The organism is Saccharibacillus sacchari DSM 19268, assembly GCF_000585395.1.
In the GTDB taxonomy this organism is placed as follows: domain Bacteria; phylum Bacillota; class Bacilli; order Paenibacillales; family Paenibacillaceae; genus Saccharibacillus; species Saccharibacillus sacchari.
Map to the genome: position 1 here is coordinate 669,215 of NZ_KK073875.1, position 51,996 is coordinate 721,210.

The following is a 51,996-nucleotide window of genomic DNA, read 5'->3' on the forward strand; positions in this document are numbered from 1 at the left end:
ATTTTCGTTGCCGTGTTCGGTATCGGCGCGTTCGCGGGTATGTTGGCCCTTGTGTTCTTCTCCTTCGGTCTCGTAGCCAAGCTGACGTACGAAGCGATCGAAGCGATCGATCCGGGCCCGCTTGAAGCCATGACGGCGTCCGGCGCCAACAAAATTCAATTGATCGTATTCGGCGTTATTCCGCAAGCCCTGCCTTACTTCTTCTCGTACGTGCTGTACACCTTCGAGGTTAACGTTCGGGCAGCTGCCGTGCTCGGTTTCGTTGGCGCGGGCGGTATCGGTCTTCACCTCGATCAACAGCTCAACTCGCTGCGCTACGACCGCGCTTCGACGATCATCCTGTTGACGCTGGTCATCGTGCTTCTGATCGACTATGCGAGTACTTACTTACGGAGGAAATTGCTATGAACCAATCCGTTCCTTCCAAATCCCGCACTGCTTTGATTCGTAACTGGATCGTCGGCGCAGGTATTATCGTATTGTTCATTTGGTCGCTGTCTTCGCTGCAATTCGACGGCATTCAAGAATACGGCGTTCAGGTTATGAAGTCGATCTGGGAAGGCTTCACTCACCCGGACTGGGATTACGTCTACATGCCGGAAGGCGAAGATCTGCTGCGCGGCCTGCTGGAGACGCTGGTCATCTCGATTCTGGGTACCTTCATCTCGGCATTCCTGTGTATCCCGTTCGCATTCTGGGCTTCCAATAATATGAGCCGTCTGGGCATCGTATCGGGCAGCGGCAAGTTTGTTCTGACCGTGATTCGCGTATTCCCTGAAATCATCATGGCGATCCTGTTCATCGTTGCCGTAGGCCCTGGCGCATTCGCCGGCGTATTGGCACTCGGCGTCCACTCGATCGGCATGTTGGCTAAACTGTATTCGGAAACGATCGAAGCCGTGGATAACGGTCCTCGCGAAGCGCTGATCGCCAGCGGCGCAAGCAAGCTGCAAGTGCTGCGATTCGCGGTACTTCCGCAGGTTATCCCGCAATTCATCTCGTACGCCCTGTACCGCTTCGAGATCAACATCCGTTCCGCAACCGTCCTCGGCCTCGTCGGCGCAGGCGGTATCGGTACCCCGCTGATCTTCGCCCTGCAAACCCGCAACTGGAGTCGGGTCGGGATTATTCTGCTCGGTATTGTGGTGTTGGTCATTATTATTGACCTTATTTCCGGGTGGTTGCGTCGTCGGATCATCTGACCGTTTGTTCGCTGGGGGGCGGTGGCTACGGGAGGGATTCGTTCAAGACGCTGTCTCACCCGGAAAGTGGAATTGGATTTAAATAAGGAAACTTTCCGGGTTCAAAGGCGTCTTTCACTGAATCCCTCCCTCCGCCGCTGCTTCGCAGCAAATCTTATTTTTAGGTAAAGAGAGCCGAATCTTAATTGGATTCGGCTTTTTCTTTTGTTATTTTTCCTGTATTCCTTATTCCGAGTGTACTTTCGTCTATTATTTGCATCGTATCTTTTGTACGTTATGTTTTGTCTTTCTCTTTTCTCTTTTGTTCTCCCTGCCCCTACCCCTCAAAACGTTCCTTTTTGAGGGGCTTTTGTTGTCGATGAAATCCGACAACCAGGAAAAGGCGGTGCGGCAGAGGGGGATGTTCAGTGAAGGAGCTGAAGCATTTCGAAGAAATGCACTTCGGAAGCATATGCTGTGTTCGCCTTTGCCTTTGGGAAGCTTCCTTCAAATCCAATTCCAGCTTCCCAAAGGCAACACGCGACCGAAACGAACATCCCCCGCAGCCGCACCTCCCAGCCTTTTCCCCCGCACCAAGGTTGTCGTATTGAGTCCAACAAAAAAAGCGCCCCGAAATGCTCGGAACGCTTTTTTTCTTCTATTATAATTGGAAGCCGATCCCGCCGCTTTTGACGTCCATCCAGCTGCCCTTTTTCTCTTTGTTCATCTCGCCGCCCATGGAACGGACGATGGCGGCGATATCGACTTCGCCCTGCTCGTTCCATTCCAGAGCCGCCGAGACATACAGTTCGCCGAGCTGGGCCATGCTGAAGCCCTGGGTCAGCGCAATCGCGCCTTCGAATGCTTCCGCGGATACAAAGTCCGTCAGTCCGCGGCGTTCCAGGAAGATCCGACGCATGTCTTTGTCGGGCAGCGTGATTTCATAGGAACGATCGAAGCGTCCGGCGCGGTTCATCAGGCCCGGGTCGATCTTTTCCGGATAATTGGTCGTGCCGATCAAGAAGATGCCTTCTTTCGACGTCGCGCCGTCCAGCGTATTCAGGAAGAAGGAACGCACGCCCTGCGGCATGGAATCGATATCCTCGATTACCAGTACCATCGGCGCCAGACGCGCGGCGGTCTCGAAGACTTCCTGCACCGAGCCGCTGGACGTGTATTCCGTGATCTGCCAGTAAGCGGCAGGACCCGGCACGCTGCCCGCGATCGACTTCACCAGCGTCGTTTTCCCGTTACCCGGGCGGCCGTAGAGCAGAATGCCTCGTTTGAACGGAAGATTATGTTTGCGGTAAAAGCTGCGGTCGGAGGCAAAGAACTGATCCAGCGAGCGGTAGATTTCTTTTTTCAGCGGCTCGGGAAGAATGACGTCGTCACGCGATACGGCGCGCGTGATCGGCTCGCTTTCCCGCTGCATGCCGTTATTCGTGTCGGTGAACACCGTGATCCGATCCTGTTCCCGATTGCGCTGGCGAATGCGGACGCTGCGCAGGAACTCGCTGATCGCTTCGTCCCCTGTCGCAAACACAAAGTCTTCGCTATAGATGCCGTGTTGGCGGAACATCGGAATCCGAGCCAAAGCCACGCCCTGACCGGCATACACGAATACGTTGTTACGAATCGCCGGATGGATCGTATATTCCGGCGTGAGGCTGTCTTCGTCGTAGGCAAACGTACGGCCTTCGATCCCTTCGTAGATGCGACCTGCGCATTCGACGTCGGGCGAGCCTTTTTTCACGTCTTCCTCAAGCAGATCCCAATAATCGTTATTTCCGTCATCGCTCGCATACAGCGTATAGGTCACGCCGTATCTCTCTTCCAGCATCGCTTCGATTCCCCGCGTTACGCGGGCATAAGATTCGTATTCCGCCATGTTCACATTGCCCGGCTCATACGCCACGATGGTTCGTTCTTCATTAGCCGGCATATCGATTCCCGCGATGCGCAGGCCTTGATCCGGTTGCACGTTTCGTTCCATTAGGATTTCGCCCCTTTCACTGCCGCAAGCGGCTTGCATTTGGCTACGACGGAAGCAAGTCCCGCCCCCGTCACGCTGTTGATAATGCGATCTACGTCTTTATAAGCTTGAGGCGATTCATCTAAAATAACGCCCAGCGAATTATGGTTGACGATGACTTCTTCTTCCGTTCCGACCTTGAGCGCAGCTGCAAACTCGTCTACCGTCACCAATTTCTTGGTCGCGGTCCGCGAACGGGCGCGTCCTGCTCCATGGCAGATCGAATGATAATTGTCTGCGCCGCTCGGCTCTCCGACCATAATATAGGAAGACGTGCCCATGGAGCCGGGAATGAGCGCCGGGTGACCGGTTTCCCTATAAACGTCGGGGTTGTCGAGGTGGCCTGCCGGAAGCGCGCGAGTTGCTCCTTTTCGATGCACGAACCAATCTTGCCCGCCGTGATGTTCATCCCAAGCGTAATTGTGCATCAGGTCGTATAAAATCTTCATTTCGAATTTGGAGCCGAATACGTCGAGAAAAGCTTCGCGAATCGCGAAAGCGATCAGATGCCGGTTCACCACCGCCACGTTCAACGCCGAAGCCATCATATTGACGTATCGCTCGCCTTCTGGAGAATCAAGCGGCGCAAAAATAAGTTTAGGATCGGCTGTGCCGAGACCCAAACGCGTCATCGCCCGGGCAGCCATCGACGTATAATGCTGACTCACCATCGCTCCCCAAGCACGGGAACCCGAATGGATCATCACCGCCACCTGACCGTCGTACATGCCCCATTTCTCCGCGAGCTCCCGGTTTTCTTCGGCGATCTCCAAATACTGAATTTCCGCAAAATGATTGCCGCCGCCGAGCGTACCCAGCTGACGTAATCCTTTTACCCAATAATTATCGGCTACCGCGTTCAACTCTTCGGGATCGAAGTCGAAGCGCGCACGCTCCACATGGGTCAACGAAGGGGAACGTTTGGCGGACACGCCGTCGGGCAAGTATTTGTTGGGTAGTCCTTTAAGACCTTTTTGCACGATATTTTCCATCTTCAAATCGGAGAACGGACTGCGTTTATGAGCTTCCATCGGCAAATATTTTTCGATCCGGTTCACCAGCTTGTGACGCAAACGCAAATCCTGGACATCGCTGCGATGCAGATTCGTCAAATGCACGCGCATGCCGCAACCGATATCGCTGCCTACGATCGACGGGGACACGATTCCGCCGTCTTTGTTCCAGACCGCCGTTGTACCGATGCAAGTGCCGACTCCGACATGCACGTCCGGCGTATAGCCCATGTAACGGATATCGGGAATTTGCAGATTGCGTTCGGCCATATCGAAAATTCTCGGGTCCAGCTGCGCAAACATTTCTTCGTCGGTATACACATGAACATGACCGGAAGCAAGCTGCACTTGGCGATAAAAAGAGGAGTTCGTTGATGTTGGGTTCATTGGGTTTACATTCGACATAAAGTAAAAATCCATTCCTTCCTATAGGGCAAATCGAGTATTTTTGAAAAAAAGCATAACAAAAAACCGCGAACTTTCCGTCCGCGGTTATGCCGGCATAGATGGATGGAAATCAAAGCCGCGCATACGCCATCCGTCGCGAAAGTGAGAATTCCGCAAAGATGGACTGCGCCGCCAGAACCATTCAAGCCAAACCGTACCCGTCGAGGACAGGCAGAACGAAAGACGTCTGTTCAGTTTTCAAATGAGCCTTCAAACGATTAACAACCATCATTGCTGCCATCCTCCTTTGCCAAATAGTAAACTTATCATAGCCTTTTCTTTTGATCGCTGTCAACCCTAATACTGGAAGCCGTTCTTCTTTTTTTGGCCGATGGCTGAATAATAGACTATAATAGACAGCGTAAAGGTTGCGAAGCGGAAGCTAAATACGATGCAAAAACGAACAGGAGTGAACCCTTCATGAACGATCAACGTTGGAACAAAATCAGAAATCATATGGACGAACACAAGCTCGACTGCCTGCTGATCACGGAGCCGAAGCATGTAGGCTACCTGACCGGTTTTTTCTCGAATCCGCATGAACGTTTCCTCGGACTCGCCGTTCCGAAAAACGATGAGCCGTTCCTCGTCGTGCCTGCCTTGGATCTGGAAGCGGCCAAAGCCGCATCATCGGTATCCACAATCCGCACGCACAGCGATACCGATGATGCATATTCGCTGCTTCAAGGTTGGCTCGGCGGCGGAAAAGGCATCGTGGGAATCGAAAAAGACCATTTGTCCGTATCGCGTTTCGAACGTTTGAATGCGGTACTCGGCGCATCAAGCTACGCGGACGTCGGCGGCGTGCTGACTGCGCTTCGTGCCGCCAAAACGCCGGAAGAGATCGAGAAGCTGCGCCGCGCCGCACGCCTGATCGAAGCAGTTCTGACCGAAGGTTTGAAGCATGTGCGCGTAGGCGCGACGGAGATCGAGATCGTGGCCGAGCTGGAGTACCAAATGAAAAAGCTGGGCGCGGAAGGTCCTTCTTTTGATACGATGGTGCTCACGGGCGACAAAACGGCTTTGCCGCACGGCAATCCGGGTAATCGCAAAATTCAATCCGGCGATATGCTGATGTTCGATATGGGCGTGTATTTGGACGGTTATGCTTCGGATATTACGCGCACTTTCGCGGTAGGCGAACGCCCAAGCGACGAGTCGGCCAAGATTTACGAAACGGTGTTGGCGGCGAATCTGGCGGCCATCGCGCAGATCCGTCCGGGCGTCACGCTGGCTTCGGTCGATGCGGCGGCGCGTGAAGTGATTACGGAAGCGGGTTACGGCCCGTACTTCATGCACCGTCTGGGTCATGGACTCGGCATGGACGTGCATGAATATCCGTCGGTACACGGAGCCAACGAAGAGCTGATTACCGAAGGCCTGTGCTTCACGGTAGAGCCGGGCGTATATGTCGCGGGCGAATGCGGCGTGCGGATCGAGGACGATATTATCGTAACCGCGGACGGCGTCGACGTGCTGACCACGTTCCCGAAGGAACTCACGGTGATCGGCGGATAATTCTTTTTTCAAAAGCGCAAAAAAGCCAGTCTCCGATCGCTCGGGAACTGGCTTTTTGCGTATTCTCATATCTGATTCTTCTCGTTATTACTCGTACTCGACCAGATCGGTTTCTTGGAAGCTGCTTACTTTGGACTCCCAAATTTCGGCGACGTATTTCGCGTGTACCGGGTGAACGTTGTACGCTTCAAAAGCCGCTCGATCCGTGAAGTTCATCGAGAATCCGTAATCATGATCGTTTTTGGCGCTGACTTGGCGAAGCACCTTGAAATCTTGCACACCGGGAATAACGGCCAACAGCTCTTTGCTTTCCCGCAAAAAAGCTTCCGATTCCTCGTTATCCTTGCCCGCGTGCAGGGTGAACGTCACCATGTGGATGAATGCACTCATTGACCAATTGCCTCCTTCGATCGATTAGATGGAATACTGACGCATCGCCGCGGCGATACGCGCATGTCTCCATTTTACCACAATCGACAGGGAAGCCCTACCGCTGTCGGCAAATCGAATTCGTCAACCTGCATGAACACGAGACAAATCGCGAGTCTTTATTTGGATGCAATGGTCGGTAGACCCGAATCCGCTTCGACAGCAGGTACTTTGAATCCACGCGCCCAATAGAGCACCGGCGTGCCGGCTGCGGTGAGAATAAATTTGAACAGATACGTCGAGATAAACAGTTGGATCCAGACGGAGAAGCCTCCATATTCCGGTCCGGTGAACGCGATCGCGCAGAAGATCAACGTATCGATAAAGGAACTGACGACCCCGCTCCCGTTGTTGCGAATCCACAGTTGATTGGCCGAAGCGAAACGGCGGCGGATGCCGGCATACAGATAGACGTCGAGCAGTTGGCTGACCAGATAAGCCGTCAGGCTTCCGAGCGCCAATCTAGGCAGCAGACCGAACAAAGCTTGCAGCGGTTCTTGGGCAAAATCGACTTCCGACGGACGGAAAGCCAGAACCATTTGCATGATGACTGTAGTCATGATCAGCATAAAAAAGCCGAACCAAACGGCTTTGCGCGCGGCTTTGACGCCGTACCGTTCGTTGAGCAGATCGGTTGCCATATAGATGCTGACGTACATCGTATTGCCGAGCGTCATGGTGATGCCGAGCATGTCGATCGTTTTGGCGACCTGAAGATTGGCGACGACCGTTGCGACGCCGACCCAGGCATACAGCCCTTTTTTGCCGAAAAACTTGAAACAGAGCAGGAAAAACGCAAAATTGACCAGGACGAAAAAGACGCCCCACGTGAAATTGAACAAGGTGAATCCCCCTAGTTTTGGTATCGCGGGATGGTTACGAACCGCGTAATGGACGTTTTAGTCTACCATGAGGAAGAAGGTTTGGAAAGATTGGATTTTTTTTAACCGCCGAAAGATTGGGCTACGGGAGAAATTCGTTCAAGGCGCTGTCTCACTCGGAAAAGTTGAATTGGATTTAAATAAGGAATTTTCCGAGTTCAAAGGCGCCTTTCACTGAATTTCTCCCTCCGCCCAATCGGCTGGGGTAAAACAAAAAGGATTATATAAGGGCAAGGTTGTATGCCAACAACTGCAAAAAAGCAGGATCTGTATCCTTCCATACAGATCCTGCTTTTATTTAACCTCATCGTATGCAACTCATACTGTGCACACGGCTTTTCGCTTCATTCAGATTAAGCTTGCGCGGTTTCGAGTTCCGGGGTGTCGTCGGAGTCGTAGACGTCTTTGTCGAGTTCGCCCGTGACTTTGCCGGTTACGACGCCTGCGACCATGGAGTCGTTGACGTTCAGGGCTGTACGGCCCATGTCGATCAGAGGCTCGACGGCGATCAGAAGGCCGGCGAGGGCTACAGGCAGGTTCATCGTAGACAGAACGATCAAGGCCGCGAACGTCGCGCCGCCGCCGACTCCGGCTACGCCGAAGGAGCTGATCGCGACAACGCCGATCAAAGTGAGAATGAACGGCAGATCGATAGGCACGCCTGCTACCGGAGCGATCATGACAGCCAGCATGGCCGGATAGATGCCTGCGCAGCCGTTTTGGCCGATCGTGGCGCCGAAGCTTGCCGACAGGTTGGCTACGCCTTCGGATACGCCGAGTTTTTTACGCTGCGTTTCGATGTTCAAAGGAATCGTGGCTGCGCTCGAACGCGACGTGAAAGCGAACACGAGCGGAGACACGACTTTTTTCAGATAGGTTACCGGATTCAGGCCGAAGGCCAACAGGATCACCAAATGAATGATGAACATGACGATCAGAGCCACATAGGACGCGATGACGAATTCGCCGAGACGAATGATTCCGGCCGGCTCGGTCGTTGCCATCATTTTGGCAATCAACGCCAGGATGCCGTACGGCGTAATTCGCAGAATCATCGTCACGATCCGCATGACGATGCCATGTACGGCATTGACGATACCGCGGAACGTCTCGGCTTGCTGCGCGTTTTTGCGATCGAGACTCAGCACCGCCAGTCCGATAAAGGCCGAGAAAATGACCACCGCCAGCGTCGACGAAGGACGGGCGCCCGTCATGTCTTCGAACGGGTTCGTCGGGATAAAGGACAGGATTTGTTGCGGCAGCGTCAGACCTTCGACGTCGCCCAGACGGGATTCCAAAGCTTCGCCGCGAGCTTGTTCCGCTTCGCCGTTCAACAGATCATTCGCATTCAAGCCGAATGCCGTTGCCGAAGCGATACCGACTGCCGCGGCGATCGCCGTCGTCAACACGAGGGTAAGCAGGACGGATACGCTGATCTTGCCGAGCTTTTTTCCGCCTTTGATATTCATGATTGCCGTAATGATCGAGACCATGACGAGCGGGATTACGATCATTTGAAGCAGACGGACGTATCCGCTTCCGAGCAGACTGTACCAATCCATGGACTTGGAAACGACTTCCGAGTCGGCGGCATAAATCCATTGCAGCGCGATGCCCAGCAAAATGCCCAGGCCAAGTGCCGTAAACACGCGTTTGCTGAACGAGACATGGCGCTTTTGCATCACATAGAGCAAAAAGGCCAAGCCGGCCAAAACGGCGATGTTTAAAATGACGAAAAAGGTTTCCAAAATTTACTCCCTCTTTTCTCTTTGTTTTTCGAACAGTGGTCAACCTAATACGTTGTCAATTCTTAATCAGAGTTTATATTCGACTGAAATGCACGCGCTTTAGGTGCGTTTCAGTCGAATATAAATTTACTTTTAGCGTTGACAAGGTACTAATACTTTGGTTAATCTGCCTGCCCCATGATATGTAAGGCTTTTTTAAATTCGTGAATCATAATACCATTATTCCGATCATTTTGATAGACTTATTTTTTGAATTTATAATCGGTTTCGGTAAATGTCGGAAAATCAACGAAAATATTCGTAAATTAATAAAAGAGCTTACATGAATCTGGTCAAATTTGGCTATATTCATGTATGATATGGATTAGCCAAGCATAACTTCCGAACGTTCCACCTGCTTTTTTCATTCTTCGGCCCTATTTCGCTTCACGTTGTCACGAACTTTGGTCCCGGTTTCTCTCTTACATAACAGTAATACCCGGTTCCGTTCGAACGTAAGCCAAGCGCCACGTTCAGGATTGCATTTTGCTTTTCATAACGAAGGGAGAGCCTATTATGTTAAACCGTTCCATCAGCCGCAAAATCATTGTTTTGTCTGGAGCCATTATCCTTGTCGCGAGCCTGCTGCTGTGCGGGAGTTTTTTCGTCATATTCAATAATACCCTGCACAGCCGAATCATACCGGAATTCAGCAAAACGATGGATCTCAGCGTTTCCGAGATTCAAAGCGGGGTCGATCCGACCCAAGCCGGCATGGCTGCCAAAGCCAATGCGGCCGCGTCGATGAAAATGCAAACGTATCTGAATGATTCGGCGGCGGAATATCGTCTCGACAACGTCTACATCTTGAATGTTCAAGACAACGAAGCTACGGTCGTACTCGCGAGCAAGGGAGCCGCGATCAAAACCGGGGACAAACTGCCTGTCAATCCGCAGATGCAGCAAGCGCTCAAAAGCACGAAAGAAGCTGTAGTCACGCCGCTGAATCAAAATAACGGCAAGGCTCAGCTTGAAGGTTACCTGGCTATATCCGGGAGCACCATGCTTGTAGCGGGCACGATGGATGCCACGTTCGTGACTGAAGTGACTCAAGCCATTCTGTGGACCAGCGTCGCAATCACGATCGTGGTTATCATCATCGGCGCACTCGTTGCAGCAGCGGTTAGCCGTCAGATGACGAAGCCGCTCGGCCGACTGGTCAAGCATGCGCGCCTCGTGGCCGAAGGCGATCTTCAGGAAAATATCGAAGTGAAAGGCCGCGACGAAATCGCCCAACTGGCTTCGGCTTTCCAACAGATGACCAGCAATCTTCGCGGCATGATCGGCCAAGTGCTTGAAGCGACGGATCGGGTTAAAAGCGATTCGCTCGAATTGTCGCGCGGAATCGGGTTGCTGTACGAAATCGGGGGCCAAACTTCTTCGTCGGCAGTCGAAATTGCGCAAAACAGCGAATCTGTAGCCGCCAGCGCTGCTGAAAACGCCAAAGCAATGGAAGAGATCAGCGGCGGTATTCAACATATCGCCGAGTCCGCTGCCGAAGTCAATGAACAGATCGCCCGCGCTTCCGAGCAGGCGGTATCCGGCAACATGCTGGCCCAGCAAGCCGTAGGTCAAATGAACCGCGTTCAAGAGATTACGATTGAAGCCCGTTCGTACATCGAAACGATGGGTACGCGCTCCGACGAAATCACGGAAGTGCTTCAAGCCATCACCAGCATCTCCAAGCAAATTCAAATGTTGTCGCTGAATGCTTCGATCGAAGCAGCGCGTGCCGGCGAGCATGGGCGAGGCTTCGCCGTAGTCGCCGATGAAGTGCGCAAGCTATCGGATCAGTCACGTGAAGCAACGGGGCAGATCGAACACTCATTATCCGCATTGCGCGAAAATTCCGAACGTTCGGTCGAGGCGATCGGTGCGGTACATCACGAGATCATGTCCGGCGCAGAAGCGGTACGCAGTGCCGGAGGCGCATTCGATGAATTGATGAGTCTGATGCAGCAATTCAACCAATCCGTGCAGGAAGTATCGGCTTCGACCGAACAGGTCTCCGCCGGCAGTCAGCAGGTCACGGCCTCCGTGGAAGAAACAGCCCGGATTACCGAACGCGTGCAGATCCGCGTACTGGAAGTATCCGAAGGCAGCACGCGCCAAGTCGAAGAAATGGAAAACTATGCGCGTACCGTAGGCGAACTTACGCATCAGGCAGACGAGTTGCAAGAAACGGTCAGACGCTTTAAAATCTGACCGTTCGATCATAATATCCTTCATGAATGTACCTATCGTATTGGATATCGCATAACAAAAAGCCGGGGAAAGGGAGCCCCGGCTTTTTGTTATTCCGAATAATAGGGACATGGCATAGACTAGACGCAGGCGCTTACTTGGGGTAGCGGCGAGGATCGGAACGGGCACGAAACAACATCTGCGGTGCCCCGATCTCCTCATGCACGACTCGGATCGGCGGCATCACCTCGTACAAGGCGCCGACAACTTCAGGCGTCAGCACTTCTTCGGGCGTGCCTTCCGCTGCATGCCTGCCCTCGCGAAGCAATAACAATCGCTGCGCATACTGCGAGGCCAAATTCAGGTCATGCAGCACGGCGACGACAGTCAGTCCTTCTTCTGCCCGCCATTCCTGTACCAACTCCATAATATCCAGTTGATAATGAATATCCAGATATGCGGTCGGCTCATCCAACAGCAATATTTTGGGCTGCTGCGCCATAACCTGACCGATCGCTACCCGTTGACGCTGCCCTCCGCTCAATTCGTCCAGACGACGCGACAATAACCCGGTCAATGCAAGCCGTTCCGCAATACGCATCAACAGCTCCTTCGCAGCCGCCGAATCCGGTTCGCGTCCAAAACGGTTCCGGTAAGGAAAACGTCCCATTTCTAGCGCATCCCGAACCGTGATACCAAGCGGCGGAAGTCCCTCTTGAGGCAGCACGGCCAATTCGCGGGCCAACTCCCGTCGAGTATATTCCGGCAAAAGTCGTCCATGTACCATGACGCTGCCTGCCGAAGCACGCTCTGCCCCCGAAATCAGCCCCAGCAAACTGGATTTCCCGCTTCCGTTAGGCCCCAGCACCCCCCAAAACTCCCCGGGCTGAACAATCCAGCTCAACGGTTCAATAGCTTGATGTCCGTCGTAGGCGCAAGCTGCTCCATGCAGCGCAATGACAGGCGAAGCTTCAGTTGAAGGCGCGTTCTGCCGCTGACGACGCTTCCCTATTTTTTTCATCCAGTCCATGATCCGCTTCCTCCCTTCCCGCGCTTGCTTCGTTGCAGCAATAACGCAAAGAACGGCGCTCCGGCAAAAGCCGTAATTACGCCAAGCGGGATTTCCGTCCCCCCAAATAGGGAGCGAGCCAGCGTATCCGCCCACATCAGGAACAAGGCTCCGCCCAGTGCAGACAAGGGAACAAGCAGTCTATAATCGGGTCCGGCAATCAATCGAAGCATATGCGGAACGATCAACCCGACGAAACCGATGACGCCCGATACGGATACCGCCGCAGCCGTGACGAGCGTAGCCACCAGCAATACCGTCATTTTGGTTCGTTCCGTGTTCAAGCCCAATTGCCCGGCGCGACGCTCTCCCAAAGCGAAAAGATTCATAGCCCCCGCGTTTGCCCACAAGAATACTCCGCCGATCAGCACATAGGGCAACAACACCAATGAATAACCCCAACCTCTAAGGTTCAAGCTGCCCATCGTCCAAAACAAAATTTCGTTAACCGGGCGATCCGACAGGGCCGACAGAAAGGTCACGATTGCGCCGAGAAAAGATTGCATGACTACGCCGGCCAAAAGCAATCCGTAAATCGGCAGCTTCCCCCGGTCCCTGGCTAGCGCCAACACGACGGTCAGCGTCAACGCTCCAGTGACGAATGCGGTCAAAGGCAATGTCCACTGCCCGATCCAAGCTGTTCGCAGACCAAAAAAGATAATCAATGCCGCACCCAGCGAAGATCCCGAAGAGACGCCCAACGTAAAAGGATCGGCAAGCGGATTCCGCAGCACGCCCTGAAAAGCAGCTCCGGCTACCGCCAACGCCGCGCCGACCAACGCTGCCAGCACGATACGCGGCAGCCTGACTTTTAACACGATCTGCGCTTCTCCCGCATCCCAGATCTGAGGAAACCATTTCCCGACTCCGGGCAGTTCATGCATCAGAATGGCAAAAATCCGCCCGGCAGGCAGCTCTACCGATCCGATCCGAAGCGTGAGCACCAGACTGACGAGGAGCAGCAACACTCCCGCTCCTCCGTAACCGCCCAGTCTGCGAGTCATTGCAACGTGTCAGGGTAGATCGCGCCAAACACCTCGACCAACCCTTCCGACAACCGCGGACCCGGACGGCTGACCAAATTATCGTCGATCGCGAACAACTGGTTCTTTTTCACGGCCTCGATCGCTGCCCAACCGCTGCGATCCTTGATCGTCTGCGGATCAACGGACAATTGGCTGTACAAGATCACGTCCGGATTGGCCTGAATGATCGCTTCCGCGTCCACTTCGCTCCATCCTGTCGTTGCATTCGCTGCGTTGACCGCCCCGGAAGTAGCGATCAGCTCATCCATGAACTCCCCTTTGCCGACGGTCCAGCCCGGCGAAAATTCCAGGTATGCCGTTTTGCGGTCCGCTTCGTCGATCGAAGCCGCTGCGGTACGAACCTTTTCGATATCGGCACGCATTTTGTCCGTTACGTCTTTCGCTTCCGTTTGCCGATCCGTAATCTCGCCGTATGTCGTCACGTCGCCGATCACGTCTTCCAGCGTATCCGGATTGAATTTGAACACGTTCAGCCCCAAACCTCGCAGAGACTCGACTGTCGCATCGTCCGTGACGTCGGCGACGAATACGATATCCGGCTGCGCCGCAACGATCGCTTCCGTATTCAGTTCAAACCCGCCCATCTTCGGCTTGGACTTGGCGGCTTCCGGGTAGTCGTCGTTATCCGATACGCCCACGATCTGCTCATCCAATCCCAATGCGAACAAAGCTTCCGTCTCCGACGGCGCCAGCGAGACGATCTTGGCAGGAGCGGCGTCAAACGTCACCTCGGTTCCGGTCGCATCGGTTAACGTCAACGGATAAACGGTTTGGCTGGCAGCTTCGACGGATTCCGTCGTGTCAACCGCCTCTGCCGGAGCCTGTTCGGCAGTTTGCGTTTCGACTTCGGTCGGCTCCGGAGCCACGACCGATTGGCTTTGTCCGCATGCCGCAAGACTCAATGTCAGCAGCAAAGCTGCCGTGCCCGTCAACAGCGTTCGGCCGAATGGTGACGCCGATGCCCTATGTTTGCCGGCATGCAAATTTCCGGCCTGTACGGGATCTGCTTTTTCCGGCCCTGCAACTTCGTTTCCGTTTTCTTCTACACTCGTCTTCATCTTCACGTTTCCCCCTTTTGATTCGACTTCGGGTACAGCCTTCGTTTTCCGTCTGACTCAGCGTCTGTCCCCGCCAATCGAAACAAAAAAGCCCTTTCCGGGCCGCAGCCTGCAAAAAGAGCTTCATTCGGACGCACGCCAACAAAAGCCCATACCCTGCTTCAAAAAGCGGGCGGGCCAAACATCGGCGTACGTGCATGGAGCGTTCTTTCCGCGAAGAACCGGACCGGCAACGGGTCTGCGAGGCAGGTCTCCTGACTCACGGGCCGATCGGCACCCCCGTTGATGCGCGGATTGCTCGCACGCTATACGATGATGGATCAGATGAATCGGAATCCGCCTTCTCGCACGCTTTCGGCGCACAATGGCTCGTTGGATTCCACCCGTGTTACAGTGGCGGGACCGTGCCGGACTTGCACCGGCTTCCCTTTTAACCCCAGCAGTGATCCGGACTTCGGTTATTGACCTAAAGTTCGGTTCAGCCGCTTGGGACCTCGACAGCTGTACATCTATGAAATCGTGAAGGTCCGTTTATCGGAACCTCGTCCCCCGATTATAGAGGATTGCCGGCACGCGCACAATATGGATAACTGGGCGTAAACCACATAAAAAACCGCTTTGCGCCTCTCCTTCTTTTCGGAGTCCCGCAAAACGGTTTTTGTTCAAAAGATTAAAATCGGGTCACAGCGTCCGCTCCATGTTGCTACTTGCGCATATTTTGAGTATCTTTGAGCCTGTTTTGCTGATCGAGCATTTGGTCCTTGGTGGCTTCGATTCCTTCCGGAACCGTTTTTCCCGTTCCTTCCACCTGGTTCTCCACAAAATTTCTCAACTGTCCGCCATGCTCGCTTTCCTTTTTCCGGTCAAGCAGTGCTTTGGCTTTTTCGTCCATGATGTGTTCAACCTCCTATGCGCTGTCCGCTTCTCGCGTCCGTCGCCTATTGGTGTTGGGTGAAGATAGTTATGTATTACCCTCTTGCGTCGTCTCAAACCAATAACATCCAAATTTCCGGCATAACTCTGCAACACGCATAAAAAAGTCCGGTTTTCCGCCCCGTAATCTTTCTCCGGTACTGGTCTTCCCCGATTTGTATGGTTTACAATGATAGAGGCGAATCAGTATGTACACCGAACGCTTACCACTCTGTCAAAACGGGAGGCCATACCATGCTTTTTATCGACAATCAGGGCATTAACGATCCGCGGATCAACCTGGCCATCGAAGAATTCGTGCTGCGTCATCTACCGATGGACGGCGACAGCTACTTGCTGTTCTACATCAACGAACCGTCGATCATCATCGGCAAGCATCAGAACACGGTCGAAGAGATCAATGCGGAGTACGTAAAAGAAAACGGGATCCACGTCGTGCGTCGTTTGTCCGGCGGCGGCGCGGTCTATCACGATCTGGGCAACCTGAACTTCAGTTTCCTGACCCAAGATGACGGCCAGTCGTTCCACAATTTCCGCAAGTTCACGCTGCCGATGACCGAAGCGCTGCGCGAGCTGGGCGTCGAAGCCGAGCTGTCCGGCCGTAACGATCTTCAAGTCGGGGAAAAGAAAATCTCGGGCAACGCCCAGTTTTCCACGCGCGGACGCATGTTCAGCCACGGCACGCTCATGTTCGACTCCGAGCTGGACAACGTGCATTCGGCATTGAAAGCGAACCCGGAGAAATTCAAGTCCAAAAGCACGAAATCGGTCCGCAGCCGCGTTGCCAACATCTCGGAGTTCATGAACGAGAAGCTGACGATGCAGGAGTTCAAGGACAACATCCTGCGCCATATTTTCAAAGTTGAGCCGAATGAAGTCCCGCAATACGTGCTGACCGAAGAGGATTGGAAAAAGATCCATGAGATTTCGGAAGAACGCTACCGGAATTGGGATTGGAACTACGGCCAGTCGCCGGAATATAACGTCAAGCACGCGAAAAAATTCCCGGTAGGCATTATCGATCTGCGCATGGACGTGAAAAACGGCCATATCGAGGACATCACGATCTTCGGCGATTTCTTCGGCGTGGGCGATGCGTCCGAAGTGTCGGATCTGCTTCGCGGCAAGCGCTACGAGGAATCCGAAATCCGCGCCGCGCTTGAAGGCGTGAACCTGAAACATTATTTCGGCAACATCGAGACGGAAGACTTTATCGGACTGGTGTTCTTGGAAGACTAAAAAAATACAGATCGAAACAGGAGAGAAACCATGACTTACAAATTGATTGCAATCGACATCGACGACACGCTGATTAACGACGACAAACAGGTGACGCCCGCGACTCAAGCCGCTCTGGAGCAAGCGGTCGAAGCAGGCGTTGTGGTGACGCTGGCAACCGGACGCGCTTACGCTTCCGCGAAGCAGCTTGCCGCTCAGACCGGATTGAATGTGCCGATCATCACGTATCAAGGCGCATTGGTGAAAAACCTGCTAGACGGCAAAGTGCTGCTGGAACGTCACGTTCCGGTCGAAGCCGCGCTCAAACTGGGCAAATACTGCCTGGAAAACAATCTTCATTTGCAAACGTATATCGACGACAAGCTGTACGCGCGCGAAGAAAACGAAAAGCTGGTCGCTTACGCCCAGTTGAACAATACGCAATTCTACTTGGAACCTGATTTCGAGAAGCTGTTCTCGCAGCCGACGCCGAAAATGCTGATCATCGACGATCCGGCGTTCCTGGACGAATTGGCACCGAAGCTGCACGAATTGCTCGGCGACCAGGTGCATATCACGAAGTCGAAGCCGCATTTCCTCGAAATCATGCACCATGAAGGCACGAAAGGACATGCTTTGGCTTTCCTGGCCGACTACTTCGGCTGCACGTTGGAAGAATGCATCGCGATCGGCGACTCGTGGAACGACCACGAGATGCTGGAAGCCGCAGGTCTCGGCGTAGCGATGGGCAATGCGATCGAGCCGCTGAAAGCGATCGCCGATTTCATTTCCGCAAGCAACAACGAAGACGGCGTGAAAGTCGTGATCGATAAATTCGTGCTGAATAAATAGACCTGACAAAGCCCGGAAGCGATATGCTTCCGGGCTTTTTTTCGTTTCTGACGATTCTCAACTGTCTAGGGCATGTTTTCAATAAATGCTGAACGAATGAATCGGTTCCCCGTCGTATTCGTAGCGGAACACGAGCAAAGCGCTTTTCCAGTGGTAGATCATCACGTAACCGCCTTCCAATTCATCCTCGTATTCTTCTTGCGGGGTTCCCAGCCATTCTTTCACTTGATGAGTTCGCATGAACGTTCCGTTCAACTGGGTAGTCAGCTCTCCGACCCGTGCATGGGCAGGAATTTTGCCTTGATACATGTAATCGTTAAAGCCGACCCACAAGTTTCCGTAACCGAAATAACCGCCCCATTCACCGTTTTCGACTTTTTTGGGACTGCCCATGATCGAACGGACTTGTTTTTCCGTCATGCCGATCTTTACCTGGGGTTGGCCGTGCAGCACGTGCTTTAAGGCGGACTGCTTGATCGAATCAAGCAGCGCATGCGCACCCTGTCCGGTCGGCCAGGCATTGGACGGCGCATACAAATCGTCGACGTGCCGCAGCTTCAATTGCTTGAGATCCAGCTTATAGATATCGAACCGGTAACGGCCCGAAGAATTGTCGTAAACCCGTGTCTGAATCCGATCGCCGTTTAATCCCCTCATCGCGTTTTTCGGAGCAGCCGCAATTTCCTTGCCCCAAATGCTGCCGTTGCCGTCGGTAACACCGAGAGAATGCAATATTCCTCCGGTAATCGCGAATCCTTGGATCAGGTTTACGTTGGAGCTTGCGGCTTCGGACAGAAACAGCAGATCCGGCCGATTCTTGCCGTCTCCCGGCAACCGGAAGCTTTCATTGCGAGTGGCGTTGAACGAATAGAAGTTCAGGTTGATATTTTGCACGGTTCCCGTCTTTTGCCCGTTTTTCAACAATGCCGCTCGGTACGTGCCGGAATAAATGACATCTCCTGCGTTCGCTCCGGCCCAGGCTTCGTTCTGCGTCGTTACCGTTTTTTTCTCGTCGGTTGCGAACAGGTATAGCGTATATAACTGCTTTTTTTCATCCCGCATCGGAAAATACAAACGGCTGATCGATTTCAGCTTAGTCGCATCGATCGTCGCGCCTGCCGCTTCCGCCTGCGCGGCAGGCCAGAACGCAACAGCGGACAACACGAGAATCAAGCTCAATAACAGTGCAAGCCCCCGTGTTGTTTTCAGATTTTTCCCACTCCTTGAATACAACGCGTACGTTGCTTTTCGGTCTTTCGTCATTCTGTTTCATCTCCTCTATTATGTATGCTCGCGATCTTCCTCTAACGTACCAGCTTACCATATTCGTACAAATCAGAGGTACATATTTATGCAAAAAAAGCCCGAAAGCGATTAGGCTTCCGGACTCGATTCATCTATTCCATATCGCTCATCCCGATCAACAACGCCCGCATTACGAGGACACGGAACTGCTTTTGCCTTTTCGTCCACCGTACAAACGCATTGCCCAAGCCACAATGGCCCAGCCCAGACTTACGGCCATCAACGGGAACATCACCAGTAACGGAATATCGATCATCGCTCCGATATAATCGGGATTGAATAACTGATAGATCCATCCCGGTAAAGTGGCCAAAAGGCCGACCGCGAGCAATACTCCGCAGCTGATCCAAGCCCGGCGCGAGAAACGCATCGCTGCGGCGATCAGAGCCAGCAAAATGAGCAGCTCAGCTATCCAGATTAAACGAAACAACGGATCGGGAAATGCTTCGGCAGGGTTAATTAACCACATGGCCTCTTCTCCCCTTCCTTATTCAAATGCCCGTTCATGCCACGCAGCCTTACTTCTTCTCAACGTCCAAAAGCTGCATGTACGAATACTTACCCGCATACAGACCGCCGACACTTCCACCCTACTCCGTCTTCTCAAAGAGTCCCGGGTATCCGCGAAGCTTCGCCAATGCCTCCGCAAAGAAATAATCGCCATAAATAATCGGAACGTTCAGGTGGCGGCGCTCCGGGTAATGCACCGTGCCTTTCACCAACAGACCCTCTTCGTGATCCGGCGTTGAGAAGTTCTGATGCAAACCGTGCAGCAAGCTGGACGCGCTCTCCCGGAAAAAAGCTCCGCGGGACGAATGACGTGCCAGCTCCAACAAGCCGCTTGCCGCAATGGCCGCTGCGGACGAATCCCAAGCGACGCGATGGTCTTTCGTCGCGCGGAAATCCCAAACGGGAACGATATCCTGACCGAGCTGCTCCAAGAAGAAGTCAGCGATGCCTTCGGCAGCCGCCAAATACTGAGGCTTTCCCGTATAGCCGTAAGAAAGAGCAAACCCGTGCAGCGCCCAAGCGGTACCGCGTGCCCAAGCCGATCCTTCCGCAAAGCCCTGACCGCCATGCTCCTTCAGCTTCATCCCCGTCTCCGGATCGAATTCGATAGCATGGCAAACGGAATGATCATGCCGCACAAAATACTTCAGCACCATATCCGCATGCAGCATCGCGACTTGTTTGAAGCGCGGATCATTCGTTTCTTCCGACGCCCAATACAGCAGCGGCAGGTTCATCATGCAGTCGATAATCGCAACGCCGCGCGTGTCCATATTTCGTCCTTCAAAGTTCCAGGCACGGATATAATGGCCTTGAACATTGAAGCGTGCCAGAAGCAAATTCGCAGCCAGCAGCCCGCGACGGCGCGATTCGCGATCGGCGTTCAATTTGTAATTGGCGACGCCTGTCGGCAGCCATAAAAAACCGAGATCATGATCGACCTGTTCCGGATCGCGCAGCACCTGCTCCAACTGCCGCTCGCATTCATCGGCAATTCGGCTCAGCCGTTCGTCCGCCCTATCCTGTTCGATCAGGCGCAGAATGCCCGGCCAAAATCCGGCGGTCCACCAACCGGGCGACTCTTGATCGTAACGACCGTTCGGCGCCGCGTGCGGGAAGGAAGCTCCGATTCGCTCGGCCAACTTTTGCGTCTTTTGCAGCATATGTTCCCAGGCTTCGTTTACCCACGGGTCTTTTGATGAAGCAGAAGAAAGAGCCGCTTCGAATTGGGAATCCCTTGATCGGCCGGCCATGCGCGGGTCCACTTCTCCGATCGTCGTACCGATATGGGCGTCAGGCCGCTCTTGTTCGTCTTTGCCCATCCCGCTTACTCCGTATCTTCGGTCGGCCGATCGAACGGTTTCCGGCTTGCGTCTTCTTCGTCATGCTCCTTTTTGAAAGCTGAAGCCGCTTCCGCCATGCGGGGATCGACTTTTCCCGGCGTCGTGCCTTCATGGAAGTCCGGTCGTTCGCCGAGAGGCGTTTCTTCTTCGGCATGCGTAGGATGCATGGAGCTGTCGTCTCTGAGGTTGGTAGGATCGTCTTCCGTCGGATCGAGTCTTTCTTCCAAAGGATCACTGTTGTGCGGATTCTTCTTTTCGTATTCGGTCATGTTCATATCCCTCCGTCAATCGAATTGAGTTGCTGTTTCATGTTCCCAACTTTACGCGAAGTCCGGTTCTGGCTGCCGATACGCGCTCGGGAAGATCGGATAATCGATTCAGGTCGACGTCATGCGACATATGGGTATAAATGGTCTGCTTCGGCCGAACTTCCTGCAATAACTCTGCCGCTTCGCGCATATCGTATACCGAACGCGTCGAATATTCTGCGTCTTCTTGGACGAAGCTCGTTCCAAGCACCAGCAGATCGGCGCTTCGCATAGGCTGAATCTCCTCTGCGGACAGCCCGATCGAGTCGGGACAGTACACCCAGGAGAAGGTTTCTTTTTCTAACCTATATGCATACGAATACCCGTTCTTGCCGTGATTGACCCTCCAACCTGCAATCGACCAGCCGCCCAGCATCAACCCGGGCTCGACCCGGATCAGCTCCAAATTGCGCTCCAGCCACGGATATCGCTCCGCAATCGCTTCCAACACTTCGCCGGGAGCGTAAAGTTTGCCTTGCGTTCCCGTCCAACGACATTGATCCGCCCACTCGGGCAGCCCGCCGATATGATCGAAATGCGGATGCGTGACCAAGATCGTATCCACCGTCCGAATGCTTCCGGCCTCCATCTGCACCCGCCAATCCGGACCGCAGTCGATCAAAAACCGCCGTTCCCCGTCTTCTACCGACACTAACGAACGCAGCCGCCGATTAACTCCGGTTGTTCTCGCCTCCTCGCATACGATGCACTCGCAATACACCCGAGGAACCCCCATCGCGTCTCCCGTCCCCCAAAAAACCAATTCGTCTTCCGCCATTGCTCTCACCTTTCCGTTGCATGCTGTCTGATATTCTTCAAATTATAACCCAAATTCTCCTCTGTAAAAAAGTTCGCGATCTTTTAAGATCCTATTCGTTGAACGAACAAAAGGGCTGCGGGAAAAATTCGTTCGCGACGCTGTCTCACGCAGAAAGCTTACGCTTTCCGCGTTCAAAGGCGTCGCTCACTGAATTTCTCCATCCGCCTCCGGTGGTTTGTTCTGAAAAAGTATAGGACGTTTTTTGGGTACTAAAAAAAATTCAGTAAGTTAAAGATACAAAAAACGTCGGATTTGCAGTATAAGTGCAAACCCGACGTTTTTAAAATATCGTTTAACATACGGTTGTAGAATCGTATCTGCTTATACCTCATTCAAATTAAAAAAATAGGACAACTACTACTCTCTTTTCCCTTCCCTAAAAAAAACGCGGACGATCGAACACGGCGCGGTGATTTCGAATTGAGCGACTTTCGGCTTTCCGCCAGGAAAACGAGCATAAGCGAAAGTCGAAATCACCGCGCCGCGCCCCCCGTTCAGATCCCCGCCAACACCTGATACCATATTCCCCGTTTCGAATAAAGCGTTTCTCGAACTTCGTTCCAACCGCCCAAATATTTGATGTCGAACAACCCCGGCGGAACGGGATAGTCCTGTTCAAACTTCGCATAGACAGCCGGATCAGTCGGTCGGAATCCGTTTTCCGCGAAAACTTGTTGGGCTTCCGCCGACCACAGGAAATCCAGAAACGCTTCCGCGACTTCGCGGGTGCCGTGTTTGTCCACGTTGGCATCGACGACAGCGGCCGGATTTTCGATCAGGATCGTGTCGTCCGGCACGACGACTTCATACTTGGCGCCCTGTTTGATCCGCGCGACCAACTCGTTCTCATAAGTGACAAGCGCGTCGCCTACGCCGTATTCGAACGCCGCCATCGACGCGCGTCCGCTTTTATCCAAAGACTCGATATTGGCGTGTACGGATTCCAGAAATTTTTTAGCGAATGCAGGGTCTTTTTCTCCCGTTTCCCGTTCCGATTCTTTCAGGCCGGCTCCGTAAATCGCGTTGATATCCCATTGCGCGCCGCCCGACGTTTTCGGATTCGGATAAAGCACTTTGACGCCCGGCTTCGCCAGATCCGCAAAGCTTTTGATACCAAGCGGATTGCCTTCGCGCGTGCCGATCACGGCGACCGAACGGGTAATCATTCCGCCTTCGGGCTTTTCTTTCCAATTCTCGTTGACCAATCCGGCTTTGGTCAACTTGTCGATATCGCCTTCAAGCGACAGCAGCGTCACGTCGGCTTCAAAGCCTCCGACGATCGCCCTGGCTTGAGTGCCCGACGCTTCGTATGATTCCTCGAAAGTCACGGTTTGGCCGGTTTCTTCTTTCCACTTTTTCTGAAAAAGCGGGATGATGTCCTGCACCGAATCTTTGACCACGCTGTAGGCGCCGATGACCAACGTCACGTCGCCCTGCTGAGCCGTTCCTCCGGCGCTTTCCGCCGTGCTTTCGCCCGAGCTGCAACCGGCCAGCAGGGAACCGAGCAAGGCCAAAGAAGCCGCGACGGCCGGCCAACGCTTGAACTTGCCCAATCGTCGCTTCTCGGCCTTTTCGCCATATTCGTATCCGTGTTGCATCTTTTCACACCCTCGCCTAATGAGTTGCTGCCGCAATCAGATCATCATGGACATCGGATCGACTTTGAAGCGGTTTTCCGCGATCCAGCTGCGTTGTTCGTTATACAAATAAGCACGATGCACCATCACGCGAACCGGATCACCGACTTGCAAAGGCTCTTTTTCGAGCGAACGGTACGTAATCAATTTTTGATCGCCGACTTGCACCTCGACCAGCCACTGGCTCCCGCGAAAATGCAGATGCTGCACGACGCCTTCTTCGGTAGCGGAGAGCAACGGGAACTCGATCGGACGCCCAACCTCTACGTATTCCGGACGAATCAGCGCTCTTGTCCCCGCCGTTTCGGCAGCGCGATCGAATCCGTGCAGTTTCACCGCGTGCTCCACTTGAGTCGATTCCCCGATAAACGAAGCCACGAACGGCGTAGCCGGTTCTTTGTAGATATCCCACGGCGTGCCTTTCTGCTCGACTTGTCCCTGACTGATGACCATGATCTCGTCGGCTACCTCGATCGCTTCGTCCTGGTCGTGCGTGACGAAAATCGACGTGATGCCCACGCGCTCGATCAATTCCCGCAGCCATGAACGAAGCTCCTGCCGAATTTTGGCGTCGATCGCCGCGAACGGTTCGTCGAGCAGCAGCAATTGCGGCTCCGGCGCAAGCGCTCGGGCAAAGGCCACGCGCTGACGCTGACCGCCGGACAACTGCTGCGGATAACGCTGTTCAAAGCCTTTTAACCCGGTCAGCTCGACCAGTTCCATGACGCGTTCGCGCACTTGCGCTTTCGGCGTTTTTTGGACTTTCAAGCCGTACGCGATATTTTCGAATACTGTCATATGCTTGAACAATGCGTAATTTTGGAAAACGAATCCGATACCCCGCTCCTGCGGCGGCAGCTCGTTCACCCGTTTGCCGTGAAAAAGAATCTCGCCGGCATCCGGACTTTCCAGTCCAGCCAGCATGCGCAGAATCGATGTTTTGCCGCCGCCGCTCGGGCCGAGCAGGCCGATCAGATGTCCTTTTTGAATATTGAACGAGACGTCTTTTACCGCATGGAAACTGCCGAAATGTTTATCAAGTCCGCGGACCTCCACATGCTGCATATCAGTGCACTTCCCTTCTCTTCTTCGTCCATTCCATCAACAACAGCAATCCCGCCGAGAACGCAGCCAATACCAGCGCAATCCCGCCTGCTGCCGCGATGTTGAAGTTTTCCACGTCCTGATACACAAGGGTTGTCGCGGTCTGCGTTCGGTTGATGATATTGCCCGATACGACGAGCACCGCTCCGAATTCGCCCATCGAGCGCGCTATGGTCAGTACCGCCCCGTAAGCCACGCCCCAGCGGATCGACGGCCAGGTCACGCGGCGGAACGTCGTCCACCCGTAAGCGCCGAGCGTCGCGGAAGCCTGCTCCTGATCGTCGCCGATCTCTTCGAGCACCGGCATGATCTCGCGCACCATCAGCGGGAACGTTACGAACAGCGTCGCGATGACCATTCCCGGGAACGCATAGACGATATTGACTCCGATTTTTTCGAAAAAGGCTCCGATTGCCGTATCCGGTCCCACCAGCAGCACGATCATGAGACCGCCGATGACGGGAGACACGGCGTACGGCAGATCAACGATGCTGTTCATGACGCTGCGAAGTCTGCGGCCGAGCCATTTTCCGCGCACGAGATACAGCGCCGTCATGATGCCGAACACCCCGTTCAGCACGGTGACGCACAGTACGACCAAACCGGTCATCATCAAGGCGTGCAGCGCTTCCGGCCGGCTGATCGATTCGACGAAGCCCGACCAACCGTCAGCGAACGCGCTTTGCGTCATTTTGACCAGCGGAGCAACGAGCAGGATCGCGAATACGAGATAAGTGAGGATAATCCATAATTTTTTCATTCGTTATGCTCTCCCTCCCCGCCGCTGTACCCGGTTAATGAACCAAAGAATGAGAAGCGATAAGGTCAGCAGCAATACCGATACGGCAGCCGCGCCCAGATTGTTGTCGCTCTCGACTTCGCCGTAAATGAAAACGGAGGCAGTGAGCGTTTTGGCCGGAATATTGCCTGCGACCAGCACGACTGCGCCGAACTCCGCCAACGCACGGGAGAAGGCCAGCATCGCGCCTCCGGCGATACCCGGCGCAATCTGCGGCAGAATGACCCGGAAAAAGGTCGCCGCACGCGATGCCCCCAGCGTGTACGAAGCTTCTTCGGCGGACGCGTCCATCTCTTCGAGCAGCGGCTGGATCGCGCGGATCACGAACGGAAACGTGACGAACACCATCGCGATCACGATGGCCGGCTGATGGAACACGATATCGAAACCGAGCTTTTCCGCGATCCCACCTACCCAGCTATTCGGCCCGAGCAGCAGCAGGATCATCAATCCGCCTACCGCGGTCGGCAGCGCGAACGGCAGATCCACCAGGCTGTTGAGTACCGTTCGCCCGTAAAAGCGGTAACGCACCAGCACCCAGGCGATCATTGTTCCGATCAGCACGTTGATGACGGTCGCGATCAGCGCCAGCTTGAGCGTAAGCAGCACTGCTTTCCAGGCGATCGGGTCGGAGATGCTTTCCCAAAACGGCGCCCAGCCGTCGGTGAAAGCATAAACGTAAACGCCCGCGATCGGAAGGACAATCAATACAACGAAATACAACAGGACCGTCGTGCGAAAACCGTAGGTCCAACCTTTGTGACGCAGCCATGACGTTTGCACCGGATCTTCCTCCAATTTGGAGACTTGCACGAAGGATAACGTTTGCGTTATTTTCGCCGGAAGTCTCATCGCATTATTCCCATTAGTCTAGTCGGTTTAACTTACTGCATAATGTATCAGGGTTAACGAACAGCGTCAATATGCTTTTTTTCAAAACGGAATAAATGGTGGGGGAACGATTGCGCGGCGCCGGGAGCGTGTTTCGACCTGCGCTTCGGTTCGAAATACGCTCCCGGCTGGGGGAATCGGGGAGGTGGGTGGGTAATATAAAGAAAGGAGCAACAAAGAAAAAAATCACAAAAATCGGGAGGAAAATATGCTACATACGCTAAAATTGTCGACGTCGAAACGGGACGAGATTGTGGACATTACGCCGCAGGTACGGGAGGTGGTGCGGCAGAGCGGGGTTGAGAACGGGATTGTGATGGTGTATTGTCCGCATACGACGGCCGGGATTGCGATTAACGAGAATGCGGATCCGGATGTGAAAAAGGATATTTTGATGATTCTCGATAAGGTATATCCGTGGGAGCATCCGAAGTATCGGCATGCGGAAGGCAACACGGCTGCGCATCTCAAAGCGATTACTTGCGGATCTTCGCAGACGATTATTATCGATGGCGGACGGTTGGTGTTGGGAACTTGGCAGGGCGTTTACTTTTGTGAGTTTGACGGGCCTCGTTCTCGAACGTTCAAGGTGAAGATTATGCAGGGATAGACGAAAAAACGCTACTGTTCAAGCCTTGCGGAAGCTTGATCGGCGGCGTTTTTTTGAAGCACGAAAGATCCTCCGCGCACTTCAGCGAAGTAGCCGTTTCTCCCGTCTTTATAGCTATGCTCGGTTTGATTGTTCAACAAAAAGCGGGTTTGGATGTCCGAGGCTGCTGAAAAAGTCCTTACGTTCAAGAAAAAGTGTACGCCAAGCACGATCCGGTCAGGTTTTGGACCGGGTCGTGCTTCTTTTTTACTTCGTTTCGTTCTTTTGTTCCTCCATCAGCTTCAGAATTCGCTTCATATTCACTGCAAAGATCGCCATCGCGCCTTGGATCTGCATGCCTTTTAGACCCGAGTACGACGAGACATCGTACCCGTGTCGGTTCTTTAATTCGCTATTTTTGGCTTCAATCTTGTACCGTTCCTTCGCTTTTTCTCGAAATTCTTCAGTGTCTTGAAAGGCGATTTGCGCCTCGTGTTCGCCGCTTTTAATCGTCACGGAGTACGTCTTGCTTTTCGCGCCTTCCTTGTAACATCCCGCTTTAAACGGACAGACTTGGCACGTCTCGACTTCGAAATAATACGTATCCTGCTGGTTCTTTCCCTGGTTTTTCTTTCCTTGTCTGGCTTTTCGAATCGCTAAATGTCCGGCTTTGCATACGTACATCCCCGCATCTTTGTTAAACTCAAACTCGTCTTCTTTCACTCGACTGCCTTGCGTCACGGACGGATTTAATCGAGAAACCAGCTGGAATTTGGGCTCCTGACTCGCGGCGATCAAATTGTCTTTTTCCGAATACGCCATGTCGCCGACGACCGTTTCAACTTCCATTCCGGCTATCCGGCTTTTTTGAATCAACTCTTGAAGCTGTTTGCCGTCATTTTTTTCACCTGTGGTTACCACCGCCGCTGTAATCAAACGCTCTTCGCTCATCGCCAGATGCGTTTTGTAGCCGAAAAAGGCGGAGTCTGCGCTCTTGTGTCCCACTTTCGCATCGGGATCGGCTGAAAAGCGCAGCTGTTCCTGGTCGTCGTTTACCATTTCTTGCAGGAGCCGCAGCGATTCACTAACGGCCGGAATTTCCGTCCACCCTTCCCAAGCGGACACCTTTTGAATCAACGTTTCACAGTAGGCCAATTCGTTTTCCAATGTGCTCTTTTCCGGCTTCTTCGGCATCTTTTCCCGAAGGGAGGCGTCGAATCCGTACAGGGTTTTGCGAAGTTTTTTGGCTTGGTTATGTAAAAGTTCTTCCGGCTTTTTTTGGTTAAAGTGCGCTTTCGTATGCGTCGCGTCGACGATAATCGTTCGGCTTTTGAGCACATTCTTTTCCTGAGCCAGCTGCACCGTTTTGCCAATCAGCAGATCCAAGAGCTTTTCGTCTTGAAGACGCTGTTTTCGAAAAACGGTAAGGGAGCTGGAATCCATCACTTGTTCTTCGGGAGCCATATCTAGAAAGTACTTGTACGCAAGGTCGGAACGGGAACGTTCGACAAGATCCCAATCGGACATCGGAAAAAGAGCTTTAAGAAGCAGGTACTTAAATAAGCGAATGGGATCGATAGCCAGACGTCCGTTATCCAGGCAATATCGGCTTTCGAGTTCTTCCCGGACAAAGGAAAAGTCGATCAGATCATGCAATTGACGAAGGAGATGAGTAGGAGGAACGACCAGATCGTACAAGGCCATATACGGACTTGAATGAGGCGTGGGATTCGATTTTGGAGGAAGCATGGACAACCACCCGCTTTCCTAGGATACCTTCAACATAAACAAAAATAGCGTCCGATTCAACTAAAGTTGAATCGGACGCTGAGAAGTGGGTTTTTCAGCAGCCTCTGGATGTCCCCGGAGATTTTTTTGGACGTTAGTGTGAACCCTGTATTTTCAGGAATGGATAATTCTACTTTGGCGCCTGTCGAGATCGAATGAATACGGCTCGGAGCCAGAGCGGATTGAATCGATACTCTCCGGCCCGTTGTGCGTGAACGAATTTCTTTGCAAAATGCTCCTTCAAGACTCACTTTGGATGAAGAAGATTCAAGTTCCAGTCGATTCACAGTCAATTGCTTTCCGGCGATGTGCGCACCCACTGCGCGAAGATTAAGGTTTTGGTACGTTCCGCTTAAATCTGCGCGCCCGGAAGTCATCGTACAGCGGGCTTGGCCTGCGTCCATACATTCGATGATCAAATGACCGCCTGTGCATATGACGACTAGCTCGTTTAATTTTTTTCGAGGCAACGAGACGAGAATCGAGGTTTGATGCAGATTCAAGCCGATAAAAGGTCTGCGCTTTCTCCCGTCGATAATCGATAATTTCCCTGCGTCCACCCGATGCCGAAAAAGCTTCCTTTCCGGAATCCTGCTACTGCCCGACTGAATGATTTTTATCGCTTCGCCTTCCCCTTGGATCACTCTAACCTGCCCAACCGTCCAATCGATGGACAATTGACTGATCTCAGCTTCAACAGATTCCTTTTTCAAAACAGATCCGATATTCGGGTTGGCAAACACTTCATCACTCCTGCTCATTTGAGTCATATCGATGGATGATTTTTTCAATCAGAGTATCGCTTACAATATCCACACCCATTCCCTTCATCATCTGTTGAAGAAACGTTAATCGGCTAAGCGTTTCGCTGCGGGTTCGTTCAAATAAAATCGGGTTAACCCAAATATTCGCGAGCAACATGAACACTTCTGCACACTCTAGCGGATAGTCTGTTGTGATCGAGCCGTCCGCTTTGCCTTCAATCATGATTTGAGCAATAGTGCGCGCATCTTTTTGGACGCTTTCTTTGATACCGGCTACAACGAATTGCGGATTTTTGATTTGGGCAGCCAGAATCTGATCCATCGTATGGATTTCGAGATCCGCTACCATCTGTTCCAGGATTCGGATTAATCGATCTTTGGAATTTGCAGCTTGCGTGTTGGCGATCAGCTCTTGCATTCTTCGAGTGGCATAATCAAATCTCTTCCTCATCACGGCTTCCAAAATATCATCTTTCGACTTGAAATGATGATACACGGCGCCCTTCGATAATCCAAGTTCCGTGATAATATCCTGAATACTTGTTTTCTCAAATCCTTTCTTGCTAAAAAGCGTTGCGGACACGTTTAAAATATGTTCGATCGTCTGCTCCGGATATTTGTTTCTCATAGTTTCTCCTTTTTTACATACCAACGGTCGGTATGTAAATATTATAGTCTGCTTCTCACATTGTCAACCTACAGAAACGCAAGTTCAATCCAATACAAAAAACCACATCTTAAAAGACATGGTTTCTCGCACCGACGCATCAACGCGTCTTTTAAGCACTCATTCAGCGCCGTGAAGCGGGCAGATGCAGATTCTCGCACAAAATGCGCACATGCGCCAAAGCTGCCGGACGTATTTCATCGAACGAAGCTTTTTCTTGAATGTAGTAAGAGACAAAACCGTGCGCCGACAAAAAGAGACTGAGCGGGATGCTCTTCAATGACTCTTCGGTATGCTGCCCTTCTTGATCCAGATGTCCGCGGACAATGGATGCGAATAACTCCAGACATCGGCCCTGTTCGTTTCGGCAGTAAGCCAGCAGCTCTTCGTCGCGCGTCATGAACATGATCTCGTACTGATGCGGGTGATCGAGTCCGAAGCGAATGAACTCCAGCAGCAACAACTCGGTGCGCGTGAATTCTTCCATCTCCGGCGCGTTCACCACGCTGTTCAGGCAGCTCGACAAATAGCCGAAATCTTCGATGACGATGGCGTAAAACAGCTCCGCTTTTTCTTTAAAATGATAGTAGAGCGAACCATGGCTGTAACCGAGATGTTGTCCGATACTGCGCATGGAGATAGCACGGTATCCTTTGGTGATGAACAAGTGTCTCGCCGCTTCCAGGATTCGCTCGCGCGACAGTTCCTGCTCTACTGCTCTTCTCGCCATAGTCGTTATTCCCCTTCGATGTAATAAACCGGATCTCCCTGCACGATGTCGGCCTGCCCTTGCGTCAGATCGGTGATCCAGGAAATAAAACGATCGGTGTCTGCAAACGGAGGTAAGCAGAGCAGCGTTACTTTGTCCGTAAACGTGGTTTCGCCTGTACGAACGTCTCGGCCGCGCAGCTCGTTTTCCAGTTTGCCGTGCCACGTGTAATCGATCGTCACAAACACCTGCGTATGCAGCACCCGAAGGATCTCGTCGCCGGCTTCGACCGCAGCTACCGCTCCATCCGCATAAGCCCGAATCAGGCCGCCCGCACCGAGCATGATGCCGCCGAAGTAGCGGGTGACGACAACAGCTACATTCTTCAGTTCCCGGTTCTTCAATACTTCCAAAATAGGCTTGCCCGCCGTACCGCTTGGTTCTCCGTCGTCGGACTGTCTTTGAATTTCATCACGTTCGCCAAGAAGGTAAGCCGAACAATTGTGGGTGGCGCCGCGATGAATTTTTTTGATTTCGTCGATAAACGCGATCGCCTCTTCTTCCGTTTCGACCGGACGAATATGACCGATAAACCGCGATTTACGGATGACGATTTCTTTGTTCCCCTCGTGCCTGACTGTCTTGTACCGTTCCAGCATAAAGTTCTTCGAACCTTTCCTTATAGTAGAAAGCAGTTCCCCGTGCTCGCAAACGCGCCAGAGACGCGATGCACACGGGTGAACTGCTTTCTTCTGTTTGGTCCGGTCATCCGCCGTTCGGCGAATTAACCGGTGGTTATTCTCTTATTAAAACAGGAATTCACGTTGGCGTAAAGATTCATGTCAGAATTATTCCGCAGAATTATTCGGACAGACGCGATTCCAATTCCGCTTTTTCTTTTTCGAAGCCGGGCTTGCCCAGCAGCGCAAACATGTTTTTCTTGTATGCTTCAACGCCCGGTTGGTCGAACGGATTGACGCCCAGCAGGTAGCCGCTGATGCCGCAAGCCTTCTCGAAGAAGTAGACCAGGTAGCCGAACGTGTACGGGCTGAAGTCTTTGATGTTGACGATCAGGTTCGGCACTTGACCGTCCGTGTGCGCCAGCATCGTGCCTTGGAACGCTTTTTTATTGACGAAGTCCATCGTTTTTCCAGCCAGGAAGTTCAGACCGTCCAGATCGTCCGCGTCTTCTTCGATCGTGATTTGCTCGGATACGTTTTCCACTTGGATCACCGTCTCGAAGATGTTACGGCTGCCTTCTTGGATGAATTGACCCATGGAGTGCAGATCGGTCGAGAAATCGACGGAGGACGGGTAGATGCCTTTGAAGTCTTTGCCTTCGCTTTCGCCGAAGAGTTGTTTCCACCACTCCGATACGAAGTGCAGCGACGGCTCATAGTTCACGAGGATTTCCGTGCCTTTGCCTTTGCGATACAACGCGTTACGAACAGCCGCGTACTGATACGCTTGGTTCTCGGCCACGTTCGGGTTCGAGAATTCGTCCGATGCGTCGGCAGCGCCTTGCATCATTGCGTCGATGTCTACGCCGGCCGTTGCGATCGGCAGCAGACCTACAGCCGTCAGCACGGAGTAACGACCGCCGACATCATCCGGAATGACGAACGATTCGTAGCCTTCTTCGGTCGACAGCTTTTTCAGGGCGCCGCGAGCGGTATCCGTTGTGGCATAGATGCGCTTGCGAGCTTCTTCTTTGCCGTATTTTTTCTCCAGAGCGGCGCGGAAGATACGGAAAGCGATCGCAGGTTCCGTTGTCGTGCCGGATTTGGAAATGACGTTTACGGAGAAGTCTTTGCCTTCGACCAGTTGCAGCAGATGCGCCAGGTACGTCGAGCTGATGCTGTTACCCGCGAAGAAGACTTGCGGAGTCTTGCGCTGCGACTTGTCTTGCACGTTGTAGAACGAGTTCGTCAACATTTCGATCGCGGCGCGCGCACCCAGGTACGAACCGCCGATGCCGATTACGATCAGCACTTCGGAGTCGCTTTGGATTTTTTCCGCGGCTTTCTTGATGCGTGCGAATTCTTCTTTATCGTAGGCTTTCGGAAGATCGATCCAGCCGAGGTAGTCGGAACCTACGCCTGTTTTATTGTGAAGCTGCTCGTGAGCAAGCTTGATCGGCTCTGCGAAGTAATCAACTTCGTGCTGCCCGACGAAACTGAGCGCTTTGCTGTAATCGAAATGAACATTTTTAGCCATAATGGAAAAGCCTCCTCTGAATTTGCTGCTTGAATCACCTTGCATGGTCAAACATCCAGAACCAGCATACTGGATTTCGCGGGGACTGACAAGCGCGACAGGTCACACTTTAGGCAGAAAAACACCCCTGACGTCATCCAGCAGGAGTCCATCACCGGATGCTCACTTTCGCTTGGACGCCTCAGGGGCGAATAAAAGCAGGGCAAAGCTTGTTGAGCGCTGCGAAAGCCGTTCAACAAGCCTAATCCTTCGTAGAAATTTAGTTAAGCAGTGCTTTGACTTTAGCTACCACGTTATCCGGCGTAAAGCCGTATTCTTCCATCACTTTACCGCCTGGAGCGGAAGCGCCGAATGTATCGATGCCCAGAATCGCGCCTTGGTCGCCCACGTAACGCTCCCAGCCGAACGGACTAGCCATTTCAACGGCAAGGCGAGCTTTGACGTCAGGCAGCAGGACGGAATCCTTGTACGCCTTGTCTTGCTTCTCAAACAGATCCCAGCTCGGCATGCTGATGACGCGAACCTGGATGCCTTCTTCGGCAAGCTTCGCTTGGGCTTTAACAGCCAGTTGAACTTCGGAACCCGTTGCGAGGATTTGTGCAGCCGGTTTGCCGTCTTTGGCATCGGATACGACATAAGCACCGCGTGCTACGCCTTCCCATGCGCCTTCAACCGTTCCTTCCAGGATCGGCAGGTTTTGACGAGTCAGCACCAGCGCAACCGGATTTTCTTTGTTTTGCAGCGAGTATGCCCAAGCAGCGGATGTTTCGTTGCCGTCTGCCGGACGGATCACCGTCAGACCCGGAATGATGCGGATCGAAGCCAGTTGCTCGATCGGCTCGTGGGTAGGGCCGTCTTCGCCGACCGCGATACTGTCGTGCGTCAGCACGTAAGTCACGGGCAGCTTCATCAGGGAAGCCAGACGGATTGCCGGACGCAGGTAGTCGGTGAATACGAAGAACGTACCGCCGAACACTTTGATCCCGCCGTGCAGGGCGATACCGTTCATGGCGCCCGCCATGCCGAACTCGCGCACGCCGTAATAAATGTTGCGTCCTGCACGATCCTGCGGCGTGAACACCGTGACATCGTTCAGGTGCGTCATCGTCGAGCTTTCCAAGTCGGCCGATCCACCGAACAGTTGCGGCACGTTTTGCACGACGCCGTTCAATGCTTTGCCGGAAGCTACGCGAGTCGACAGATCTTTGTCGGAAGTCGTGTACTTCGGCAGATCCTTATCCCAACCTACAGGAAGATCAGCGTTGAAAGCAGTCAGGAATTGAGCAGCCAATTCCGGGTTTTCGTTTTGGAATTTCTCGAATTGATCATCCCAGATTTTGTTCGTCAGTTCGCCTTTTTCTTTCACTTTGGCGAAATGTTCGCGAACTTCGTCCGGTACGAAGAAGTTTTCTTCATGAACCCATTCGTAGAATTCTTTGGTCAGCTTCACTTCGTCGGAACCCAGCGGGGAACCGTGCGGGCCCGCGTGGCCGCCTTTGCCTTGTTTGTTCGGGCTGCCGTAGCCGATGATCGTTTTCACTTCGATCAGCGTAGGGCGTCCCGTGTCGATCTTCGCGTCTTCGATCGCTTTGGCAATCGCGTCCAGATCGTTGCCGTCTTCGACGCGCAGCACTTGCCAGCCGTAACCTTCGAAGCGCTTTTGCACGCTCTCGGAGAACGACAGGGAAGCTTCGCCGTCCAGCGTGATGTCATTGGAATCGTACAGCATGATCAGTTTGCCGAGCTGCATATGGCCGGCCATCGAAGCCGCTTCGTGGGAAACACCTTCCATCAGGTCGCCGTCGCCGCAGATCGCGTAAGTATAGTGATCGATCAGTTTATAGTCGCCTTTGTTGTATACCGAAGCCGTGTGCGCTTCCGCAATCGCCATGCCGACCGCCATCGCTACGCCTTGACCCAGCGGTCCGGTCGTTGCGTCAACACCGGCCGTATGGCCGAATTCCGGGTGACCCGGCGTTTTGCTTCCCCATTGACGGAACTGCTTGATTTCTTCCATAGGAAGATCGTAGCCCGACAGGTGCAGCAAGCTGTAAAGCAGCATCGAACCGTGTCCGGCGGACAATACGAAGCGATCCCGGTTTACCCAAGTCGGGTTCGACGGGTTATGATTCATCGTTTTAGCGAAAAGTTGGTAGCCCATCGGTGCCGATCCCATCGGCATGCCCGGGTGACCGGAGTTTGCTTTCTCGATCGCATCGATCGAAAGGGTACGTACGGTTGCGATCGACAGATCGTCGATTTTGATATTGTTAGCCATGTTCTAATATCCTCCTCGGTCGCTTCCGGCATTACCGGAAACGGATTGTGAAGACTCCTGTTGTCCAGTATATCATTTTGAAACATTCATTTCCATAGGATTCGAAACAAAGGCGGAAATTTGGAGCATGTCGACACGAAAAAGCCGTATCCGCCTATGCATCGACCCATAGAACTTTACCCTCCGCGTCGCCTGGATACGCGAAATGCAGCGAATTCGAAGAAAAGAATCTTCAGCGTTTGTCTTCGATCTCTAAAATATTGTTCTGCCGCATATTAATCGAACAACTCTTCCCGTTTCGCTCGCTCCGGGTCGCTCTCCGTCCGCGGATTCGTATCGAAGATCGCCGTGTGCCGCGTATCCGGTTCGTAGCGCGCCCAGACAAGGGAAGGTATGGACGGATCTCCGGAAGCCGCAAACGACTGCCAGGCACCTCGCATGGCATCAGCTACATGTTGCGCTGAAGGCTCGACACGCACACCTATTCTGCGCAATAGCGCGAGATTGTCGAACACGAACGGCATTTCTGCGGCATGCACGGCCTTTCCGAAGAACGGATGACCCGGCAGCGTCCAATCGAAGCGATACATCCATACCGGAGCATGCTTGCTTTGCGCTTCCGCAAACGCAAGCGATGAACGCCAGAAATACAATTCCGTCATTGCCCGGGCTTGCCCTTCCACGGTCAACGGATAACGGCTTGTCCAAGCGCCGGCCTCCTGCACGCCGGTGAGCGCGCGAATCGTATGCGCGAATTCGTCCGGCGAAGCAAGCTGGGATTCGTCCCGCAAAAAGAAATCGCCTTCGTCATGGTTCGTGCCTACGATCAAGGAAACGCCTTCAGCCGCGCCGTGAGAGATCGCCGATAAAGGTTCTTCCGGCAAAGTTGCCGCTTCGACGACCGGCTGGAAAGGCAGCGCGGGCCATTCTTCGCCTTCCTGCGCCCTCATTTCGGCCGCCGCGAGCAACAGCTGCTCAGGCGCGAACGTCTTGAGCCGTTCCAGATTGCCTCCGTCCACGCTCAGGCGACGCAGGAATGCCGCGGCGACGATTTCGGCTTGCACGGACGGCATGGACTGCGCGCCGCCGCTTTGCATGATCGCTTTATGGAATAATCCTTTAGCCGCAGGCATGGCCAACACGGCAGCAATGCTCATCGATCCTGCCGATTCCCCGAATAACGTGACATTGCCAGGGTCTCCGCCGAATGCTGCAATATTTTTTTGCACCCATTGCAGCGCCTGCGCCTGATCGGACAGGCCCACATTGGAATCAAAACCTTCGCCAAGCGGCGACAGGTGCATAAATCCGAGCGGTCCCAAACGATAGTTCAACGACACAATCACACATCCGCCGCGCAGCGCAAGCTGCGTTCCGTCATACAGCGGCAGACTCGAAGAACCCGATACGAATGACCCGCCGTGAATCCATACCATGACAGGAAGTCCTTCTCCTCCGTTTTCGGGTGCCCACACATTCAAGTACAGGCAATCCTCGGACATCGTGACGCCCGGCGAGGCAAAGATCGAATCTTCCGGAGGCTGCGCCTGCAAAGCGATCGGGCCGAAAGACAGCGCATCCCGAACTCCCTCCCATTCCGTAGGCGGCTTCGGAGCGCGGAAGCGCAAATCGCCGGTCGGCGGTTGCGCGTACGGCACGCCTTTCCAGCTTTTAACGCCGTTTGCCGAAGCTCCGCGCAATTTTCCTTGTTTTGTTTCAATGATTGTATACTCCATCGTCTCTCCTGCCTTTCCGAATCGAACGACTAACTTCTCTTCCATTTAAGCACAGCGCATGTATACGGTTCAAATTACGCCAGGCAAGCGCTTATCCGGTCTAAAAAGAAAAAGCGTTCTCCCGCGGGAAAACGCTTAACGCGATTTGCATTCAGTTAGATGAGTTTCCAGAAACATGCTGCTTGCCCACTGACCCGCCTTCGATCAACTTTACCTGAATCAATTCGTGTTCGATCGGGTCGCCTGCCAATATGCGCAGCAAATGCTCGGCCGCAGTTGCGCCCCATTTGGCGCGGGAATAGTCGACCGTCGCCAAACGAGGCTGCAAGTATTTGGTCAGTTCGATGTTATCGAAGCCGATCACGTGGACATGCTCGCCGACTTGAAGCTCCGTCTCGCCCAGCACGTTGCAAATTCCGACCGCCATTTCATCATTCAGGCAAAATACGGCTACAGGTTCTTGGTACTCGCCGATAATTTGCTGCGCGGCCAAGGCGCCGCCTTTTTTCTCGAAATTGCTGACGATCTCGATCAATTCTACGTCCGGGTGTTCTGCCGCGATTTGGCGGACTACCGCCAGACGTTGATTGGAATCGTACGAATCTTCCGGTCCCGTGATCACGTACAGCTTCCGATGGCCTTGCGCGATCAAATGATTCATGGCAGCGGCCGCGCCGGAGCGGTTATCCAGCAGCACCCGATTGATGTTCGGATGAATCAACTCGCGGTCAAGCACGACGATCCGATGCCCGCGATCCGCGTAACGCAAAATTTCCTCGCTGTCGAAACCGGAGTCGAGAATGATCGCTCCGTCGATCATCCGCTCGGGCAGCATGCGATGCGACTGCACGCCGCTGCAGACGATAAGATCGTAACCCTGCTGATTTAGCACATCCTTGACGCCGTCCAACAGATCGCCGTAAACGTCGCCTCGGAAATCGGTCAGGAACACGCCGATGATGCGGGATTCTCGCTTCTTCAGCGTGCGTGCCGCAGCATTCGGCACGTAATTCAGCTCCTCGGCAATGGCCAAAATGCGCGAACTGGTCTCTTCCGTCACCTTGCTGCTGCCGTTTAACGCATAAGATACTGTTGAAATCGATACTCCCGCCTTCTTGGCGATATCCTTGATACTTACCAATCCACTCGCTCCCCTGTCTGGTTGCCTTTTTCTTCTTATACCCATCTAACAGACAACAAAGGCGATCCGTCAAGATCGCCTTGTGTTTTTTGGTGAATTTTATACGAAAATTTCAATTTTATTGCTATTTTTGTCAGCCAAATCCTCGAATTCGGTGCGAGCGATCCGAATTCCGCCTTCGCGGTAACGATTGTCTCCCGCTTTTTCGCCGATCGGTTGGCCGTTCAGTTTGACGGATCCGGACTCGCTTGTACCGATTCGGAACACGAACGTGGCCGGAATCCCGTCATAGCTAAAGTCCAGGTTTAAACCGTCGAGCGATGCCGGAAGAACCGGATCGACGATCAGGTCGCCGCCGTCTTGACGGATGCCGAGAACGTTGCCGATCAGCTGGTTCATGTAGATCCCGGGGCCGCTGGAATAGATTCTCCATCCGCCCTTGACTGCAACCTCGCCGTTTTTCAGCTCGCCGAAGCGTTCCTGTGCATCGTACCGATTATTGAATTTGCCGTCCGAGCTGCTGAAATACGAGTTGCTTTGGCGCAATTCCGCGTTCGGCACCACATCGCGGATACCGACCGGGTTGATGATCGCAAGGCCGTTCCACGTCTCGTCGGCCAGACCCAGCTTCGCCATCGCTTCCACGTAGCGGATATGGGCGTGCACGTATTGCAGGCCGATCTCGCGGCCGAAGTTCGAAGCTTGCTCGGCGCGTTTGAAGTGCGTGCTGACGCCGCCCGCGTACTGCGCGGGACGGTTCATCAGACGCACGCCGTCCGGGCAGAAGAATTCGCGTTTGATCAGCTCATAGTGCGATTTTGCCTGTTCGGGCGTCAACAGTTCTCCGATCATGCTGCGCGTCATCGGCAGCAGGCGGTAGTTGATGCCCGTTTCGTTGTCGCTCGGGTGCAGCATCGGCTTCGGTTGATCCGCTTCTTCCATGTATACGAATCCCGGAATAACGTCCGTATTCAGCATGTAACGGTTGAAGTCGGCTTTGATGCCTTCGGCCAGTCCTGCCAGTTCGGCCGCGAACGCCGAATCCGCATCTTGCAACGCTCCCGACAATACGTTGACCGTCTGATACGTCAGCGCGACCGTCCAGCTGCTCACCATGTACTGCTTAAGCTGCGCGTTGGCCGGTTGAAGTGTATCGTCCCAGTCGCCGTCGCCGTACGAAGACAGGAACGTGTGATGCAGGAAGTTATTTTTGATATATTGAATTTCTTTTTTCGCATGATCCAGAACGGTATACGCGTCTTTGGTAAACCCGAATTCGTGCTTGATCGTATACGGTACTTTTTCTTCCAAAATCCCGAAATCGCGAGTCGTTTTCAAATAGTCGCCCAATACTTTCAACGGCCAAACGATGATGTCCCCGTGGCTCTCCTCTTGCTGGATCGCGAAGTATTTGTCGAACATGAACCATTGCGGCCAAGCGCCGTCGTCTTCATATTGGTGCGAATAAACGGTTTTGAGGATGTCTTTGACCTGGCCGTATTTTTGCGTCGCCATGAAATACTCCACCGGACCCTGGCAAACGTCGCGAGTTCCCCATGCCGCGCCGCCGTACTGCTCCAATCCGTGCGGGGAGGAGTAGTGAACGAGCATGTTATGCGTATACCACCAAGCGAGCGCATTGACTTTGAACAGGTCTTCGTGCGTCGCGTCGCCGTCTTTGGACAAACGGAATCCGTTCATCACGTCCTGGTAGAAGTCGCGGTAAGCCGCGATTTCTTCGTCCAGCGAACGTTTTGCCGGGGAAATGCTTGCTCCGTCGAGCAGCCCTTGAATCGTCAATGTCCACTCCGCGCTCGAATCGAGCGTCAGCGCCACCAGCGAAGCATCTCCCGAATTCACGCCGTTGGCAATCACCGACTCGTCGCCGACCGATACGCCCGCACCTTCGACGTTCATGACGTAAGCCAAGTTCGGATAGGCATTTGCGCTCAGCGAAGCCGAATCCGCGGTAAACGTGAGTTTGCCGTTTTCTTCAGTCATATGCAGCGGGAATTCGTATTCGTTTACGTTCATCGTCACTTGCGTCGTCACCAGATAACGGTACGCTTGACCGCTTTTCGACGCGACGTGCATACGCACTTCCGGGCTGTCCACGGTTGTGGAAGTCGTCACGAAGATCGTGTCGCTGTCCGTTTTGTACGTCCAGCGCGCATAGTTGAATCCGATCTCGAACAGCGACGGCAGCGTAAGCAAACGATACTGGCCGTCGACCTCGATATAGATGCGCTGACCCGCCGTTTTCGGCACGTTAAGCGCATTGCGCGCATTGCTCATCATTTTGTTGAAGTTGGTGTTGCCCAGCACGAGCTGCGAGTTGAAAATGCCGTACATGTACGCGGTCGATGCAAGGACGGGCACGCCGAACTCCACGTTGCCGCCGCTCATCAGGATATGGCCGTGAGGGCGCTCGACGAGACGTTCTTTTTCTTTTAACACGACATGCTCGTACGTATCCGTGAAGAAGGCGAGCAGCCTGCCGTTCTCGCGCTCTTCTTCATACCGGTTCGGGAAAAGGGCGTACACTTCTTCGTCGGCCAGATCCAGCGTTTGCAGCGGCTCGCCGATTTCCGGTTTGAACGATACGGACGGCAGCGGAAGCAGCTTGTCGGTTTCGTATCTGTCGTACTCGTGCCAAGCAATCTGAATGTCCGTTCCGAACTCGGCTTCCGTGATTGCTTCCGGATGATCCGCGCGATATAAACCGTAGAACACGAAACGCTTTTCGCCGCTGAGCGGCATACCTTCCGACTGAAGCGCCGTATAGGCGAATTCGTATTGGTAGATTTCGCTGGCAAGACGTTTATGCGTCAAAGCTTCCGGCACGTTCGTTTCTTTGTACGATTTGCCGAAGAACTGGAATCCGTCGGTCGAATAGCCGGTTGCGCGCGTAAGCGAACCCTGCTGCATGTACGGGAATGCGCCGCCCTGCGGTTGGTTTTGACGGGAGCAAACGATGTAGCCTTTATGCTCGTCCTCGAACACGGCGTGGTCAATATATTGCGACAGATAAGCCTCGTTGCTGCGAACCGCGCCCGGATCGGCATCGCCGACGTCTTGACCGTACACGATATCGAGATCGACGCCTTCGCCGCGCGCAAGCACGTCCCAGAACCAAACATCCTGCTCGGTTACGGCAAACGTTACGGTATACGCAACGCCGCCTGCTTCGCCTTCCCAGACGACGCGTTTGCCGTTTTGGCTGACTTTGCTGTTCGAATGAATGCCGAGCAGCGGGTAAGAATCAATGCCCGACTCGCGATGAATCCGCAGGAACAGATTATTGAGCGAGCCGTCCAGCGGGGACGACAGCAGTTGGTTCAGCATCGTTTTGCCGCCGAGCGCTTGGTACAGGTCGCCGCTCGGCCAGAATGTGAAGTTCAAGCTGCCCGCCTGAACGTTGAATTTCGAGTTCGTGTTTGCGATAGTCGCCATGAATGCGTTCACTCCTAATTAATCAATTTAAAATGAAAGAATCGTTTAACGTATCCTGACTGTTGCGGCCGACAAAGACTTCGAAACGGCCCGGATCGCTTTTGAAGCTGAGATCTGCATGGTGATAGCGCAACTGCTCTTCATTCAAAGTGAATACGGCCGTTCCGCGTTCGCCCGGGGCAAGCTCAAGTCTGACAAAGCCTTTTAACTCGCGAACCGGACGCACCACTTCGCCCGAGACGTCGCGGACGTACAGCTGCACGGTCTCGACGCCTGCGCGCTCTCCGGTATTCGTTACGTTCACGGAGATCGTGAGCGGAGACTCGTCCGTCATTTGTTCGGAAGAAAGCTTGAGTTCGTCATAGGCAAAGGTCGTGTACGACAATCCGTAACCGAACGGCAGCAGCGGTTCGTTCGGAGCGTCCAGATACTGCGAAACGTAACGAACCTGCGCGTCGGCGGCTCCCTGCGGACGTCCGGTGTTGAAATGGTTGTAATACACCGGAACCTGTCCGACGGAATGCGGGAACGACATGGTGAGCCGCGCCGACGGATTGACCGCGCCGACGAGAATGTCAGCTACCGCTGCGCCGCCTTCGCTGCCCGGATACCAGGCTTCGACCACGGCGCCGACTTTGTCGTATACGCCGTGCAGATCGAGCGGGCGGCCGTTGAACAGTACAGCAGCGGTAGGCTTGCCCAGCTCCGCGATACGAGCGATCAGGTCCAGTTGGATTTGCGGCAGCCGGATGTCCGTCCGGCAGCCGGCTTCGCCGCTCATCTCGGAAGCTTCGCCCAGCGCCAGCACGACGATATCGGCTTGAGCCGCCGTTTCTACGGCCAAACGAAGTTGTTCTTCAGAGCCTTCCTCGATGCCGCAGCCGACCGAGACCGTTATAAGTTGACTTCCGACGCGATCGCTCAAAGCCGAATCCAGCTTGACCGCGTCTTCCGTCGAACCGCTCCATGACCACGGGCCGAGAATATCGCCGCTTTGGGCAAACGGTCCGATCAGGGCAACTTTGGCTTCAGGCTGAAGCGGCAGAATGCCGTCGTTTTTGAGGAGAACGGTCGAGCGGGTCGCCAATTCGTAGGCGGCTTCGCGATGCTCGCGGCTGAACACGACTTCCGCTTCGCGTTGGGGACTCGTGCCGCGGTGCGGATTGTCAAACAATCCTAACTTTTGCTTCAATTGCAGAATGCGCAGGACCGATTCGTCGACCAGCGCTTCGTCCACGCTGCCGCTGCGAACCAGTTCGGGCAGTTCGTGCACGTAGCAGGCCGTCATCATCTCGATATCCACGCCTGCGCGAATAGCCTTATAAGCCGCTTCGCGTTCGTCTTCGGCGACGCCGTGCGGAATCAGTTCCTTTACGGCGCCCCAGTCGGAGATCAGCACGCCGTCGAAGTTCCATTCGTCGCGCAGCAGATCGCGCATCAATTTCTCGTTGCCGCTGGCCGGGATGCCGTCGATCGTGTTGAACGACGTCATGACCATCTCGCATCCTTCGTCGAGAGCGGCTTTGTAAGCCGGCAAGTAGTATTCGCGAAGCTGGCGCTCGGACAGATCGACCGTATTGTAATCGCGGCCCGCTTCGGAAGCTCCGTAAGCGGCGAAATGCTTCACGCAGGCCGCGACGCGCTCGACTTCTTCCGTCAAATCTTCGCCTTGCAAGCCGCGCACGAATGCGCGCGCGAACAGGCTGTTCAGGTAAGGGTCCTCTCCTGTCGACTCCATGACGCGTCCCCAACGGGGATCTCGTACCAGATCGACCATCGGCGCAAACGTGACGTGAATGCCGGAAACGGCTGCTTCGCGAGCCGCGATTTCGGCGCTTTTTTGCGCCAGATCCGTATCCCATGAACAGCCGATTGCCAGAGGTACCGGGAAGATCGTTTTGAATCCGTGCACGATATCCGCCATGAACAGCAGCGGAATGCCGTGCGGATTTTTCTTCATATGGGCTTCCTGCACGGCGATCGCGCCTTCCGCGCCGGCATAGCCGAGAATCGAGCCGCTGCTCGCGATCATGCGGTCGGTGATGCCCATCGCCTGCATCGGGCCGGTAATCTGGCCTTCGTCGCCTGCTCCTTCATAAAAAGGAGCTGCGAGTTGGACGAGTTGAGCGACTTTTTCTTCGAGCGTCATCTTGCCGATCAGGTCAAGAAGCTGCTGATTGTCCATATCGAGTCCTCCAAGCATTGTGATAGTTAGCGTTATAAAACTGAGATTAAGATCAAAATTAAATTGAAAATAAGGATGTTGTGTTTCTCCATTTTTCAGGATTTTGCACAATTGGTTGGTTAGAAGACCTTGAAGAACGTTTTATGGACAGTTTGTAATCGCAGTTGAAACGTTCTGCGATTACAAACTCACCAGTTGAAGCGTTCTGCGATTAAGAACTTTTGATTAGGCAGATCTGATCTTAAACCTTGGCCGTGCTTCTCGTTTCTCTCTAAGAAACGGGAAGCACGGTAATTATGCAAATTCCTCATCTTAGAAGAGAAAACCCGGTTCGTGCGGAAGTTCCGCGCGCACCGGGTTAGGATTACGGCCGGGCCTATAGGCAAGGTGCCGTCCGGACCCGGATGTTGCAGGTGGGTGATTCAGCTCGGGTTATTTGCTTGCGAAGTCGCCGCTGTTCAGTTCGTCGAGAACTGGTTGTACCAGAGACTGCTTGCTTTCTACCCATTTCTTCCAGTTTGCTTCGAGATCGCCGGGTTGCAGGATCAGGTTCGCATACTCGGTCGCATAATCGAAGTTTGCTTGGTCTTTGGCTCTGGACGTATACAGTTGGAAGTCCCAATCGTAATCGGCCATCGCGCCGCCTTCGGTGCTCAAGGAAGCTTTTTCTTTGTACAGCTCGACCGAACGGTCGCGGAATTCTTTTTTGATTGCAGGGTTGATTACGCTGAAGTCGTCGCCCAATACGTACAGACCTTCGAAGCGGCCCGGGTATTTGTCTTCAAGCGTCGTGCCTTCAGGAAGCGTGCTGACCAGCTCGCCGTTTTCTTCTTTCCAGTCTTCGCCTTCGAAGCCCAGGTTCAGAATGCGCTGCGCGTCTTCCGAAACGGAATATTCGATCATGTCCATGATCCGTTCGAATTTCTCTTGCGAGATATCCGGGGAGAAGATCAGGGACGACCAGAAATTGACTTGCTCCAGGTTGCGGTATTTGCCGTCTTCGCCGATAATCAGCGCTTCGTGCACGACTTCGGAGCTGTCCAGGTTCAGGTTCTTTTTCATCGCCGTGTCCATGTCTTGTCTGTACGAAGCCAGACCGCCCAGACCCGCGATGCCGGAAATTCCGGTCACTTTGAACGCGTCTCCGCCTTCGCTGTTTTTCCATGTGTAGAATTCAGGATCAAGCAGGCCGTCTTTGTACGCTTGCTGCATCAGTTTCAGGCCTGTCAGCGTCGACTCGTCGGCAGGTCCCCAAACGTACTTGCCGTCTTCGCCTTTGTAGAACGCCGATTCCACGCGGGAATGTTCGTTGTTCGCCATCATGAAGCCTGTCAGAAGGTCGCCGGCGTTGAAGGACATCGGAATCAGTCGGTTGCCGACTTTGCCCGGATCTTGTTCTTTCACGAGTTTGGCGAATTCCATCAGCTCGGTAACCGTGTAAGCGTCCTTAAGCTCGAAGCCGACTTTTTCGGCCCAGTCTTTGCGGATCGCGATAACGCCGATTTGGTTGAGCAGCGGATCTGCCGGTTGGTTTTGGAAGTAGACCGGTTTAGGCAGGACGTACGTGCCGCCCACTTTCTCTTCCAGACGTTCGCCGAGGCCTGTCGAAGCGTAAGCCTTGGCTGTTTCCGGCCAGCGTTCTTTCCAATCGTCCGGGAATTTGTAGAACAAGCCTTGGTCGATATAGTTCATCGCGTCGCCTTGAACGTAGTTCCAACTCGCGAAGTCCGGAAGGTCGCCGGAGTTGATCCACAGACGCATTTTTTCCGGCCATGAATCCCAATCGATATAGTTGTAATCCCAAGTGATGTTAAATTTGTCTGTGAAGAATTTGTGGAACTTGTCGTCCATGTTGGCTTTCGATACGTCGGTTACGCTGGCATACGAGATGGTCTGATTGTTTGCGTATGTGCCATCTTCATTTTTTTCGTCCGCCGTGCCCGTAGCTGCATCGTTACCGCCGCTGCCGCAAGCCGTAACCAGAACCATCAAGACGGATAACGCGAGCAGGAACAGCGACTTGACCGAAAACATTTTGTTCGCCTTCATGTTGTACCCCCATTTGAATTGGATTTTTTGACGCCCCATGTTTACCTTGTAAAGCTCTATTGTACGATCAGGTCTTGATAGCCCCTGTCAATACCCCTTTTGCGAAGTGCTTTTGCAGCAGCGGGAAGAATGCCATGATCGGAAGCATGGTCACGAACACCGCTGCCATTTTCATTCCGGTAGAGAACGATGCGGCCGTGCCTTGACCTACGCTGGTCGCGTTGGAAGCATTGGTTTGCGATTCGACGATGATCGCCCGCAGCACGTTTTGCAGCGGAAGCTGATCGGCTTTGCGCAGGAAGATCATCGCGTCGTACCAGCTGTTCCAGAAGGCGACCCCGTAGAACAAGGCGATGGTCGCCATGATCGGAGCGGCCAGCGGCAGCACGACGGAACGAAGGATTCTCCATTCGCCGGCGCCGTCCAGTCTCGCGGATTCCATCAGCGATTCCGGCAGGCCCTGGAAGTAGTTCATCATCAGGATCATGTTGAATACGCTGAAGCTTCCGGCAAGGATAACGGCCCATAACGAACCGGTCAGGCCCAAGTCTTTCATGATCAGGTACAGCGGCACGATACCGCCGTTGAAGATCATCGTGAACAGAACCAGGAAGAAGATCGGCTTTTTGCCCGGGAATTTCGGACGGCTCAGGCCGTAAGCCATGCTGACCGTCAGGAACAAGCTGAGCGGCAGGCCGGCGGCCATAAGCTTGATCGTATTCCAGTAACCGGTCAGGATGCTTCCGTCCGCGAACAGCGCTTGATAGGAAGAAAACGTCGGTTCTTTCGGCCACATCAGCAGCGGATTTTCGGCGTACTCGCGCTGGGTGGCGAACGAGATCATGATCACGTTCCAGAACGGAATCAGGATCGACAGCGCGCCGAGCGTCAATATGATGAAGATGAAAATATCCAGTCCCGTGACTCGGGTCGTATTGAATTTGCTTTTTTTCGGTTTTCTCGCCAAAGTGCTCATAAGGCTTTCCTTCTCCTCTCTTATCGGAACAGGCCGTCTCCGCCCAGCCACTTCGCCGCTCTATCGGCAAGCAGCAGCAGGATCATGTTCACGATGGAACGGAACAAGCTGACTGCGGTCGAGAACGAGAAGTCCGTGGAGGACTGGAATGTAATCCGGTAGATATAGACGTCGAGTACCTGCGATACGTTTTGCGTGGCCGCGTTCGCCAAGTTGAAGATCTGGTCGAAACCGGAAGACATGAGTCCGCCGACCGACAGGATGAACATGATCGTGACCGTCGGCATGATGTTCGGAAGCGTGACCCGGAACATCTGTTGCAGCCGCGTGGCGCCGTCGATCTGCGCCGCTTCGTATTGTTCTTGGTCAATACCGGAGATGGCGGCCATGAAGACGATCGCGCCCCATCCGGTCGATTTCCAGATGTCCGTGAGGATGATCATCGGATAGAAGTTTTGCTCGGATCCGAGGAAGTTGATCGTCGGCAGTCCGATCAGAGCCAGGAAGCTGTTGACCAATCCGTCATACGCCAGCACGTTGATGATGATACCCGACACGATGATCCACGACAGGAAGTGCGGGAACGTGAACGCGGTTTGCAGCACCTTTTTGTAACGGCGCATCCGCAGCTCGTTCAGCAGCAGCGCGAGCAGGATCGGGAACGGGAACGTGATGAACAGCTTGATGATATTGACGTACAACGTACGCCATACCGCATCGGCAAACGCCGGGTCGCGGAATACGTATTTGAAGTTTTCGAATCCGATCCATGCGCTGCCCCAGATTCCGTCGTTGGCCCGGTAATCCTTGAATGCCAGCGACAGGCCGCCCATCGGCAGGTAAGCGAACAAGATCAACCAGATCAATCCGGGAAGCAGCAGGGTGTAGGTCATTCTGTACTTCCAGATTTCGATGAACAATCGTTTGAATTTCGATTCTTCCCCTTTGGACGAACCCGGGGTTATCGTTGCGGGTTTCACACGGCATCTCCTCACTCTACTTGAGTCTTTATGTTGCTTCTAAACCATAACCGCTGCGGTTACAAGAGGTGAAACGTTTCGATCAGCGTAGAAAGGCCGACTGATTTACCGCCAACGTGAACGGTTTCAGCAAGCGGTTACTTCTTGTTCCGATCAAAAAGCCCTTTCGGACTCTTAATTGACTTTACGGCTGGATCCTCGCTTGACGAGCATGGATTCGAATACCACATGTCGGTTCGCCGTCTCTCCCGCAATCAGATCGAATAAAATCTCGACGCTGACGTGGGCCATTTCGACGCCCGGTTGGCTGATCGTATCGAGCGACGGGTGGTAGTACTCCGCCATCTCGATGCCGTCGAAGCCGACGATGGATACATCGCCCGGAATCGACAGTCCCGAGGACAATACGGCTTTCGCTGCTCCGATTGCAATTGCGTCGGAAGCTGCGAACATCGCCGTGATACCCAGATTTTTGCTTAGCAGACGCTTGGCGGCCGCGAAGCCGAAACTTGGTGCGTACTCGCAATCTTCGACGAGAGCCGGATCGTATTCGATTCCGTGCTCTTCAAGCGCTTTCTTGTAACCCAATAATCGGCGGTTGCCGATCGTGTTCGCCATGAACGGGAACCGGGCCAAAAAACAAATGTTGCGATGCCCGAGCGAGATCAGATAACTTGTCGCTTTGTAAGCGCTCTGCACATCGTCGATCGATACGCTGGAAAATGCGGCTGGATCGACATCTTTCATAGTCGTGATCGTAGTCAGGACAAAGGGAACGCCGAGCTGATTGAACTCTTCTTCGGAGTGATCGTACGTGCCGCCCATGAAAATGACGCCGTACAGATTCTTTTCCCGGATCAACTGCATCGCCGCGGCAATTTCGTCGACTCCGTCTTCGACCTGTTGGATCATCAGCGGGCAGCCTCTTAAATGCACCTGGCGTTCCACTTCTTTGATCATGTTGGCGAAAAAGGGATTCGATATGCCTTTAACCATCAGAGCGATCGTATTCGACTGGGTCTTCTTCAAGTTGCGCGCATTACTGTTCGGCACGTAATTGTACTGCTTCACGACTGCCAGAACCTTGGCACGGGTGGTATCGCTGACGACTCCGCTATTGTTGAGCACTCTCGATACCGTCGATATGCCCACTCCGGAAATTTTCGCAATATCCTTGATGTTCATCTCGTTCGCCACTTCACCCCGGTTGTCAGACGGCTGCTTGAAAATCAAGGCAAACGCCGAGCTGTTTTTAAATTCGTCAACGTCTATGGGAAACGTTTCCCATGATGCAGGAAGCGTTTTCTCAAGCTGTCGAATCGTTTCGATACACATCATAAACCTCAATATTCGAAGTGTCAACACCGTTTGCATGAAATTTTAAAATTGCGAACTGCTCTTTTTGAACCGCTTCCAGCCTTATCCATTGAAATCATCGCAATCCCCGAAATTTTCAAGATAGTAAACGGTTCCATTTTGACTTTTTGCCATTTGGGACAAAATCGAAAACATTCAAATTGATTTTTTCACTTCTCCCATAGGAAACGTTTCCACCTCCTTTTCACTTCCCTATTCACCCATTACAATTTTAATGAATCAGTTTATTCGAAATATTTAAATCCCGCTTCGATCGGACAGAAAAGCAGCGTTGCATGACTTTGAGCCGAATTCCTTTACGGTTCGACAATTACACGCCGTGGGAGGTTCGAACCGTCGCGCGCCAAAAAGCCGAAAACAGCATCGCTGCTTCGGCTTCGGAAGTGTTGATCATGGGTTTTCAAGCCTTATGCCGATTATCGGGAAAAAGCGTTCAGCTTCAACCATGAAGCACACTCGTCCGTCCAACGTCGAACATGTTCGTCTCCGTCGGCCATGCCCATGCCGTGCCCGCCAAGCGAGTAGACATGCAGGTCAAAAGGTACGCCGGCACGTCCCAGCGCAGAAGCAAACAATAGACTGTTTTCCGGCGGAACAAGACCGTCTTCGGACGTATGCCAAAGGAAAGTCGGCGGCGTATCGCTTGTCACGTTGCGCTCGCTGGAGAGCGACTCGATCTCCTCTGCGGTTGCCTCGGCTCCAAGCAGCGCGATCCGCGAACCGGCATGCGTATACGGCTCTTGCAAGGTGATGACCGGATAGCAAAGCATCAGCAGATCGGGACGGCTGGACTGGCGCTCGATCGGATCTTCCGAATCCGGCAAGCCCGCATCATACAAAGTCCCCGCAGTCGAAGCCAAATGTCCGCCTGCCGAAAAGCCCAAGACTCCGATCCGGGCAGGATCAATGCCAAATTCCCCGGCACGATGGCGCACGGTGCGCACGGCGCGTTTGACATCGGATAATGCGCTTGGGTAACGATAAGGAGCCACCCGATAGCGAATGACGAAAGCCGAAATTCCGAGCGTGTTCAACCACAACGCGATCGGCTCGCCTTCATGTTCGGCACGGAACTCATAGCCGCCGCCCGGACACACGATTACGGCTGCATTGCTGTCCCCTTCAACCAGGTAAGGGAAAATTGCAGGTACATCTTCATCGGCGGTGCCCAACGCATTCGGCGCACCTTCCGGCCATAAAATTACGGAATTCATGATTTCATCCTCCTAAAAGTCGCTGACAGACTCCAAACTGAATGTTAAAGTCCAGTGGCTTGGTCTTGAATAAATCGAAAGTTAACGTTCGCCTGAAACGCGCATGATTCCAGTATGATTCAGGCGGGCGAAGCCGTTCACTAATCCGAGACACGCTGCTAGGGCGTGCCTTCAAACCTGCCAACGTGCATCTTTTACCGCCTTTTCGCACTGCCCAGCGTCACTTTCCCTTGACGTGCCCCGGCACGCCTTCAGAAAAGTTCCTTGTTCAGCACGAAAATTCGGCAAAATCTGCTTCCGTCGAGGTTTGAAGACACGCTCTAGCGGATCGCATATCCGTTAGAACGCTCATTTTCGCGATCTGAAATCCGTAGCGGATCATAGGAACGCTTAAACCGGAAAAACGGATGAAATCCGCACGAAAATCGGCCTTTTTCACCGCTAAGCGTCGCTTCGTTCCGTTAAAAATCTCAATTCCCCGATTTGGAGCGCTAAGCGTCATGTCGATCCGTTACACGTCATCTTCGCCGGATTGCGCTTGTCCGATCTGGTTAAACGAACCGATGCGGAGCGGGCTTTGATAGATGAACCACGCTGAACCTCAAATCCAATCCGGTCAAGGTACCCGGTTGAAATTCGGCCTGTCATGTTTGGCTACTTTTATATTATACGCTTTCACGAAAAGAGTCATAGTGGTTTTACAAAAAAACGAATACGGTTTCGAATTCGGGTTGTCCATTGCCTTTTGACATTATTCACGCGGATTGAAGTCCATGCGGGAACGCTTTTGTCAGGGTCTGTGTTACAATAATGCCTATGCTGCTTAAACAGAAACGGTGTAGGGCGTGTACGCAAACTCCGCCGGGAGCAGATTGAGCTGAATTTTCGTTCTCGGCAAGGAATTTTTCGAAAGCGTGCCGGGGCGCTTCAAAGGAAAATGACGCTGCCATTGGCGGATGACTAAACGCTTCAAGTAGACATCCGCAGAGGGCGAAAAGGCAGGTCAAGGTGCACGGCGCACGAGTTTGCGTACACGGTCTAGTACTTTGTAATACTAAAGGAGGATTTTCATGGCCAGCAATCGCAGGCTCGACACTGAGCTGGATTTTCAGGAAGCGATGGACCAGGAACGAACGGTACGCGTGTTTCGCGACGATGAAATGATTAATTCGGGCGGATTGATCGTTCGCTTCGAAGCTTCCATGGTCGCGATTCAATCAAGCGTCAGCGATCTGGATTATTATGATCGACAGGCTTGCGAATTTTTTGAATTGCGTAGATAGAGTAGATGGAAATGTTTGTTTCACGCAGGAACGCGTGATTCCCGACGTTAAAAAAGTCCTTCGAAATTGCCGGATCGGCAGATTTTCGAAGGACTTTTTCCGTTTTGAAACCGGTCAAGAAAAAAACGGTTTGCTTACGAAGGATTTATTTGCCTCCGCGCTTCTTTGCGGCCAACAGCCGCTCCATGGCGCTGCCGCCGGACTCTGTCGGCGGGGAAGGCTCGC

Annotated in this window: 42 protein-coding genes and 1 riboswitch (1 of these 43 running past the window's edge); of the genes, 8 read left to right on the forward strand and 34 right to left on the reverse strand. The window is 53.3% G+C overall.

Going from position 1 to position 51,996, the window contains the following annotated elements:
• Together phnE (SACSAC_RS02995) and phnE (SACSAC_RS03000) are read left to right on the forward strand one after the other, a co-directional pair.
• On the forward strand, positions 1–408 hold the 3' portion of the coding sequence (phnE, locus tag SACSAC_RS02995) for a phosphonate ABC transporter, permease protein PhnE (protein ID WP_156951110.1). Its footprint begins 339 nt before the window's first position; only the last 408 of its 747 coding nucleotides appear in the window; its start codon lies off the left edge, out of view; it ends in the stop codon at positions 406–408.
• Positions 405–1,202 (forward strand): phosphonate ABC transporter, permease protein PhnE, encoded by a 798-nt coding sequence (gene phnE / locus SACSAC_RS03000; RefSeq protein WP_037283342.1) that lies wholly within the window; start codon positions 405–407, stop codon positions 1,200–1,202. Before phnE (SACSAC_RS02995) ends, phnE (SACSAC_RS03000) begins: the two co-directional genes overlap by 4 nt.
• Before the next feature lie 640 nt (positions 1,203–1,842).
• Here phnE (SACSAC_RS03000) and SACSAC_RS03010 read toward each other — a convergent pair.
• Positions 1,843–3,069 (reverse strand): ATP-binding protein, encoded by a 1,227-nt coding sequence (locus SACSAC_RS03010; RefSeq protein ID WP_245608717.1) that lies wholly within the window; start codon positions 3,067–3,069, stop codon positions 1,843–1,845.
• A 104-nt stretch (positions 3,070–3,173) separates the two neighbouring features.
• Positions 3,174–4,613: an RtcB family protein gene (locus tag SACSAC_RS03015; protein WP_037283347.1), complete on the reverse strand. Its 1,440-nt coding sequence runs from the start codon at positions 4,611–4,613 to the stop codon at positions 3,174–3,176.
• A gap of 480 nt (positions 4,614–5,093) precedes the next feature.
• Here SACSAC_RS03015 and SACSAC_RS03020 point away from each other — a divergent pair, with 480 nt between their 5' ends.
• Positions 5,094–6,191, forward strand: a complete 1,098-nt coding sequence (locus SACSAC_RS03020) for a M24 family metallopeptidase (protein ID WP_037283349.1) — start codon at positions 5,094–5,096, stop codon at positions 6,189–6,191.
• 87 nt (positions 6,192–6,278) lie between these two features.
• Here SACSAC_RS03020 and SACSAC_RS03025 read toward each other — a convergent pair whose 3' ends face one another.
• From SACSAC_RS03025 to SACSAC_RS03035, 3 genes are all read right to left on the reverse strand, one after another.
• On the reverse strand, positions 6,279–6,581 hold the full coding sequence (locus tag SACSAC_RS03025; RefSeq protein ID WP_037283352.1) for a Dabb family protein: 303 nt from the start codon (positions 6,579–6,581) through the stop codon (positions 6,279–6,281).
• A 158-nt stretch (positions 6,582–6,739) separates the two neighbouring features.
• Positions 6,740–7,462, reverse strand: coding sequence for a queuosine precursor transporter (locus SACSAC_RS03030; protein WP_037283355.1), 723 nt, complete (start codon positions 7,460–7,462; stop codon positions 6,740–6,742).
• Positions 7,463–7,854: 392 nt separating this feature from the next.
• On the reverse strand, positions 7,855–9,249 hold the full coding sequence (locus tag SACSAC_RS03035; protein ID WP_037283361.1) for an L-cystine transporter: 1,395 nt from the start codon (positions 9,247–9,249) through the stop codon (positions 7,855–7,857).
• Positions 9,250–9,804: 555 nt separating this feature from the next.
• Between SACSAC_RS03035 and SACSAC_RS03040 the strand changes: the two genes are divergently transcribed.
• Complete coding sequence (locus SACSAC_RS03040) at positions 9,805–11,493, forward strand: methyl-accepting chemotaxis protein (RefSeq protein ID WP_037283366.1); 1,689 nt, start codon at positions 9,805–9,807, stop codon at positions 11,491–11,493.
• 133 nt (positions 11,494–11,626) lie between these two features.
• Here SACSAC_RS03040 and SACSAC_RS03045 read toward each other — a convergent pair whose 3' ends face one another.
• The 4 genes from SACSAC_RS03045 to SACSAC_RS03060 all read right to left on the reverse strand — a co-directional run bounded on the left by SACSAC_RS03045 (position 11,627) and on the right by SACSAC_RS03060 (position 15,537).
• Positions 11,627–12,502: an ABC transporter ATP-binding protein gene (locus SACSAC_RS03045; RefSeq protein WP_245608569.1), complete on the reverse strand. Its 876-nt coding sequence runs from the start codon at positions 12,500–12,502 to the stop codon at positions 11,627–11,629.
• Positions 12,490–13,545, reverse strand: a complete 1,056-nt coding sequence (locus tag SACSAC_RS03050) for a FecCD family ABC transporter permease (protein WP_037283369.1) — start codon at positions 13,543–13,545, stop codon at positions 12,490–12,492. The genes SACSAC_RS03045 and SACSAC_RS03050 overlap by 13 nt, the downstream gene beginning before the upstream one ends.
• Positions 13,542–14,645, reverse strand: coding sequence for an ABC transporter substrate-binding protein (locus SACSAC_RS03055; protein ID WP_084777889.1), 1,104 nt, complete (start codon positions 14,643–14,645; stop codon positions 13,542–13,544). Before SACSAC_RS03055 ends, SACSAC_RS03050 begins: the two co-directional genes overlap by 4 nt.
• A 227-nt stretch (positions 14,646–14,872) precedes the next feature.
• Positions 14,873–15,117: riboswitch (cobalamin riboswitch) on the reverse strand.
• A 231-nt stretch (positions 15,118–15,348) separates the two neighbouring features.
• Positions 15,349–15,537: a hypothetical protein gene (locus SACSAC_RS03060; RefSeq protein WP_037283371.1), complete on the reverse strand. Its 189-nt coding sequence runs from the start codon at positions 15,535–15,537 to the stop codon at positions 15,349–15,351.
• A 275-nt stretch (positions 15,538–15,812) separates the two neighbouring features.
• Here SACSAC_RS03060 and lplA point away from each other — a divergent pair, with 275 nt between their 5' ends.
• Together lplA and SACSAC_RS03070 are read left to right on the forward strand one after the other, a co-directional pair.
• A complete protein-coding gene (gene lplA, locus SACSAC_RS03065; protein WP_037283374.1) occupies positions 15,813–16,817 on the forward strand; it encodes a lipoate--protein ligase in 1,005 nt (334 codons plus the stop codon).
• 30 nt (positions 16,818–16,847) lie between these two features.
• Positions 16,848–17,648 carry a Cof-type HAD-IIB family hydrolase gene (locus SACSAC_RS03070; RefSeq protein ID WP_037283375.1) on the forward strand — a complete coding sequence of 267 codons (801 nt, stop codon included), beginning with the start codon at positions 16,848–16,850 and terminating at the stop codon, positions 17,646–17,648.
• Positions 17,649–17,726: 78 nt separating this feature from the next.
• On the opposite strand, the gene SACSAC_RS03075 is transcribed toward SACSAC_RS03070, so the two are convergent.
• The 9 genes from SACSAC_RS03075 to cysT all read right to left on the reverse strand — a co-directional run bounded on the left by SACSAC_RS03075 (position 17,727) and on the right by cysT (position 26,272).
• A complete protein-coding gene (locus tag SACSAC_RS03075) occupies positions 17,727–18,911 on the reverse strand; it encodes a hypothetical protein (RefSeq protein ID WP_037283377.1) in 1,185 nt (394 codons plus the stop codon).
• A gap of 172 nt (positions 18,912–19,083) precedes the next feature.
• Positions 19,084–19,422 (reverse strand): hypothetical protein, encoded by a 339-nt coding sequence (locus tag SACSAC_RS03080; protein ID WP_037283380.1) that lies wholly within the window; start codon positions 19,420–19,422, stop codon positions 19,084–19,086.
• A gap of 121 nt (positions 19,423–19,543) precedes the next feature.
• Positions 19,544–20,626 carry a glycoside hydrolase family 88 protein gene (locus tag SACSAC_RS03085; protein ID WP_245608718.1) on the reverse strand — a complete coding sequence of 361 codons (1,083 nt, stop codon included), beginning with the start codon at positions 20,624–20,626 and terminating at the stop codon, positions 19,544–19,546.
• A 164-nt stretch (positions 20,627–20,790) separates the two neighbouring features.
• Complete coding sequence (locus tag SACSAC_RS03090; protein ID WP_037283382.1) at positions 20,791–21,075, reverse strand: hypothetical protein; 285 nt, start codon at positions 21,073–21,075, stop codon at positions 20,791–20,793.
• A gap of 37 nt (positions 21,076–21,112) precedes the next feature.
• Positions 21,113–21,892, reverse strand: a complete 780-nt coding sequence (locus tag SACSAC_RS03095; RefSeq protein WP_037283384.1) for an MBL fold metallo-hydrolase — start codon at positions 21,890–21,892, stop codon at positions 21,113–21,115.
• 536 nt (positions 21,893–22,428) lie between these two features.
• Positions 22,429–23,532 (reverse strand): sulfate ABC transporter substrate-binding protein, encoded by a 1,104-nt coding sequence (locus SACSAC_RS03100; RefSeq protein WP_084777890.1) that lies wholly within the window; start codon positions 23,530–23,532, stop codon positions 22,429–22,431.
• Positions 23,533–23,568: 36 nt separating this feature from the next.
• Positions 23,569–24,636, reverse strand: coding sequence for an ABC transporter ATP-binding protein (locus SACSAC_RS03105; protein WP_037283387.1), 1,068 nt, complete (start codon positions 24,634–24,636; stop codon positions 23,569–23,571).
• A 1-nt stretch (position 24,637) separates the two neighbouring features.
• A complete protein-coding gene (locus SACSAC_RS03110; RefSeq protein WP_037283390.1) occupies positions 24,638–25,435 on the reverse strand; it encodes a sulfate ABC transporter permease subunit in 798 nt (265 codons plus the stop codon).
• A 3-nt stretch (positions 25,436–25,438) separates the two neighbouring features.
• Complete coding sequence (gene cysT / locus SACSAC_RS03115) at positions 25,439–26,272, reverse strand: sulfate ABC transporter permease subunit CysT (RefSeq protein ID WP_084778388.1); 834 nt, start codon at positions 26,270–26,272, stop codon at positions 25,439–25,441.
• Between the two features lie 301 nt (positions 26,273–26,573).
• On the opposite strand from cysT, the gene SACSAC_RS03120 reads away from it, so the two are divergent.
• The gene (locus tag SACSAC_RS03120) at positions 26,574–26,975 is read left to right on the forward strand and encodes a secondary thiamine-phosphate synthase enzyme YjbQ (RefSeq protein ID WP_037283393.1); all 402 of its coding nucleotides are present in this window, start codon (positions 26,574–26,576) and stop codon (positions 26,973–26,975) included.
• A gap of 246 nt (positions 26,976–27,221) precedes the next feature.
• On the opposite strand, the gene SACSAC_RS03125 is transcribed toward SACSAC_RS03120, so the two are convergent.
• From SACSAC_RS03125 to SACSAC_RS03200, 16 genes are all read right to left on the reverse strand, one after another.
• Positions 27,222–28,703, reverse strand: coding sequence for an IS1182 family transposase (locus SACSAC_RS03125; protein WP_037291892.1), 1,482 nt, complete (start codon positions 28,701–28,703; stop codon positions 27,222–27,224).
• A 56-nt stretch (positions 28,704–28,759) separates the two neighbouring features.
• A complete protein-coding gene (locus SACSAC_RS03130; protein ID WP_156950930.1) occupies positions 28,760–29,533 on the reverse strand; it encodes a DUF4097 family beta strand repeat-containing protein in 774 nt (257 codons plus the stop codon).
• Complete coding sequence (locus tag SACSAC_RS03135) at positions 29,490–30,089, reverse strand: TetR/AcrR family transcriptional regulator (protein WP_342666439.1); 600 nt, start codon at positions 30,087–30,089, stop codon at positions 29,490–29,492. Before SACSAC_RS03135 ends, SACSAC_RS03130 begins: the two co-directional genes overlap by 44 nt.
• Before the next feature lie 208 nt (positions 30,090–30,297).
• On the reverse strand, positions 30,298–30,903 hold the full coding sequence (locus tag SACSAC_RS03140) for a TetR/AcrR family transcriptional regulator (RefSeq protein ID WP_037283401.1): 606 nt from the start codon (positions 30,901–30,903) through the stop codon (positions 30,298–30,300).
• A gap of 5 nt (positions 30,904–30,908) precedes the next feature.
• A complete protein-coding gene (locus tag SACSAC_RS03145; protein ID WP_037283403.1) occupies positions 30,909–31,541 on the reverse strand; it encodes a YigZ family protein in 633 nt (210 codons plus the stop codon).
• 202 nt (positions 31,542–31,743) lie between these two features.
• The gene (locus SACSAC_RS03150) at positions 31,744–33,099 is read right to left on the reverse strand and encodes a glucose-6-phosphate isomerase (protein WP_037283405.1); all 1,356 of its coding nucleotides are present in this window, start codon (positions 33,097–33,099) and stop codon (positions 31,744–31,746) included.
• Positions 33,100–33,358: 259 nt separating this feature from the next.
• Positions 33,359–35,377, reverse strand: coding sequence for a transketolase (gene tkt / locus SACSAC_RS03155; RefSeq protein WP_037283407.1), 2,019 nt, complete (start codon positions 35,375–35,377; stop codon positions 33,359–33,361).
• Positions 35,378–35,652: 275 nt separating this feature from the next.
• Positions 35,653–37,113 (reverse strand): carboxylesterase/lipase family protein, encoded by a 1,461-nt coding sequence (locus SACSAC_RS03160; RefSeq protein WP_037283409.1) that lies wholly within the window; start codon positions 37,111–37,113, stop codon positions 35,653–35,655.
• 151 nt (positions 37,114–37,264) lie between these two features.
• Positions 37,265–38,254 (reverse strand): LacI family DNA-binding transcriptional regulator, encoded by a 990-nt coding sequence (locus SACSAC_RS03165; RefSeq protein WP_037283410.1) that lies wholly within the window; start codon positions 38,252–38,254, stop codon positions 37,265–37,267.
• Positions 38,255–38,353: 99 nt separating this feature from the next.
• Positions 38,354–41,707, reverse strand: coding sequence for a GH36-type glycosyl hydrolase domain-containing protein (locus tag SACSAC_RS03170; protein ID WP_037283411.1), 3,354 nt, complete (start codon positions 41,705–41,707; stop codon positions 38,354–38,356).
• Positions 41,708–41,729: 22 nt separating this feature from the next.
• Positions 41,730–43,892, reverse strand: coding sequence for a glycoside hydrolase family 3 N-terminal domain-containing protein (locus tag SACSAC_RS03175; RefSeq protein ID WP_037283413.1), 2,163 nt, complete (start codon positions 43,890–43,892; stop codon positions 41,730–41,732).
• Positions 43,893–44,324: 432 nt separating this feature from the next.
• Entirely contained in the window at positions 44,325–45,941 is a 1,617-nt protein-coding gene (locus SACSAC_RS03180) for a type 2 periplasmic-binding domain-containing protein (protein WP_037283415.1), read from the reverse strand.
• 67 nt (positions 45,942–46,008) lie between these two features.
• Positions 46,009–46,917, reverse strand: a complete 909-nt coding sequence (locus SACSAC_RS03185; RefSeq protein ID WP_037283418.1) for a carbohydrate ABC transporter permease — start codon at positions 46,915–46,917, stop codon at positions 46,009–46,011.
• A 20-nt stretch (positions 46,918–46,937) separates the two neighbouring features.
• A complete protein-coding gene (locus SACSAC_RS03190) occupies positions 46,938–47,810 on the reverse strand; it encodes an ABC transporter permease (protein WP_245608719.1) in 873 nt (290 codons plus the stop codon).
• Positions 47,811–48,071: 261 nt separating this feature from the next.
• Positions 48,072–49,082 carry a LacI family DNA-binding transcriptional regulator gene (locus SACSAC_RS03195; RefSeq protein WP_037291896.1) on the reverse strand — a complete coding sequence of 337 codons (1,011 nt, stop codon included), beginning with the start codon at positions 49,080–49,082 and terminating at the stop codon, positions 48,072–48,074.
• A gap of 608 nt (positions 49,083–49,690) precedes the next feature.
• Positions 49,691–50,488 carry an alpha/beta hydrolase gene (locus SACSAC_RS03200; RefSeq protein ID WP_037283421.1) on the reverse strand — a complete coding sequence of 266 codons (798 nt, stop codon included), beginning with the start codon at positions 50,486–50,488 and terminating at the stop codon, positions 49,691–49,693.
• Positions 50,489–51,558: 1,070 nt separating this feature from the next.
• Between SACSAC_RS03200 and SACSAC_RS03210 the strand changes: the two genes are divergently transcribed.
• The gene (locus SACSAC_RS03210; protein WP_037283436.1) at positions 51,559–51,771 is read left to right on the forward strand and encodes a hypothetical protein; all 213 of its coding nucleotides are present in this window, start codon (positions 51,559–51,561) and stop codon (positions 51,769–51,771) included.
• Positions 51,772–51,996: the final 225 nt, after the last annotated feature.

What these genes read in the sequence shown, in the direction of transcription:
- SACSAC_RS03175 (WP_037283413.1), bottom strand. Translation starts at nt 43,892, where the DNA reads ATGGACAATCAGCAGCTTCTTGACCTGATCGGCAAGATGACGCTCGAA.
- SACSAC_RS03120 (WP_037283393.1), top strand. Translation starts at nt 26,574, where the DNA reads ATGCTACATACGCTAAAATTGTCGACGTCGAAACGGGACGAGATTGTG.
- SACSAC_RS03060 (WP_037283371.1), bottom strand. Translation starts at nt 15,537, where the DNA reads ATGGACGAAAAAGCCAAAGCACTGCTTGACCGGAAAAAGGAAAGCGAG.
- SACSAC_RS03100 (WP_084777890.1), bottom strand. Translation starts at nt 23,532, where the DNA reads ATGCAACACGGATACGAATATGGCGAAAAGGCCGAGAAGCGACGATTG.
- SACSAC_RS03040 (WP_037283366.1), top strand. Translation starts at nt 9,805, where the DNA reads ATGTTAAACCGTTCCATCAGCCGCAAAATCATTGTTTTGTCTGGAGCC.
- SACSAC_RS03050 (WP_037283369.1), bottom strand. Translation starts at nt 13,545, where the DNA reads ATGACTCGCAGACTGGGCGGTTACGGAGGAGCGGGAGTGTTGCTGCTC.
- SACSAC_RS03025 (WP_037283352.1), bottom strand. Translation starts at nt 6,581, where the DNA reads ATGAGTGCATTCATCCACATGGTGACGTTCACCCTGCACGCGGGCAAG.
- SACSAC_RS03085 (WP_245608718.1), bottom strand. Translation starts at nt 20,626, where the DNA reads ATGCTGCAAAAGACGCAAAAGTTGGCCGAGCGAATCGGAGCTTCCTTC.
- SACSAC_RS03095 (WP_037283384.1), bottom strand. Translation starts at nt 21,892, where the DNA reads ATGGCGGAAGACGAATTGGTTTTTTGGGGGACGGGAGACGCGATGGGG.
- lplA (WP_037283374.1), top strand. Translation starts at nt 15,813, where the DNA reads ATGCTTTTTATCGACAATCAGGGCATTAACGATCCGCGGATCAACCTG.
- SACSAC_RS03140 (WP_037283401.1), bottom strand. Translation starts at nt 30,903, where the DNA reads ATGGCGAGAAGAGCAGTAGAGCAGGAACTGTCGCGCGAGCGAATCCTG.
- SACSAC_RS03105 (WP_037283387.1), bottom strand. Translation starts at nt 24,636, where the DNA reads ATGCAGCATGTGGAGGTCCGCGGACTTGATAAACATTTCGGCAGTTTC.
- SACSAC_RS03125 (WP_037291892.1), bottom strand. Translation starts at nt 28,703, where the DNA reads ATGCTTCCTCCAAAATCGAATCCCACGCCTCATTCAAGTCCGTATATG.
- SACSAC_RS03045 (WP_245608569.1), bottom strand. Translation starts at nt 12,502, where the DNA reads ATGGACTGGATGAAAAAAATAGGGAAGCGTCGTCAGCGGCAGAACGCG.
- SACSAC_RS03210 (WP_037283436.1), top strand. Translation starts at nt 51,559, where the DNA reads ATGGCCAGCAATCGCAGGCTCGACACTGAGCTGGATTTTCAGGAAGCG.
- SACSAC_RS03160 (WP_037283409.1), bottom strand. Translation starts at nt 37,113, where the DNA reads ATGGAGTATACAATCATTGAAACAAAACAAGGAAAATTGCGCGGAGCT.
- SACSAC_RS03075 (WP_037283377.1), bottom strand. Translation starts at nt 18,911, where the DNA reads ATGACGAAAGACCGAAAAGCAACGTACGCGTTGTATTCAAGGAGTGGG.
- SACSAC_RS03020 (WP_037283349.1), top strand. Translation starts at nt 5,094, where the DNA reads ATGAACGATCAACGTTGGAACAAAATCAGAAATCATATGGACGAACAC.
- SACSAC_RS03190 (WP_245608719.1), bottom strand. Translation starts at nt 47,810, where the DNA reads ATGACCTACACCCTGCTGCTTCCCGGATTGATCTGGTTGATCTTGTTC.
- SACSAC_RS03145 (WP_037283403.1), bottom strand. Translation starts at nt 31,541, where the DNA reads ATGCTGGAACGGTACAAGACAGTCAGGCACGAGGGGAACAAAGAAATC.
- SACSAC_RS03055 (WP_084777889.1), bottom strand. Translation starts at nt 14,645, where the DNA reads ATGAAGACGAGTGTAGAAGAAAACGGAAACGAAGTTGCAGGGCCGGAA.
- SACSAC_RS03110 (WP_037283390.1), bottom strand. Translation starts at nt 25,435, where the DNA reads ATGAAAAAATTATGGATTATCCTCACTTATCTCGTATTCGCGATCCTG.
- SACSAC_RS03150 (WP_037283405.1), bottom strand. Translation starts at nt 33,099, where the DNA reads ATGGCTAAAAATGTTCATTTCGATTACAGCAAAGCGCTCAGTTTCGTC.
- SACSAC_RS03195 (WP_037291896.1), bottom strand. Translation starts at nt 49,082, where the DNA reads ATGAACATCAAGGATATTGCGAAAATTTCCGGAGTGGGCATATCGACG.
- SACSAC_RS03200 (WP_037283421.1), bottom strand. Translation starts at nt 50,488, where the DNA reads ATGAATTCCGTAATTTTATGGCCGGAAGGTGCGCCGAATGCGTTGGGC.
- SACSAC_RS03080 (WP_037283380.1), bottom strand. Translation starts at nt 19,422, where the DNA reads ATGTGGTTAATTAACCCTGCCGAAGCATTTCCCGATCCGTTGTTTCGT.
- SACSAC_RS03070 (WP_037283375.1), top strand. Translation starts at nt 16,848, where the DNA reads ATGACTTACAAATTGATTGCAATCGACATCGACGACACGCTGATTAAC.
- phnE (WP_037283342.1), top strand. Translation starts at nt 405, where the DNA reads ATGAACCAATCCGTTCCTTCCAAATCCCGCACTGCTTTGATTCGTAAC.
- SACSAC_RS03180 (WP_037283415.1), bottom strand. Translation starts at nt 45,941, where the DNA reads ATGAAGGCGAACAAAATGTTTTCGGTCAAGTCGCTGTTCCTGCTCGCG.
- SACSAC_RS03010 (WP_245608717.1), bottom strand. Translation starts at nt 3,069, where the DNA reads ATGGCGGAATACGAATCTTATGCCCGCGTAACGCGGGGAATCGAAGCG.
- tkt (WP_037283407.1), bottom strand. Translation starts at nt 35,377, where the DNA reads ATGGCTAACAATATCAAAATCGACGATCTGTCGATCGCAACCGTACGT.
- SACSAC_RS03015 (WP_037283347.1), bottom strand. Translation starts at nt 4,613, where the DNA reads ATGAACCCAACATCAACGAACTCCTCTTTTTATCGCCAAGTGCAGCTT.
- SACSAC_RS03170 (WP_037283411.1), bottom strand. Translation starts at nt 41,707, where the DNA reads ATGGCGACTATCGCAAACACGAACTCGAAATTCAACGTTCAGGCGGGC.
- SACSAC_RS03090 (WP_037283382.1), bottom strand. Translation starts at nt 21,075, where the DNA reads ATGACCGAATACGAAAAGAAGAATCCGCACAACAGTGATCCTTTGGAA.
- SACSAC_RS03185 (WP_037283418.1), bottom strand. Translation starts at nt 46,917, where the DNA reads ATGAGCACTTTGGCGAGAAAACCGAAAAAAAGCAAATTCAATACGACC.